Source organism: Tatumella sp. UBA2305 (assembly GCF_002345795.1).
Lineage (GTDB): Bacteria > Pseudomonadota > Gammaproteobacteria > Enterobacterales > Enterobacteriaceae > Tatumella > Tatumella morbirosei.
This window is the reverse complement of the sequence record NZ_DDVT01000023.1, coordinates 230,686-281,228: the sequence shown is the minus strand read 5'-3', so window position 1 is coordinate 281,228 and position 50,543 is coordinate 230,686. Positions and strand designations below refer to the sequence as shown.

General features: G+C 51.5%; 45 protein-coding genes and 1 other RNA gene (1 of these 46 running past the window's edge). 23 read left to right on the top strand and 23 right to left on the bottom strand.

What is annotated here, in order from left to right:
* An RNA gene (gene rnpB / locus B3Z23_RS16950) (RNase P RNA component class A) lies at positions 1-374 on the bottom strand.
* 33 nt (positions 375-407) lie between these two features.
* Entirely contained in the window at positions 408-1,283 is an 876-nt protein-coding gene (gene rsmI / locus B3Z23_RS16945; protein WP_294912350.1) for a 16S rRNA (cytidine(1402)-2'-O)-methyltransferase, read from the bottom strand.
* A gap of 62 nt (positions 1,284-1,345) precedes the next feature.
* Here rsmI and B3Z23_RS16940 point away from each other — a divergent pair, with 62 nt between their 5' ends.
* Genes B3Z23_RS16940 through dolP form a run of 4 tightly spaced genes read left to right on the top strand, consistent with a single transcriptional unit; the run spans position 1,346 to position 5,042 of the window.
* On the top strand, positions 1,346-3,499 hold the full coding sequence (locus B3Z23_RS16940) for a penicillin-binding protein activator (protein ID WP_294912348.1): 2,154 nt from the start codon (positions 1,346-1,348) through the stop codon (positions 3,497-3,499).
* On the top strand, positions 3,457-3,852 hold the full coding sequence (locus B3Z23_RS16935; RefSeq protein ID WP_294912347.1) for a YraN family protein: 396 nt from the start codon (positions 3,457-3,459) through the stop codon (positions 3,850-3,852). The genes B3Z23_RS16940 and B3Z23_RS16935 overlap by 43 nt, the downstream gene beginning before the upstream one ends.
* A 15-nt stretch (positions 3,853-3,867) precedes the next feature.
* The gene (diaA, locus tag B3Z23_RS16930; RefSeq protein ID WP_294912345.1) at positions 3,868-4,455 is read left to right on the top strand and encodes a DnaA initiator-associating protein DiaA; all 588 of its coding nucleotides are present in this window, start codon (positions 3,868-3,870) and stop codon (positions 4,453-4,455) included.
* Positions 4,456-4,469: 14 nt separating this feature from the next.
* The gene (gene dolP / locus B3Z23_RS16925) at positions 4,470-5,042 is read left to right on the top strand and encodes a division/outer membrane stress-associated lipid-binding lipoprotein (RefSeq protein ID WP_294912343.1); all 573 of its coding nucleotides are present in this window, start codon (positions 4,470-4,472) and stop codon (positions 5,040-5,042) included.
* 20 nt (positions 5,043-5,062) lie between these two features.
* Here the strand turns inward: dolP and B3Z23_RS16920 are convergent, their stop codons facing one another.
* Positions 5,063-5,779 (bottom strand): pirin family protein, encoded by a 717-nt coding sequence (locus B3Z23_RS16920; RefSeq protein WP_294912341.1) that lies wholly within the window; start codon positions 5,777-5,779, stop codon positions 5,063-5,065.
* A gap of 106 nt (positions 5,780-5,885) precedes the next feature.
* On the opposite strand from B3Z23_RS16920, the gene B3Z23_RS16915 reads away from it, so the two are divergent.
* Positions 5,886-6,800, top strand: a complete 915-nt coding sequence (locus B3Z23_RS16915; protein WP_294912339.1) for a LysR family transcriptional regulator — start codon at positions 5,886-5,888, stop codon at positions 6,798-6,800.
* 34 nt (positions 6,801-6,834) lie between these two features.
* Here B3Z23_RS16915 and B3Z23_RS16910 read toward each other — a convergent pair whose 3' ends face one another.
* The 9 genes from B3Z23_RS16910 to B3Z23_RS16870 all read right to left on the bottom strand — a co-directional run bounded on the left by B3Z23_RS16910 (position 6,835) and on the right by B3Z23_RS16870 (position 13,367).
* Positions 6,835-7,815 carry a glutathione S-transferase family protein gene (locus B3Z23_RS16910; RefSeq protein WP_294912337.1) on the bottom strand — a complete coding sequence of 327 codons (981 nt, stop codon included), beginning with the start codon at positions 7,813-7,815 and terminating at the stop codon, positions 6,835-6,837.
* A gap of 136 nt (positions 7,816-7,951) precedes the next feature.
* A complete protein-coding gene (locus tag B3Z23_RS16905; protein WP_294912335.1) occupies positions 7,952-8,236 on the bottom strand; it encodes a YqjK-like family protein in 285 nt (94 codons plus the stop codon).
* Positions 8,233-8,631 carry a phage holin family protein gene (locus B3Z23_RS16900; RefSeq protein ID WP_294912333.1) on the bottom strand — a complete coding sequence of 133 codons (399 nt, stop codon included), beginning with the start codon at positions 8,629-8,631 and terminating at the stop codon, positions 8,233-8,235. The genes B3Z23_RS16905 and B3Z23_RS16900 overlap by 4 nt, the downstream gene beginning before the upstream one ends.
* Before the next feature lie 2 nt (positions 8,632-8,633).
* Positions 8,634-8,939, bottom strand: coding sequence for a DUF883 family protein (locus tag B3Z23_RS16895; RefSeq protein WP_294912331.1), 306 nt, complete (start codon positions 8,937-8,939; stop codon positions 8,634-8,636).
* A 130-nt stretch (positions 8,940-9,069) separates the two neighbouring features.
* The gene (locus B3Z23_RS16890) at positions 9,070-9,303 is read right to left on the bottom strand and encodes a DUF1090 family protein (RefSeq protein WP_294912329.1); all 234 of its coding nucleotides are present in this window, start codon (positions 9,301-9,303) and stop codon (positions 9,070-9,072) included.
* Positions 9,304-9,469: 166 nt separating this feature from the next.
* Entirely contained in the window at positions 9,470-9,793 is a 324-nt protein-coding gene (mzrA, locus tag B3Z23_RS16885; RefSeq protein ID WP_294912327.1) for an EnvZ/OmpR regulon moderator MzrA, read from the bottom strand.
* Positions 9,793-10,464, bottom strand: a complete 672-nt coding sequence (locus B3Z23_RS16880) for a DedA family protein (protein ID WP_294912325.1) — start codon at positions 10,462-10,464, stop codon at positions 9,793-9,795. Before B3Z23_RS16880 ends, mzrA begins: the two co-directional genes overlap by 1 nt.
* Positions 10,465-10,908: 444 nt before the next feature.
* Positions 10,909-12,159 (bottom strand): serine/threonine transporter SstT, encoded by a 1,251-nt coding sequence (gene sstT / locus B3Z23_RS16875; RefSeq protein ID WP_294912323.1) that lies wholly within the window; start codon positions 12,157-12,159, stop codon positions 10,909-10,911.
* 245 nt (positions 12,160-12,404) lie between these two features.
* Positions 12,405-13,367 (bottom strand): TerC family protein, encoded by a 963-nt coding sequence (locus B3Z23_RS16870; protein WP_294912322.1) that lies wholly within the window; start codon positions 13,365-13,367, stop codon positions 12,405-12,407.
* Positions 13,368-13,710: 343 nt separating this feature from the next.
* Here B3Z23_RS16870 and B3Z23_RS16865 point away from each other — a divergent pair, with 343 nt between their 5' ends.
* Both B3Z23_RS16865 and rlmG read left to right on the top strand, forming a co-directional pair.
* Positions 13,711-15,399, top strand: a complete 1,689-nt coding sequence (locus B3Z23_RS16865; RefSeq protein WP_294912320.1) for a chloride channel protein — start codon at positions 13,711-13,713, stop codon at positions 15,397-15,399.
* Positions 15,400-15,513: 114 nt separating this feature from the next.
* A complete protein-coding gene (gene rlmG, locus B3Z23_RS16860) occupies positions 15,514-16,638 on the top strand; it encodes a 23S rRNA (guanine(1835)-N(2))-methyltransferase RlmG (RefSeq protein WP_294912318.1) in 1,125 nt (374 codons plus the stop codon).
* Here rlmG and B3Z23_RS16855 read toward each other — a convergent pair.
* On the bottom strand, positions 16,635-18,665 hold the full coding sequence (locus B3Z23_RS16855) for an NADPH-dependent 2,4-dienoyl-CoA reductase (protein ID WP_294912317.1): 2,031 nt from the start codon (positions 18,663-18,665) through the stop codon (positions 16,635-16,637). The two genes, rlmG and B3Z23_RS16855, sit on opposite strands and share 4 nt — an antisense overlap.
* Before the next feature lie 109 nt (positions 18,666-18,774).
* On the bottom strand, positions 18,775-19,500 hold the full coding sequence (locus B3Z23_RS16850; RefSeq protein ID WP_294912316.1) for a polyphenol oxidase family protein: 726 nt from the start codon (positions 19,498-19,500) through the stop codon (positions 18,775-18,777).
* 111 nt (positions 19,501-19,611) lie between these two features.
* On the opposite strand from B3Z23_RS16850, the gene B3Z23_RS16845 reads away from it, so the two are divergent.
* Together B3Z23_RS16845 and B3Z23_RS16840 are read left to right on the top strand one after the other, a co-directional pair.
* The gene (locus B3Z23_RS16845; RefSeq protein ID WP_294912315.1) at positions 19,612-20,409 is read left to right on the top strand and encodes a 5'-nucleotidase, lipoprotein e(P4) family; all 798 of its coding nucleotides are present in this window, start codon (positions 19,612-19,614) and stop codon (positions 20,407-20,409) included.
* A 374-nt stretch (positions 20,410-20,783) separates the two neighbouring features.
* Positions 20,784-22,184 carry a GGDEF domain-containing protein gene (locus B3Z23_RS16840; RefSeq protein ID WP_294912314.1) on the top strand — a complete coding sequence of 467 codons (1,401 nt, stop codon included), beginning with the start codon at positions 20,784-20,786 and terminating at the stop codon, positions 22,182-22,184.
* 22 nt (positions 22,185-22,206) lie between these two features.
* Here the strand turns inward: B3Z23_RS16840 and ddlA are convergent, their stop codons facing one another.
* The 6 genes from ddlA to betI all read right to left on the bottom strand — a co-directional run bounded on the left by ddlA (position 22,207) and on the right by betI (position 30,565).
* Positions 22,207-23,307, bottom strand: a complete 1,101-nt coding sequence (ddlA, locus tag B3Z23_RS16835) for a D-alanine--D-alanine ligase (protein ID WP_294912313.1) — start codon at positions 23,305-23,307, stop codon at positions 22,207-22,209.
* 118 nt (positions 23,308-23,425) lie between these two features.
* The gene (locus B3Z23_RS16830) at positions 23,426-24,100 is read right to left on the bottom strand and encodes a Fe2+-dependent dioxygenase (RefSeq protein ID WP_294912312.1); all 675 of its coding nucleotides are present in this window, start codon (positions 24,098-24,100) and stop codon (positions 23,426-23,428) included.
* A gap of 49 nt (positions 24,101-24,149) precedes the next feature.
* Entirely contained in the window at positions 24,150-26,471 is a 2,322-nt protein-coding gene (locus B3Z23_RS16825; RefSeq protein ID WP_414716506.1) for a catecholate siderophore receptor Fiu, read from the bottom strand.
* A 310-nt stretch (positions 26,472-26,781) separates the two neighbouring features.
* Positions 26,782-28,461 (bottom strand): choline dehydrogenase, encoded by a 1,680-nt coding sequence (gene betA, locus B3Z23_RS16820; RefSeq protein WP_294912369.1) that lies wholly within the window; start codon positions 28,459-28,461, stop codon positions 26,782-26,784.
* Positions 28,462-28,483: 22 nt separating this feature from the next.
* Complete coding sequence (betB, locus tag B3Z23_RS16815; RefSeq protein WP_294912311.1) at positions 28,484-29,956, bottom strand: betaine-aldehyde dehydrogenase; 1,473 nt, start codon at positions 29,954-29,956, stop codon at positions 28,484-28,486.
* Between the two features lie 3 nt (positions 29,957-29,959).
* On the bottom strand, positions 29,960-30,565 hold the full coding sequence (gene betI / locus B3Z23_RS16810; RefSeq protein WP_294912310.1) for a transcriptional regulator BetI: 606 nt from the start codon (positions 30,563-30,565) through the stop codon (positions 29,960-29,962).
* 262 nt (positions 30,566-30,827) lie between these two features.
* On the opposite strand from betI, the gene B3Z23_RS16805 reads away from it, so the two are divergent.
* Positions 30,828-32,858: a choline transporter gene (locus tag B3Z23_RS16805; protein WP_038023318.1), complete on the top strand. Its 2,031-nt coding sequence runs from the start codon at positions 30,828-30,830 to the stop codon at positions 32,856-32,858.
* A 127-nt stretch (positions 32,859-32,985) separates the two neighbouring features.
* Positions 32,986-34,317 (top strand): MFS transporter, encoded by a 1,332-nt coding sequence (locus tag B3Z23_RS16800; protein WP_294912309.1) that lies wholly within the window; start codon positions 32,986-32,988, stop codon positions 34,315-34,317.
* A gap of 48 nt (positions 34,318-34,365) precedes the next feature.
* On the opposite strand, the gene B3Z23_RS16795 is transcribed toward B3Z23_RS16800, so the two are convergent.
* Positions 34,366-35,124, bottom strand: coding sequence for a glycosyltransferase family 2 protein (locus B3Z23_RS16795; protein ID WP_294912307.1), 759 nt, complete (start codon positions 35,122-35,124; stop codon positions 34,366-34,368).
* Positions 35,125-35,367: 243 nt separating this feature from the next.
* Here B3Z23_RS16795 and B3Z23_RS16790 point away from each other — a divergent pair, with 243 nt between their 5' ends.
* Positions 35,368-36,744 (top strand): aldehyde dehydrogenase family protein, encoded by a 1,377-nt coding sequence (locus tag B3Z23_RS16790; protein WP_294912305.1) that lies wholly within the window; start codon positions 35,368-35,370, stop codon positions 36,742-36,744.
* Positions 36,745-36,773: 29 nt separating this feature from the next.
* Here the strand turns inward: B3Z23_RS16790 and B3Z23_RS16785 are convergent, their stop codons facing one another.
* Positions 36,774-38,303, bottom strand: coding sequence for a PLP-dependent aminotransferase family protein (locus B3Z23_RS16785; RefSeq protein ID WP_294912304.1), 1,530 nt, complete (start codon positions 38,301-38,303; stop codon positions 36,774-36,776).
* Positions 38,304-38,414: 111 nt separating this feature from the next.
* Here B3Z23_RS16785 and gabT point away from each other — a divergent pair, with 111 nt between their 5' ends.
* From gabT to argE, 6 genes are all read left to right on the top strand, one after another.
* Entirely contained in the window at positions 38,415-39,671 is a 1,257-nt protein-coding gene (gene gabT, locus B3Z23_RS16780) for a 4-aminobutyrate--2-oxoglutarate transaminase (protein ID WP_294912303.1), read from the top strand.
* Between the two features lie 139 nt (positions 39,672-39,810).
* A complete protein-coding gene (gene gabP, locus B3Z23_RS16775) occupies positions 39,811-41,214 on the top strand; it encodes a GABA permease (RefSeq protein ID WP_294912302.1) in 1,404 nt (467 codons plus the stop codon).
* 139 nt (positions 41,215-41,353) lie between these two features.
* Entirely contained in the window at positions 41,354-42,115 is a 762-nt protein-coding gene (locus tag B3Z23_RS16770; protein ID WP_294912301.1) for a dimethylarginine dimethylaminohydrolase family protein, read from the top strand.
* Positions 42,116-42,518: 403 nt separating this feature from the next.
* On the top strand, positions 42,519-42,950 hold the full coding sequence (locus B3Z23_RS16765) for a RidA family protein (protein WP_038023470.1): 432 nt from the start codon (positions 42,519-42,521) through the stop codon (positions 42,948-42,950).
* Positions 42,951-42,964: 14 nt separating this feature from the next.
* A complete protein-coding gene (locus B3Z23_RS16760; protein ID WP_294912300.1) occupies positions 42,965-43,639 on the top strand; it encodes a DUF1028 domain-containing protein in 675 nt (224 codons plus the stop codon).
* On the top strand, positions 43,632-44,786 hold the full coding sequence (gene argE / locus B3Z23_RS16755) for an acetylornithine deacetylase (RefSeq protein ID WP_294912298.1): 1,155 nt from the start codon (positions 43,632-43,634) through the stop codon (positions 44,784-44,786). Before B3Z23_RS16760 ends, argE begins: the two co-directional genes overlap by 8 nt.
* Before the next feature lie 17 nt (positions 44,787-44,803).
* Here the strand turns inward: argE and B3Z23_RS16750 are convergent, their stop codons facing one another.
* Entirely contained in the window at positions 44,804-45,712 is a 909-nt protein-coding gene (locus tag B3Z23_RS16750; protein WP_294912297.1) for a LysR family transcriptional regulator, read from the bottom strand.
* A 351-nt stretch (positions 45,713-46,063) separates the two neighbouring features.
* Here B3Z23_RS16750 and B3Z23_RS16745 point away from each other — a divergent pair, with 351 nt between their 5' ends.
* The 5 genes from B3Z23_RS16745 to B3Z23_RS16725 all read left to right on the top strand — a co-directional run.
* On the top strand, positions 46,064-47,584 hold the full coding sequence (locus B3Z23_RS16745) for an amino acid ABC transporter permease/ATP-binding protein (protein WP_294912295.1): 1,521 nt from the start codon (positions 46,064-46,066) through the stop codon (positions 47,582-47,584).
* 61 nt (positions 47,585-47,645) lie between these two features.
* Positions 47,646-48,422, top strand: a complete 777-nt coding sequence (locus B3Z23_RS16740; protein WP_294912367.1) for an ABC transporter substrate-binding protein — start codon at positions 47,646-47,648, stop codon at positions 48,420-48,422.
* A gap of 67 nt (positions 48,423-48,489) precedes the next feature.
* Positions 48,490-49,221, top strand: coding sequence for a class II aldolase and adducin N-terminal domain-containing protein (locus B3Z23_RS16735; protein ID WP_038023292.1), 732 nt, complete (start codon positions 48,490-48,492; stop codon positions 49,219-49,221).
* Positions 49,222-49,225: 4 nt separating this feature from the next.
* Complete coding sequence (locus B3Z23_RS16730; protein ID WP_294912294.1) at positions 49,226-50,209, top strand: D-2-hydroxyacid dehydrogenase; 984 nt, start codon at positions 49,226-49,228, stop codon at positions 50,207-50,209.
* 289 nt (positions 50,210-50,498) lie between these two features.
* Positions 50,499-50,543 carry the 5' portion of an ABC transporter substrate-binding protein gene (locus B3Z23_RS16725; RefSeq protein WP_294912293.1) on the top strand. 855 nt of this gene lie beyond the right edge of the window, so 45 of the gene's 900 nt are visible here — the first part of the coding sequence; it begins with the start codon at positions 50,499-50,501; its stop codon lies beyond the right edge, outside the window.

The window sequence follows — 50,543 nt, the reverse complement described above, 5'->3', positions numbered from 1 at the left end:
GTTGAAGCTGACCGGTAAGCCGGGTTCTGTCGTGGACAGTCATTCGTCTAGGCCAGCAATCGCTCACTGGCTCAAGCAGCCTACCCGGGTTCAGTACGGGCCGTACCATGTGAACCCCTATTTGGCCTTGCTCCGGGTGGAGTTTACCGTGCCACGAACTGTTGCCAGCCGCGCGGTGCGCTCTTACCGCACCCTTTCACCCTTACCTGATCCCGTAAACGGGCCATCGGCGGTTTGCTCTCTGTTGCACTGGTCGTAGGCTTGCGCCTCCCAGGCGTTACCTGGCACCCTGCCCTGTGGAGCCCGGACTTTCCTCCCCTCCGCCCGTCTCCCCGAAGGGACGACGACGAAGCGGCGACTGTCTGGTCAGCTTCGGCGGCGGATGATAGGGTATTCGGCGCCATTTGTCACGCGTCTTGCTCATTTTCCTGTTGATCTAATGCGTAACGATACAGTGCATTTTTCTTCACGCCATGAATCTCTGCCGCCAACGCTGCGGCTTTTTTTAGCGGTAATTCCCGTTGTAACAGGCTCAGGGTACGCAAGGCTTCAGGGGGCAGAGCTTCCTCTTCTGCACGGTAGCCTTCCACAATCAGCACCATTTCGCCCTTGCGCCGGTTTTCATCTTCTTTAACCCAACGGAGTAATTCAGCCACCGGTGCGCCATGAATACTCTCCCAGGTTTTGGTAATTTCCCGGGCCAGTACTACATACCGGGCTTCTCCCAGTTCCTGCACCATATCCTGCAGACAATCCAGCAGGCGATGGGTAGACTCATAAAATATCAGGGTACGAGGCTCAGTGACCAGAGAGCGTAAGGTATCGCAGCGCCCCTTGGTTTTTGCGGGCAGAAACCCTTCGTAACAGAATCGATCTGACGGTAATCCCGAGGCGCTTAATGCTGTTATTGCTGCACAGGCTCCGGGTAGTGGCACCACCCGAACTCCTGCCTGACGGCATCTGGTCACCAGATGATAGCCCGGGTCATTAATCAGCGGAGTACCGGCATCAGAAACCAGCGCTATACTTTCACCTGCCTGTAACCGGGTTATCAGTAGATCAGCTTTTTGCTGCTCATTGTGGTCGTGTAGTGCGAACAGGCGCGCATTGATTGCGAAATGTTGTAGTAACATGCCGGTGTGGCGTGTATCTTCTGCGGCAATCAAGTCTGCGTTTGACAGGACATCCAGTGCACGTTGTGTGATATCGCCCAGATTACCTATCGGGGTTGGGACGATGTACAAGGTGCCCGCAGAAATCTCTGTCTGATCGTTTTGTTTCATTGTTTCATCCGAATTGCCGAATTATTATTAGGCGTTCTGAAAAAAACATAACCGGAAACCGTATGCTTCTTTCAAATGTGAATCGTCGTAAAGCAGGGCGTTTTGTTCCTGTCGTTCTCGCCGGACTTATTCTGGCTGCTTGCTCCACTCAGGGGCCACAGACACCTGCGGTGAATGTGCAGGCTCCGGCCACCGGCACCTCTGCTTATTATCTGCAACAAATGCAGCAAAGCAGTGATGATAGCAAGACCGACTGGCAATTACTCGCCATCCGCGCATTAATGGCTGAAGGAAAATACCCTGATGCCGGCAAACAGTTGCAGACACTGCCACAAAAAATCACCGCGACACAACAGCAGGAGCTGAATTTACTGAAAGCACAGTATGCGGTTGCCACCCATAATTCTGCCGCGGCCTTACCCTTGCTGAAGTCTACTGATGTTTCCGGTTTATCTGCCGATCAGAAAACTCGCTATTACGCGACCACGATTGCTGCGACCAGCAACCAGCCGACGCTGGAAACGGTGCGTGCTTATATTGCCTTACAGCCGTTATTACAGGGCGATGCCGCTCAGAAAAATATTGATGCCACCTGGCAGACACTGCGTAAATTCCCTCAGCAACAGACCAATAACTTCGTGTTCAATGCTAACGAAAATATTTTGCAGGGCTGGCTGGATTTACTGGGTGTCTACTACCGCAGCAACGGCGATCAGAATGCACTGAAAGCCGGGGTGAAAGACTGGCAGACCCGCTATCCGGATAATCCGGCGTCGAAACAGCTTCCTGCAGGGTTACTGCAAAGCATGAATATGACGCCGGCTTCAACCAATACCATCGCCTTGCTGCTGCCATTAACAGGGCCAGCGGCAGTATTTTCTCAGGCGATAGAGAAAGGTTTTGAAGATGCACGTAACGGGGTCATTAATCAGGTGACGGCTGCTGCTGCAACTGCAGCGGCACAAACCGGCAGTACCACGCCGGCAGCCGGGACAGCGTCCGCTAATGGTGCGCAGGGGGCTGTGACTCCTCCGGCAACTACCACTGTGACCGGCAGTGCTAACGCACCGATCAGTGCAACTTCACCAGCAGATCCTAATGCGGTGGTGAGCCCGTCGGCCGCATCCGTCCCGGGCAGCACATCCGGGGGGGCAGCTGACAGCGCAACTCCGGTAACGGCTGCGGCGCCAGCACCGGTGCAGGCAGAAGCAACCCCGGCCAGCAGTAACGCGCAAATTAAAGTGTATGACACCAATGCTCAGCCGGTGGCACAGCTGATTCAGCAGGCTCAGAATGACGGCGCAACGCTGGTGGTTGGGCCTTTGCTGAAAGAAGATGTCAGTACCGTGGCCGGTTTATCTACCCCGCTGAATATTCTGGCACTGAATGAGCCAGGCAGCCTGCAGAACCACCCGAATATGTGTTATTTCGCATTATCACCCGAAAATGAAGCCCGTGATGCGGCTCGCCATATTTGGGCGCAAAACAAGCGGATGCCTTTGTTACTGGTCCCGTCGAACAACTACGGAACCCGGGTGGCGAATGCGTTTACTCTGGAGTGGCAAAAACTGGGGGGCTCGGAGGTTGAAGAGCAGACCTTTGGCTCAGTCGCAGACCTTAAGCAACGAATTAACAGTAGTTCTGGTATTCCGATGTCCGGAACTCCTGTAGTGGTTCAGGCACCTTCAACCGCGGCACCTGGTGCAATATCGGTAGCAGGTCTGACCTTTAATGCACCACAACAGCCAGCCCCGGTCACCGACACACCGACATCCGGAAAGGTAGACTCGGTATATATCGTGGCAAGCCAGGCTGAACTGTCACTGATTAAACCGATGATTACTATGAGTACGGGCTCCCGTAGCAATATTGCACTGTATGCGAGTTCACGTAGCTCTCAGGCCGGCTCCGGACCCGATTTCCGCCTGGAAATGGATGGATTGCAGTTCAGTGATATTCCATTACTGTCAGGGGCTAATCCGGCATTAATGCAGCAGGCAGTAAAAAACTTTAACAATGATTACTCGCTGACACGTCTGTATGCCATGGGTATTGATGCATGGACACTGGCTAACCATTTTAGTCAGCTCCGCCAGCAACCCGGCTACCAGGTTAACGGTGATACCGGTATTCTGAGTGCCAGCCAGAATTGCGTGATAAACAGGAAGTTATCATGGAATCAGTATTCTCAGGGACAAATCGTACCGGTGCATTAAGCCGGATTTTCAGCGGAAAGTTACAGGAGCGGCGTGCGCGCCGTTTTCTGCAACGCGCCGGTCTGAAATGGGTGGCGAGTAATGTCAGTTATCGCTCAGGTGAAATTGACCTTATTATGCGCGATGCTCATCAATGGGTATTTGTCGAAGTCCGTTACCGGAAGACGGATAACTATGGCGGCGCGCTGGCCAGTATCACCCGGCAAAAACGACAGCGAGTACTGAAGGCTGCCGCCATATGGCTGGCAGCCAGGCAGCAGAGTTTTGCCACCACAGACTGTCGTTTTGACATCATTGCCGTGACCGGGAGCCGGTGGCAGTGGTTAACAAACGCTTTTAATACCGAAATGTAATCACCAGGTGGTCTTGTGCAGGAAAGAATTAAAGCTTGTTTTACCGAAAGTATCCAGACACAAATAGCAGCGGCTGAAGCCTTACCGGATGCTATCTCACGGGCAGCAATGACTCTGGTTCAGTCATTGCTTAACGGGCATAAAATCCTGAGTTGTGGTAACGGAGCTTCAGCAGCGAATGCGCAGCATTTTACCGCCACCATGATAAATCACTTCGAAAATGAACGTCCCAGCCTGCCCGCAGTCTCATTAAGTGCAGATAATATTATGCTGACGGCTATCGGTAATGACAGGCAGCATGATGAAATTTATGCCAAACAAGTCAGAGCACTGGGCCAGGCAGGCGATGTGTTACTGGCTATTTCTACCCATGGTAACAGCCGTGATATCGTCAGGGCGGTCGAAGCTGCGGTGACCCGCGATATGACCATTGTGGCTCTGACGGGGTTTGACGGTGGAGAACTGGCCGGCCTGCTCGGGCCCCATGACGTTGAAATTCGCATCCCTTCGCATCGTAATGCGAGGATTCAGGAAATGCATATGCTGACGGTGAATTGTCTGTGTGAACTGATTGATAACACGTTATTTCCCCATCAGGAATAATTGAAGGAGCATGAATGAAACAATTTTCGGTGTTAGCGATTCTGATCTCTTCCCTGATGCTACAGGGTTGTGCGGCCGTGGTGATCGGTAGCGCAGCCGTGGCAACGAAATCGGCAACCGATCCGCGTACCGTCGGCACTCAGGTCGATGATGGTACGTTAGAACTGCGGGTGGCCAATGCCCTGGCAACCGACAAGCAGATTAAAGCTGAAACCCACATTAATGCCACGGCGTATCAGGGCAAAGTACTACTGACCGGTGAGGCACCATCGCAGGAACTGGCTGACCGGGCCAAACAGATTACTGCCGGTGTGGAGGGCGCAACGGATGTTTATAACGAAATCCGTATCGGGCCGAATGCCACACTCGGCACATCTTCCAGTGATACCTGGATTACCACCAAAGTCCGTTCACAGTTACTGGCCAGTGATAAAGTTAAATCTTCCAACGTGAAGGTGACCACAGAACAGGGTGAAGTATTCCTGTTGGGGTTGGTGACTGCGCAGGAAGGGCAGGCAGCTGCAGAGATTGCCAGCCGTGTCAGTGGGGTAAAACACGTGACCACTGCCTTTACTTTGTTGAAGTAACCCTCACTTCAGGCAGCCATTCAGGCTGCCTGAAGACTCTCTTTAGAGTCAATAATCAGTAGTTTCCCGTCTGTCGCTGCCGTGATCTGAATTTCTGATTCATCTCTTATCAATGCTCCGTCACCACAGGTGAGTGCCAGCGCACCCTCTTTTCCCGCCATCGATAACTCTCCGTGGACTGATTGCAGATAGCACCTGCTGCCTTTCAGACGAAACGGCAGTGACTGCCCTTCACGGAAATTAATCTGATAAACCCATACCTGCTGGCGAAGCTGCATACTGCCATTTTCCCCCTCGGGGGAAGCAATCAGAATACATTGTTCATCGCAGGGTAGTGTCCGGTGCTGTATGGGCGGTGCGCTTTGTTGTGGGCAGGCATTCAGCCATAGTTGCAGACGGACTAACGGGCGAATTTTGCAGGGATTGGATTCCTGACAGATACTGTTGTCACTCGCCGATAACAACAGCGCTTCTCCCTCAGTGGCACGCGAAATTTGTCCGTCATTACTACGGTATTCGGCCTCTCCTTGCAAAATGATGTTCAGGACATCGACTTTAGGAAAACTGCGGGGCTGAAAACTACTTCCTGCTGCCAAAACTTCCTGATTCAGCACCTGAAGGTATCCGAAACCCATCAGCGCAGGATCAAAATAGTGACCAAAGGAAAAGCTGTAGCGGGCTTTCAACCAGCCATAATCGGCAGTGCCGCATTTTTCTGCTGACCGGAGCGTTAGCATTTTTCCTCCTGTGGATAATATTCTGCTTTTATCTTAAAGGGCTGGACGGCGTAATGTTAGCCAGTTAATCTGCCTGCTATATTCAAATTTACTGAAAGAGAATCCGATGGTAAGAGAACGAGCATTGACACTTGAATCTCTGCGGGTCATGGATGCTATAGACAGGCGGGGCAGTTTTGCAGCAGCAGCAGATGAACTCGGCCGCGTCCCCTCTGCGCTGAGTTACACTATGCAAAAGCTTGAGGAGGAACTGGACGTTGTGTTGTTTGATCGCTCGGGCCATCGAACGAAATTCACGAATGTCGGGCGTTTGTTACTTGAACGTGGCAGGGTTTTACTGGAGGCGGCAGACAAGCTCACTACGGATGCTGAAGCCCTGGCTCGTGGCTGGGAAACTCATCTGACGATAGTGACCGAAGCGCTGGTGCCATGTGAACATCTGTTCCCGCTGGTGGATCGCCTGGCAGAGAAAGCTAATACTCAGGTTTCAATCCTGACTGAAGTACTGGCCGGTTCCTGGGAACGACTGGATCAGGGAAAAGCCGATATCGTGATTGCGCCAGCCTTACATTTCCGGACATCCAGTGAGATAAATACTCGTAAATTATACAATATGAAAGCCGTTTACGTTGCGAGTCCGGATCACCCGATTCACCAGGAACCGGAACCCCTCTCTGAAGTGACCCGGGTAAAATATCGGGGCATCGCAGTGGCCGATACTGCGCGGGAACGCCCGGTAATTACTGTACAGTTACTCGACAAGCAGCAGCGTCTCACAGTGAGTTCTTTGGAAGCTAAGCGTAAGGCGCTACTGGCGGGACTGGGCGTTGCCACTATGCCGTGGCCGTGGGTAGAGAAGGATGTGGAGGAAGGGCGGTTGAAAGTTGTCAGCCCTGAGTATCGCAGTGATATCGATATTATTATGGCCTGGCGGCGTGACAGCATGGGCGAAGCAAAAGCCTGGGCATTGCGCGAGATCCCACGTTTGTTAGCCAAATATCAGACATCTTCAGTGTGGTAACAGAGGGCGGTATGGTTTCCGCCCGGTCATCAGGTCAGCGGTTAACCCGTCGGTGTGGAACCAGCCAGTCATGCTGTGGACCGACAGGGATAATTCCGTACGGATTTATCTGCCGGTGACTGGCGTAATAATGGCAACAGATATGTTGCAGATTGACTGTCTCAGCAATCCCTGGCATCTGATAAATCTCGCGCAGGAAGCCATACAGATTAGGGTAATCAATAATACGCCGGTGGTTGCATTTGAAATGCGTGACATAAACATCATCGAAACGGATTAAGGTCGTCCATAACCTGATATCGGCTTCCGTCAGACGGTTACCGGTCAGATATCTCCGCTCTGCCAGTAAGGCTTCCGCTTTGTCCAGCCCGGTCATCACACTGCTCACCGCCTCATCATAAGCTTGTTGCGTGGTCGCAAACCCTGCACGGTAGACGCCATTATTGATTAGCGGGTAAATCCAGTCATTGAGCTCATCAATTTCCTGCCGCAGATCAGGCGGATAAAAATCACGATCGTTGGCGCCACAGGAAGTAAAAGCAGTATTCAGCATCCTCAGTATTTCGGCAGATTCATTGCTGACGATGGTCTGACGCTGCTTATCCCACAGCACCGGAACCGTGACACGGGTTGTGGCCTGTGGGTCGGCCTTCAGATAAAGCTGATACAGATAATCCAGTCCATAGAGTGGATCACCATCGGCCCCCGGAAAATCATGGTCAAATGTCCAGCCATGTTCCAGCATTAGTGGATGGACGACAGACACTGAAATCACCTCTGTCAGTGCTTTTAACTGGCGCATCACCAGTGTGCGATGTGCCCATGGACAGGCCAGCGATACATACAAATGATACCGGCCTTTTTCGGCAGCAAATCCGCTTTCGCCGGTTGGGCCGGCTTCCCCTTGCGGGGTGACCCAGTGACGCCACTGTGATTGTGTGCGTACAAAATTACCGCCACTGGCTTTGGTATCGTACCAGACATCCTGCCAGCGACCTTCAGTCAGCATTCCCATAATAATCTCCGGAGATTAACAGCCAGACAGTGATTTTGCAGGACAGGACGCACAGATGAAAGGAGAAATATCTGTGTGAGTCTTTCGGGTTCAGAAAAAAACAGCCAACCCGAAGGCTGGCTGAGATAGCCGGAGTTCATTTTCGTGGCAAGGCATTACGTATGACCCGCCAGCTGCTCCATAAGCCGAAAGCGCGCTTACCCCAGCGAAGCATGAATTTCGGATGGCGTAGCGACCATACGGCGGCAAGACCGCTACCGATAGCAATATATCGGCGTAACCCAAGGGCGGTATGCCACAGTTCATCGTAGCGCCGTGTGGACTGATACCAGTCACGCTCGCAGGCTTTTAAGTCAAGCCGCTGCTGCTGAACGACGGCCAGTAGCTCATCGCGGCGGCGTTCAATGTCGCGACGGCTCATGACTGGCGCTCCTCAAGCAGCTCCCGATCAGTGGACAACTCCTTACGGGTATGACGCAACAGGGTCGAGCGCCGGGATTTCACCAGTACCCAGACTCCGAGGATCAATGCCAGGGCAAACAACACTCCGGTAGTGATGCCGATAGCCATCAGGCGATACTCAGCGCCGACTGCAACGATGATTAATATCATCAGACTCATGAGTCCAAATGCTGTGAAAATCATGGTTAAACCCACCATTAACAGCATTTGAATCAGGTTCGCTTTTTCCTCTTCCAGCTCGACAATTGCCAGACGAACCCTTGTTTCGACAATACTGGCAAGGGTTGTCACCATTCGCTGGCCTATAGTAATCAGGCTTTTGCCCGGTCCTTCATTTTGCGAGTGAGTAGCCATAATTAACGGCGCGAAATCAGAATGCCAAACACCACACCCAAAGCAGCAGCGATACCGACACCGTGCCACGGTTTTTCATGTACGTAATCGTCGGCCTTCTGTGCCGCCTCACGGGTCGTTTTGGCAATATTCTGACCGGATTCACCGAGGCTGTCACGGGTGCTTTGCAACGTTGCCCTGGCTTTCTTATGCAGTTTATCGACTTCAGTTTTTGATTTTTCGCTCGCACCACTCAGAACTTCTTCCAGGGTATCCGCCAGAGTTGCCAGTTCAGCACGCAGGTCCTGTGATGATGGAATATTAGCCATTTAAAACTCCTTCTGAAAGTTGTGTTAAACCGCAAACGCGGAGGAAACAGACTCAGTCATGATTCTCATTCAGACCCATGAGTTATAGTCATGGCACAGTGTTGCTGGCTATCCGGTGTCAGTGACTACTTCATGGGTGCTGTTTACGCGATACTTCGTTGTCAGAACAGCTATTTTGTAATTCACTCAGTGCCCTTTTTAACCCATTAATCCTGCGTTGGTTATGGTGTCGCTGCGCAAGAGCAATCTCATGCTCAATGGCAGCCACCTTTTCCCGGTATTGTGGCGGGCAACGGTTTCCTTTTGCCTCAGCCGTGGCTGATAACATCATCAGAATGTAAATCAGCAGTACCATTATTTTCATCAGGATCAGCGTTATCGCATAAGAGAATGAGCAAAAAAACAGTACCGGTTATATTTACCTGACTGTTTTCATTTGGTTATCTGAGTATAGATACAGGTGACGGAAAGTTCAAAGTTATGGCGGGCCTGTAATATTAAATCCGTGGTTTCTGTAAACCCTCCATCCCTCAGGCACTGGTGTACGCGTCAGAGAGTATCTGCTTAAGTATTTTTTGTGCGGTCAGAAGTTGTTCTTCGTTTTGCAGGCGGATCACCAGCTTGCCCTTTTCAGGGGTAATACTTTTGATATTCACACCATGAGACGCCAGTTGGTGATAAACAAAGAAACCGTCGGGTAAATTAGTGCCTTTGCGGGCAACACCTATTTGTATCTGTGGCTCCTTCGCCAGCCATCCTGAGGACAGTACGCCCCAGGCGATAACCAACATCGTGCTGATTATGACAACGCCTGCCAGCCGGAAACGAATATACAACGCCTGCGAATGCTGCATTAACCGGCATCCCTGTCTTGCCTGGAACGCTTACGCCACAAAATATATAACGAGCCAAACAGACCAAACACCAGTAAAACCAATGGCAGCATCATCAGGCAGAACATCAGTTGATCTTCGTACTTGCGGAATAACGGGGTTTTACCGAGGGCATACCCTGCTACAGTCAGTATAACCACCCACAATAAGGCGCTTATCCAGTTAAAAAATTGAAAACGGGCACTTTTCAGGCCGGAAATACCGGCGATGGTTGGCAACAGGGTACGGACAAATGCGATAAACCGGCCGACCAGTAAGGCTGATAACCCGTGACGGTGGAATAAGCTATGGGCACGCTGATGGTACTGGGCCGGAAGATGGGCCAGCCATTTCTGCACCAATGGGGTATTCCCCAGCCATCGTCCCTGGATATAGCTAATCCAACAGCCAAGACTTGCGGCAGTGGTCAGAATAAGTATGGTGAGTGGAAAGCCCATGGTGCCTTTGGCAATCAATACCCCAACCAGGATCAGTAAGCTGTCTCCCGGTAAAAATGCGGCAGGCAGTAAACCGTTTTCCAGAAATAAAATAATAAATAAAATGCCATAAATCGCCCAGACCAGTGAAGGATCGGCAAGTGTTTCAAAGTCCTGATGCCATAAGGCGTGGAGTAAAGCTTGTAGGGTATCCATGTTCTGTTCCTGGCCATCATTAACATCCCCGGGAGAAGTCTTAAAGATAATGCACTCCGGGGAATCTGCCGGAATGGATTCAGACTTCTGCTCAGCGACCTTTGGTTTATTTCACTGAAGGGTAAAAAGAACGAACTAAGTGTAACAAAAAATATGTGACTTCAATACAGCTAACACTTCGCTGAGGCAGAGTTTTACCCGGTCAGGCATATTGCAAAAGGATATTTACAAGGACTGACATAACAGAGGTGAATTAGCCGGATGAAGGGGCTCAGTGGCGCTTTGGATGGGATGAAGTTTAGGATAATTCATGACTGAGTAGTAAGTTTCATAATCAGTATCACAGTGCACGTGACTATCGCTCTTCAGGGGACTCAATCATTACCTGTAATGATGTAAGTGAGCATGATAACGGGGGAAAATAGTGTTTCCCCCTGTGACTCATTACTTCGGCAGATTTTGTTCAGCCAGCGATAATTTTTTTTGCTCTTCGGACTGACAAACGGCGGCGGTAAACAGAATATCGGTGGATGAATTGAGTGCTGTTTCGGCAGAGTCCTGTAACACGCTTATCAGGAAGCCAACAGCTACTACCTGCATGGCAGTATCATTCGGAATTCCAAACATATTGCAGGCGACAGGAATCAGCAACAGCGAACCGCCGGCAACACCTGACGCCCCACAGGCACAGAGCGATGCTACCAGGCTCAGCATAATCGCGGTAGGCAGATCGACCGGGATATTCAGAGTATGAACAGCGGCCAGGGTTAGTACGGTAATCGTAATTGCCGCACCGGCCATACTGATATTGGCACCGAGCGGAATAGAGACTGAATAGGTATCTTCATCCAGCCCCAGTCGTTTCGCGATGCCCATATTTACCGGGATATTCGCCGCCGAACTTCGGGTGAAAAAGGCAGTCACGCCGCTTTCTCTCAGGCATAAAAAGACTAACGGATAAGGATTACGGCGAATTTTCCAGAATACCAGCAGAGGGTTGATGACCAGGGCCATGATCAGCATACAACCCAGCAGTAACGACAACAGCGATGCGTAATCCCAGAGAGTAGAGAAGCCACTACTGGCCAGGATGGATGACACCAGACCGAAAATTCCCAGTGGTGCGCATCGGATTACTTTACGTACCACCCAGCCAATGGCCGAAGAGATATCATTAAGTACCTGGCGGGTATTGTCACTGCTGTGGCGGAAAGCCAGTCCCAGACCAATCGCCCAGACCAGAATACCGATATAGTTGGCGTTAATCAGCGCATCAACAGGGTTAACCACCATACTCAGCAACAGGCTGTTGAGAATTCCACTAATGCCCTGAGGCGGAGCGATTCCCTGATGGGCATTAGACAGCAGCAGTTGCTGTGGAAAATGATAGCTGGCAATGACCGCAACCAGTGATGCAAAAAATACACTCAACAGATAGAGGATCACGACAGGCCGAATATTTGACTGCTTACCCTGTTGATGATTCGCAATAGAGGAGGTCACCAGTACCAGAACCAGGATTGGGGCTACCGCTTTCAGCGCATGAACAAACAATTCACCTAACAGCCCGACAGAACTGGCCGTCTGTTTGGAAACCAGCGCCAGTAAAATACCCGCCAGGAGTCCGACAATAATCTGTCCGACCAGGTTACCCGTACGTAACCAGCGCAAAAAACCATTTTTTTTATTAATCATATAATATTTACTTAATTGTCAGGATGTTATCATTTTTTTAACTTTTGCCGAAGTCGGTAAAATGACGTTTGCCCGCGCAAGTATAAGTAAAAGATCTGCAAGATAAAGGATAAATTCAGGGCAGAGTCTATGACAGCAGAAATAAGTAAGGTGTATTGCAGGCGGTTAAGGGGATAAATAACGCTTTTTTTGCAAGTTTCTGTATTTAACAGGGAGGTATTACCTCCCTGCGGGAGATTATCTTGTTATCCGTTTTGCGATAGCTGGCGGTTTTTCAGATGATTAATCAGTAACGTCACCACTAAAATAGTCGCAATCACTGCCAGCGAGACGAAGGTGGGAATATGCCAGATATCGAGTAGCAGCATCTTGATACCGATAAATACCAGAATAATCGCCAGCCCGTATTTCAGTAATGAGAAACGCTCTGCAATACCCGACAGCATGAAGTACATGGCCCGTAATCCGAGGATAGCAAACAGGTTAGAAGTCAGAACGATAAACGGGTCGGTAGTGACTGCAAAAATTGCAGGGATACTGTCCACCGCAAAGATCACATCACTGAATTCTACCATGATCAGAGCCAACAACAGCGGCGTGGCATAACGTACGCCATTGCGGATAACGAAGAATTTTTCTCCTTCAAGAGTATCGGTCACCCTGATATGCCGGCGTAGCCAGCGAATCATAGGTTTGTCACCGGTATCCTGCGCTGATTCTTTTTCCGGGATCGCCATCTTTATTCCGGTGATCACCAGGAAGGCTCCAAACAGGTAGAGGATCCAACTGAATTCATTGACCAGCCAGCTACCGGCAAATATCATCCCGGTACGCAGGACAATAGCGCCCAGTACACCATAGACCAACACCCGTTGCTGCAACGCAACAGGTACAGAGAAATAGCTGAACAGCATCAGCCAGACAAAGACATTGTCGACCGCCAGTGCTTTTTCCAGCAGATAACCGGTGAGAAACGCCAGTGTCTGAGTGCCGGCGACTTCCGGGCCGACCCGGCTATTCAAATACCACCACAGTGCGGCGGCAAACAGCAGTGAAATGGTAACCCAGACGACCGACCAGAAAGCGGCCTGACGGAATGACATGCCTGCACGGTCACGACGGCCCTGCAGTCGAAGGTCGACCAGCAGCATGATGACAACAATAACTGCGAAACAGCCCCACAGCAGGGGATTACCAATGCTATGCATAATTCTGTCCTGAAAAAAAACGGCTGAGATCAGAAGATGTCAGCCGCATATTTACTGCAAGCAAACCTCACCTTCCGGCAAGGTCTCACTTACAACACAGAATTATTCCGGGTTGCCTGGTGACCGGTTGTTTTTCACAACGTAATGACGATCAGCCAGCTTTTAAGTTACTCCCCTTTGCTGTATGTAGCCTGGCAGAAGGCACGGAATATTACAACACACATTGGATAATATTTAGAAATATTCAGACATAACCATCCGGCCCGGGCGTCCATTCCCGAATTGCAAGCCTGCAACGACAGTTTTATCATGGCAATCTCGCCCCCTCTGTGCAGGACACTCAGTGAAGGAAGGAAAGTTCGTACTCAGTTGGACAGCGTTACTAATAGCGATACCCGTTGGCTTTGCCGGAGCCATGGTCACGCTTGGTTTCCGTCAGGTTATAGAGTGGGTTAACCGTCTGTTATTTGGCCGTAGCGATGATATTACGCTGGCGATGCATGTCTGGCCGTGGTTTTTCTGGCCGGTGATTGTCGGAGGTGGTGGGGTGATAGCCGGTTTTTTCCTGCGCTATGCCGTCGCGCTTGAGAAAAAGCAGGCTGTGGGTACTGATTACCTGGATGTGCTGAATGCACGACTGGATGCGGTACCTACCCGTACTTCACTGTTTCGCGCGCTTTCCTCTGTGGCCAGTATTTCCAGTGGCGCTTCCATTGGTAAGGAAGGGCCGATGGTACAGTTGTCGGCGCTGTGCGGCAGCATTATTGGCCGTTTTTTGCCCGGCCGTTTTCATCTGAACAACTCTGATGTGGTGGCGATGGCTGCCGCTGCCGGACTGGCTTCGGTGTACCATGCCCCCCTGGCCTCGGCGATTTTTGTAGCAGAAGTGGCTTTTGGAATCAGTGCATTGCAGCGTCTGATTCCGCTGGTCATTGCCTCCGGGACTTCAGTGATGACGATGTGGTGGCTGGGCTACCGTTCTGCGCTCTATCCACTGGCTGATGTCAGATTTAATGTCAGTATTCACAGTGTGCTGATCGTGATTGTCATCGGCCTGGTGTGTGGGCTGGCGGGGGCGGCATTTATTACTCTGGCGGGATACAGCAAAAAGCAATTTTCACGCATCCGCAGTTTGCCCTTCCGGCTGGGGATCGGGGGCGCCGCGGTAGGGGTACTGGCCATTTTCTCTACTGAGATACTGGGGAATGGTTACGAAGTTATTATCAATATTTTCAGTGGTCAGTATCTGTTATGGGGGCTGGCCGGTCTGCTATTGCTTAAACTGCTGGCGACCTGTTGCTCTGTCGGCTCTTCCGCTGTGGGAGGGATGTTTACTCCCTCGTTGCTGATTGGGGCGTTAGTCGGTGCTATCTTTAATGTGGTGACGGCTGATGCCGGCTTTGCTGCGCAGCCTGGCTGGTTGTATGCAGCTCTGGGGATGGCAGCTGTACTGGCGGCCATTAGCCAGGCGCCTCTGATGGCCATGCTGATGGTGACAGAAATGACTCTTAACAGCAGTTTGTTGTTTCCGCTGATGATAGCTTCGGTTTTGGCGACGATGGTGGCTTATCGCCTGAAATCGGCAGTCACCTATCCCCTGATCTCTACTCATTTTAATCGTGCTGAAGCGCGTTATGACTTCGATAATACCACGATAGCCGAACTGATTATCCCCGGTGCGGCATTGCTTCCTGATGCTCCGGTGAGCGATGCGCTGGCGATCAGTTCGCTAAAACGTGAGCGCTATGTGTATGTGATTAATGAAAGCGGACGTTTTTTAGGGGTAGTGTCTATCCATGACATTGCCGCCAGTGTACTGTCGCAAAGAATTACACCGGATTCACCGGTCCGGGAGGTCATGGATAATGATTTCCCGTACATCTGCCAGGATAAAAGCCTGCGTGAAGGCTGGGAGGCATTTTCTAAGGTTACCCTGGAACGTCTGCCGGTACTGAGCGATGATAAGCAACGCTATTTTCTGGGTGCGCTGACCAAAACCAGCCTGATCCGTAAGGCCGGAGCCTTTATCTGAACCGGTGGTGACGGGGCCGGAGACAATAGCTTGCTTTACGGTTGGGTTTATCCGGTAAAGCCAGTATACTGCGCCCCTTTTCTGCGTGACCCCCAGACCTGTGCCGGAGATACCATGAGCCAATTCGAACTGAGTGATGTTTCACTTACCCTGCATCGCTTTCCACGTACCGGCGATGATAATGCGTTACAGGCCTGGGATGCGGCTGACGAATATTTGCTCCAGCAGGAGCTGCCAGCGGGGCCGGTGGCTGTTTATAACGATAATTTTGGGGCGCTGACCTGTGCGCTGGTTCAGGCGGGTCGGCAGGTCTGGCATATCGGGGACTCACTGAACAGCCAGCAGGCCGCTCAGATGAATCTGGCGGAAAATCAGCTCGATGCAGGGCTGGTCACTTTCCTCGATAGTCTGAGCCCACTGCCGTTTGCACCTGCGGTGGTGTTAATCAAAGTGCCCAGAACACTGGCGCTGCTTGAGTATCAACTGACCAGCCTGCGCACTGTGGCTACTCCTCAGACGCTCATCATCAGTGGTGCCAAAGCAAAGGATATCCATAACTCGACCCTGGCTATCTTTGAAAAGATTATTGGCGAAACCCGTACCTCGCTGGCGAAGAAAAAAGCCCGCCTGATTTTCAGTCAGCTGACTGTGCCGCAACTGGCTGAACGTGATTTGGCCCTGCGCTGGTCGCTGGATGGCACGCCTTACATCATCCACAACCATGCTAATGTATTCTCCCGTCAGTCACTGGATATCGGTGCCCGTTTCTTTATGCGCCATCTGCCGCGCAATATTGAGGGAGATATTATTGACCTCGGTTGCGGTAACGGCGTTATCGGGCTGACAGTACTCACTCACAACCCCGAAGCGACGGTGCATTTCGTAGATGAATCGTGGATGGCGGTTGATTCGGCCAGAATCAATGTCACAGAAAATCTGGCCGATGACCTGCAGCGTTGCCATTTTACCGTCAATAATTCGCTGAGTGGTTTTTCGGCCGACAGTTTTTCGGCAGTAGTGTGTAATCCTCCGTTCCATCAGCAAAATGCGGTGACCGACCATGTTGCCTGGCAGATGTTCCGTGATGCCTTCCGTTGCCTGCGTTATGGCGGCGAATTCCGGGTGGTGGCAAACCGCCATCTCGATCATCAGGGCAAACTGAAAAAACTGTTCGGTAACTGCCAGGTGGTTGCCTCAAATACTAAGTTTGTGGTGCTGCGTTCGGTTAAATTACGCTAAATCTGCAATGCCAGTGCAGTCGCAGAGGCAATGGCCTGGCGGGCATCTGTCTGTGAATTCTGATTATCTCCGGCCAGTATATGCACAGGTCGTTGCTCTCCGGCTAACTGCAGTTGCTCTGCCAGTGTGGAACAGGGTTGTTGGCCGGTACAAATAATAATGGTATCGACCGGCAGTAGTTGTGGAACTCCCTGATAATTAATGTGCAGACCCTGATCATCAATACACCGGTAATCCACACTGCCCAGCAGACGTACGCCATTTGCCTGCAGGTTAATGCGGGAGATCCAGCCGGTGGTTTTCCCCGGCCCCCGACCGGGTGTGGCAGTACTGCGTTGCAGGAGCCAGACCTCGCGGGGAGATTTCGCCGGCAACGGTCGGATCAGACCGCCACGCTGTTGGCGCAATGGATCGACTCCCCACTGTCGGCAAAACTGCTGTTGCTCTTCTGCCAGCGCAGTCGCACGCTCAGGCTCACAGAGATATAACGCGATATCTACCCCAATTCCACCGGCACCGATCACGGCGACCCGTTGACCTACCGGCACTTTTTCCTGCAATACCTGAATCCAGCTCACGACTGACGGGTGGCCGATGCCGGGTATCGCGGGCATCTTTGGAAGAATTCCGGTCGCGAGGATCAATTCATCGAACCCTGTCAGCAGCGCCGGAGTGACGGTAATACGGGTTCGAATTTCCACCCCGTTGGCCGCCAACTGGTAACGAAAATAACGGAGTGTCTCGTTAAACTCGTGTTTCCCCGGGATCTGACTGGCCAGTAGTAGCTGTCCCCCGATGTCAGCACCGGCATCGAACAGGGTGACCTGATGCCCGCGCTGAGCCGCATTCAAAGCAAAGGCCATTCCGGCGGGACCGGCTCCGACCACCGCCAGTTTTTTCGGGGAAAGGGCCGGTAATACCGGCATTTCGGTTTCATGGCAGGCGCGCGGATTAACCAGACAGGAGGTGATTTTTCCGGCAAACACGTTATCCAGACAGGCCTGGTTACAGGCAATGCAAGTATTGATTTGCTGAAATTGTTGTTGTCGGGTTTTTTCGACGAACCGGGCATCGGCCAGAAAGGGTCTGGCCATTGAGATCATATCTGCATACCCGTCAGCCAGCAGTTGTGCCGCCAACTGTGGGTCATTAATCCGGTTAGTGGCTATTACCGGAACACTGACATGGCGGCGCAGTTCTGCTGCCAGCCAGGTAAAGGTTGCCCGGGGAACGACAGCGGCAATGGTCGGAATTTGCGATTCGTGCCAGCCAATCCCGGTATTGAGCATGGTGACCCCATTGCGTTCCAACAGGCGTGCCAGCAGCAGGGTTTCTTCCGTCCGGCAGCCTTGTTCCACCAGATCAATCATCGAAATACGAAAGATGATAATAAAGTCATCGCCGGCCGCCTTGCGAACGGCTTTGAGAATGTTAAGGGCGAAACGCATCCTGCCACGGGCTGTTTTCCCAAAGCGATCCTGACGTTGATTGGTTGCCGGAGCCAGAAACTGATTGATCAGGTAACCTTCGGAGCCCATGATTTCCACACCGTCATAACCCGCCCCGCGAGCCAATTGCGCACAATGTGCATAACAGTTAATCGTACGGGTAATCGCCTCATCACTCATTTCTGTGGGAGTGTAAGAATTAATCGGGGCTTTCAGCGCGGAAGGCGCTACCAGCGAGGGCTGATAACTGTAACGTCCTGCGTGCAGGATTTGTAATACAATTTTCCCTCCCGCCTGGTGAACCGCCTTGGTCACTGGCTGATGCCAGCGGGCTTCATCTTCACTGGTCAGGCAGGCAGAATGCGGATTAATCCGGCCCTCGGCACAAGGGGCGATGCCCCCGGTGACTATCAAAGCGACGCCAGCCCTGGTGCGCTCTGCATAGAATGCAGCCAGTCGTTCCGCGCCCTGCGGATGTTCTTCCAGACCGGTATGCATGGAGCCCATCAAAAAACGGTTATTAAGCCGGGTAAATCCCAGCTCCAGTGGCTGAAACAGTAGTGAGACAGCTTCCACCATAATCATCACTCACAGGCAAGTGGTCGGATGAGTTAACCATAGTCCGGTTGTCGCAGAATCCTACTACTTCGGCCGTGAGTTGTGAGCAGAGTCAAATAACTTCTGTGGATCAGGCAGGGTTGGCCGCAATCCAGGAAAATCTCAGTTGGTATCCTTCGTCGGTGTGGGTATTGCGCCGGTAACTGGCCCCACTTTCCGCCATGCAGTAAGTGCAATGCTGCAGGCACTCTATCTGAGTGTCGGGGACTCCTTCATGGGTAAGCATCTGTCGTGCCAGCCCGGGTAAATCCAGCCACAGGGCAGGGAAAGATTGTGGGGCGCAGTCGCGCACAGCGTTCGGGTTTGTGGGTGGCTGCGGGTACCAGGGAATGGCACCGTTCACCCGTGGGTTTTGTTCCATTTCTGCCAGTAACGGCATACCGAGTTGATAGCAGCAGGGGCCGATGGCGGGACCAATGGCAATAAATAAACTGTCAGACGGAGCACCCTGTTGCCTCAACTGATGCAAGGTCTGCTGAAGCACCCCGGCTAACGTTCCCTTGAGTCCGGCATGCACGGCCGCCACCTGGCGGGTCTGCGGAGAAGCGATCAGTACCGGCAGGCAATCTGCGGTATATACCGCCACCGGCTGGTGGTCGTGGCTAATCAGCGCATCGGAAACTGCCTGTTTCGGCGGAAAGTTTTGTTCCGCGGACAGTACATTCGTCGTATGTCGCTGAATGCCATAGGCGGTATTTTCCGGAGGACGAACACCGGCAGGCAGAAACTGGTGGCTGACCCACCCCAGAGAGTCAAGCAATGGGGATCGCAGGCCGTCAGTAGCGGTAAGAGGCATAAGTATTTCCTGTGTCAGAAGTGCATCCGGAGTTGCATTTTCGGTGAAGATACTGCGATAGTCATCACGGGGTCAACTCCTGATAACTTTGGCATAACAAGAGGATATCCGATGCAAAAACGCTGGCTTATGACGTTACCGGCCGTATTTATTCTCGGGCTGACAGGATGTGCTGACAACGCACAACAGCGGCTCAATGATCAAACGGTGACGGCAGTGAACTGGACTCAGCAGTCCGGAGAGTATCAGGCTCTGACCTGGCAGGCATTTAATTTAGCGACAATGGCCTTCGATAAAGCGGCCTCTCTGACCGGAAAACCGAAAGCGGTGATAGTCGATCTGGATGAAACCATGCTGGATAACAGCGCTTATTCAGCGTGGCAGGCGAAGAATGGTCAGCCGTTCACCGATGCAACCTGGTCCACCTGGACCCGGGCCCGGCAGGCTCTGGCCGTACCGGGATCCGTAGAATTTGCCCGTTATGTGGACAGCCATGGTGGCAAGGTCTTCTATGTTTCTAATCGCGACCAGAAGGATTATCAGGCGACGGTCGATAATCTGAATGCGCTGGGTTTCCCGGGGGTGAACAGCAACACAGTACGACTGAGTACCACTACCTCGAACAAACAGGCCCGGTTTGATGAAATCAGACAATCCGGAGAGAATGTGGTGTTGTACATCGGCGATAACCTGAATGACTTTGGGGGCGCGACCTGGCACAAAAATAATGTGCAGCGCCGGGCATTCGTTAGCGCCAACCATGCTCTGTTTGGCACCCGGTTTATTATCCTGCCAAATCCAGAATATGGAGACTGGGAAAGTGGTCTGGCCGATGGATACAATAAACTGAGCGATCAGCAGAAGATTGAGGTGCGGGAGCAAAATTTACGCGCGTGGAACGGTAAGTAACCCCTGACCCTTCAGCCTGGCACCGCATCAGGTGCCATTAAAATTGTTAATTATTGCTGGTCATTTGCTGTTATTTTGCCAGAATATAGCCAAACGCAGAAAATTTCTGAGAACCAGAGTTTCCGCTGCATTCCAAATCCCGGGGATCACGGCGATCTCAGCTGACGCCGGAACTCTGTAAATGTCATATTTTTTCGGCAGATTCACCAGCGCTGAATCAATATGTAAGCCAGGTGATTCTTTCCTGAATGAACGATTAGTTTCTGCTGCCTGTCCGGTCAGCGGCGATGCCATATCTGAATATCCTTGCCTCAGCTTTTGGGATGGCAGACAGAGGGCAGGGTGAAAGGACCGGCAGCATGGGGTATTAAGTAATGACGTTTCGGCTTTTTAAACAAAACAGAATCATACAGAACGGTATCATTCTGCTGCTTATCTCCGCTCTGTTGTCTGCCTTAGGCAGTCATCTCCGGTTACCGATGGTGTTGTCGCTGTTTTGGATTGTAAACGCAGTGATTGCAGGACTGTTTATCCGTAAACCCTGGTTGCATACGCCGCTGAACTATCTGTTTTGTTATGCAGGTATGGTTGCGAATGATTTGCTGTTTTCTGGCTGGGCAAAAGAAGCTTTCACCATTAACTTTGCCAATATCTTGTTTATTATGATTACGGCTGTTCTGCTGAATCGTCTCCCTTCTTTCAACTCCGGGAAAACCAGCATCACAAATGTGATGATTATTTTTCCGGTGTGTCTGCTGGCTGCACTGGTATCAGCCACCTGGGGGGTGATGGCTTCGCCGGATGTGGACAGCGGACTGGCATTTTTTAGCGCGGTGGGCGCGTGGAGCAGTGAACAGTTTTCTACCGGATTATTGCTGCTCCCCCTGATACTGACGATTGGCCGGAAAAATAGTCAGTATCAGTGGCGGTTAACGTCAGTATTGTCGGTGATTGCGGTGGCATTGTTGCTCCTGGCATCCATAACGTTGGGAGGCCCGGGTAGCCTGACGTTGCCACTGCCAGGGCTTATCTGGTGTGCTCTGGTACTGCCGGTGTCTGCGGTATGTCTGATTACCTGCGTGATTGGTGTTGTGGAAATCATGCTGATATATCTGAATATTATTACTGTCGGTACCGGGTTTATGCCATCAGAGGTGACGCCATTGATTTCGGTGCGGCTGGGTATTGCCGCGCTGGCACTGACCCCGTACATGGTCGCAGTGAGCATGGATTCAATACGCAGCCTCAACCGTCAACTGGCGATCCGGGCCAATTATGATTTCCTGACCCAGCTGCTGTCTCGTTCCGGTCTGTTTGACAGTCTGGTGAGCGAGCCGTTCCGGGAGGAAAAGCTGATGGGACTGATACTGCTGGATATCGATTTCTTCAAATCCATTAACGACAATTTTGGTCATGATGAAGGTGACCATGTGTTGCGGGAAATGAGTCGACGCCTGGTCGCGCTGTTGGGTGAGCAGTGCCGGGTCTCACGTTTTGGCGGAGAAGAATTTGCCATTGTACTGTTCGATACCGACGCGGCTGAAATCTACCAGCATGCTGAATCCGTCCGTAAAGTGGTTTCGGAAGAAAATTTTATCATTCAGGGAACTGAGGTAGCGGTTTCGGTGAGTATTGGTACGGCTCTGGAACCGGCGGGGAGTGAAGACAATAACTGGGTATCAGTGATGAATCGGCTGATCAGTACGGCGGACCGAAACCTGTATGTGTCAAAACGGGGTGGGCGTAATAAGACATCACCCGCCTGGCAGGAATAGTACCCGCCAGACGGATACAGACTTAGTGATCGAAAGAGTCTGTCATGAGTTGGTCCTGCTGATAGCGTTCCTGCGCCAGTTCAATCAGCCGGGTAATCAGGTCACTGTATCCCAGACCACTGGCTTGCCAGAGTTTTGGGTACATACTGATATTGGTGAATCCTGGCAGCGTGTTGATTTCATTGATGATAATCTGCTGGTCGGCGGTCAGGAAAACATCTACCCGGGCCATGCCGCAACATTCCAGCGCCTGGTAAGCCTGTAAGGCTACCTGACGGATGCGTTCATCGGTTTGCGGATCCAGCTGCGCCGGTACCACGACCTGAGCCCCTTTTTCGTTAATGTATTTGGTCTGGTAAGAATAGAACTCGTCACTGAGGACAATCTCTCCGCAATGGCTGGCCTGGGGGGAATCATTACCTAATACCGCACACTCAATTTCCCGGCCGACAATAGCCTTTTCGATCAATACTTTGCGATCATAACGGAAGGCATCCTGTAATGCCGGTAACAGTTCTTCCGGGCTACGAACTTTGCTGACACCTACCGATGATCCCTGATTGGCTGGTTTAACAAACAGCGGCAGTCCCAGTTGTTCGATAGCCTGTTCAGGGCTGAATTCTGCCAGACGGGCGCGGGTCAGGCTGATAAATGGTGCGACCAACATGCCGGCATCACGTAGCAAGCGCTTGGCGATATCTTTATCCATACTCACGGCGGAACCTAATACCCCGGAACCGACAAATGGCAGGTTGGCCATCCGTAGTAACCCCTGCAGGGAGCCGTCTTCACCCAGTGTCCCATGGACGATAGGGAAAATGATATCGACCTGAGGCACCGGGGAAGAGTGCTGCCGGTCAACTAATTGTTGTTGCTGTTGGCCCGGGATAAGAGCCAACTGTTGAGCCGAAGGGTTCAGGGCAATATGCTGCGGGTCATTGGCATTGAGTAAGAAGTCCGACTGCTGATTAATCTGCCAGTGTCCCTGCTTATCAATCCCCAGAAGCACAACTTCAAATTTTGTTTTATCAATAGCATCAATGATGTTTTTGGCTGACTGTAAGGAGACTTCATGTTCAGCCGATTTCCCGCCAAAAATAATTCCTACGCGTTGTTTTGTCATTCTGGTTTGCCTGATAGCCTGGAACAAAGCAACAACATAACATGCTGAGAATAGTGACAACAGCCTCCGGCAGAATTCCGATGTCGGTTATTTCTGCCTGGCTGCTGAGCAGGGTGGGTTACTGCCCGCTCCATTCTCTGAGCAGATTATGGTAGAGGTTCAGCAGTGACATAGAAACTTCCTCTGACCGGGGCTGCTGATTCAGTTCCTGAATGTTTTCGTCCAGAGAGATCAGCATGGCCCGCTTTTTATCATCGCGGATCATCGACTGTATCCACATAAATGAAGCCACCCGTTCTCCCCGGGTCACCGGAGTCACACAATGCAGGCTACTGGAAGGGTAAAGGATCATATCCCCGGCAGGCAGTTTGACACTATGCTGGCCATAGGTGTCCTGAATAATCAACTCTCCGCCTTCATAGCTGTCGGGTTCGGTCAGAAACAAGGTGGCTGAAATATCTGTTCTCAGCCACTCATTGCCTTCGCGCCTCACTGCACCATCGACATGAAAACCATAGGTTCCACCGTCACTGTAACGGTTAAATAACGGGCTGGAGATGTTCACTGGCAGGGTTGCCGAAAAGAACTGAGGATGACTGTTGAGAATATTCAGCAGATACTGCTGCAGTTCCTGCCACTCTTCGCTTTGGGTATCAACCTGCTGGTTGGTTTTGACCCGGGCTCCCTGGGTGCCGGTCGTCGCACGTCCATCCACCCAACGGCATTGTGACAGTTTATCGAGTACCTGCCGAACTTCCTGTTTGCTCAACAGACCCGAAATTTGTTGCATCATAGCGGTAATTCCTGAAAAAACGCCGCAGATCCCTGCGGCGTGAATAGGCTCAGAAGTGGACGTTTGCAGTCAGCATCCAGCTGCGCTCAGCCCCCGGGAAGTAGCGGTAGCCACTCTTGTTAATCGATGAAACGTAATGCTTGTTGAAAACATTATAGACATTCAGTTGCAGGTCAAGATTGTTGTTAACTTTGTAGCCGGCCATAGCATCTGCGACCCAGTAGCTGTCTACTTTATTCGGCGTACCTGCGGCCCCGTCAGTGCCACGATGCATACTGCCAACGTAACGGGCACCGGCCCCGGCGATCAAATCATTAGTTATCTGGTAAGTGGTCCATGAAGTGAAGGCATGTTTCGGGGTATAGCTCAGAGCACTGGAGCCGTCATTGCTGACAGCTGCCCCTTCCTCTACCTTAGCATTCTGCAGGGTATAGCCTAACATCACATGCCAGTCGCGGGTAATATCGCCGCTGGCGGTCAGTTCATAACCCTGAACCCGTTTACGACCGGTCTGAACATATTCAAGGGTCGAGGCGTCCTGGCTGACTTCATTTTTAATATCGGTCCGGAACAGTGCACCGCTCAGCAGCAGCGTATCATTTAACAGGCTCCATTTAGTCCCCAGTTCTGCGGTTTGCGCTTTCTGTGGCTGGAAGTCCGTACGGTTGGCGCTGTTACCGGTGCCTCCGTTGGCCAGCTGGAAGTTACTCCCGCCCGGCGGTTGTTGCGAAACACCGTAGTTAACATAAACGTTGCCCTGGCGTGTCAGGTGATACAGCGCGCCAGCTTTCCAGTTAAACAGATTACCATGTTTAGTGGTATCGACAGTCGTCACCGGAGTACCTTTAGGAACGCCAGCCGGACAGGTGATGGCGCCGCGCCCGGTTCCGCCACAGGCAGTCGATGAGTCATATTCGGTATGATAGCTGTCCAGCCTGATGCCACCGTTCAGTTCGAAATCTGAGGTAATCTGTAGCGTATCGAAGGCATAGATACCGAAAGTATTGGTGGAACCATTGGCATTAGCGCCGTTCGGACTCAGTCCCCCAATGGAGATATTACTGTCAGGGGAATAGATGTTGACGGCCGGTGCGGTCAGCGCATTCAGGCCATAGGTAGTCTGCGTTTCACGGGTGAATTCAACTCCTGTACTGATATCGTGCCCGACTGAACCGGTATAAAATTTTGATGTCAGGTTAGTCTGGTTGGTCAGTATTTTATTGACTACGTCTTTGGTGTTGATCAGTCGCGACAATGTCCAGTCATCCGGATTATCTGAGGTGCTGGCAGTAACACCCATAAATGCTGACAGTAGATATTTCTGTTTGGTTTCTGACCAGCGGGTGGTGTTCCTGATAGTGGTGCTGTCTGTTAAGTCGTGCTCAAAGCGCAGAGTGGCAGTATCCGTGGTGGCATTGCTGAAGTCAGAGTTGGTGCCGTAATAGTTATGCGGGTTCACTTTTCCGCGACTGTTTAATGCTTCGAACCCTTTGGGGGCGGTGTAACCGGGCAGACCGATGGTCGGAACACCGCCATCCGGTGTACCACGCTGATGAAGGTGGAAGTAATTGAGATATAAACGGGTTGGAGTATCCAGCCCGAACGCCAGTGAAGGAGCAATACCATATTTTTCATGGTTGATGTTATTACGGGTCCGGTCGTTCCCCTTGTCCCCCATCATATTGACACGAAACGCGCTGTTATCGCTAATCATCTGATTATAGTCGAGAGTGGCACGGCGCTCAGAACCGCTGCCATAGCTGACCGAACCATCAACACTGGTATCCAGGGTCGGTTGTTTAGAGATAGTATTGATAGAGCCGGACGGCGCGCTGCGGCCATAATCCGATCCTGAAGGGCCTTTAATCACTTCCACACTCTGCGTATTAAAGGTATCACGAGTGGTGGAACTGATATCACGAATGCCATCGACATAAATACTGTTCGAGGTGTCGATGCCGCGCATATAGATAGCATCCCCGGTCGAGGTACTACCGTTCTCTCCTGCAAAGAAAGCTCCTGCACCAGCGACGTTTTTCAGGGCATCGGTCAGCGTGGTGGCATGCTGTTCCTGAATCACTTTTTCAGGGATCACCGTGACTGTACGTGTGGTATCTGCCAGTGGCCGGGTAAATTTCGGATCTGACAAACTTTTAGGCAGGTAGAGTGAAGGTAATGCTGCACTGACCACCAGAGTAGGTTCCGATTTTTTGGCAGTAATATTGCGGTTGGTTGCCGCTGCCGTGGTATCTGAAGTTGCTGGTGTAGTGGCGGCGATTACCGGCCCTGAAAGCCCTGCACACAAACCTGCAAATACGCCCAGTTTGCCGACGGCAGGAAATGCCGGAGAGATATTGCGCTTACTTTTCAACGGATTATCCTTATAATTTTCATGAGTAATGATAATTATTATCATGTTCATTCGTATTATTATTTTTTTTCAACATTTGGTAAAGAGTTTGTAAGTAATTATTTTCAGGCTACAGAGGGTATAAGTTTTAAGTGGGATATTTCTCTGGCTATTGCAGAGGAGTTGCGTTTCACAGGTTGGTAAGAACGGCTCAGGAATCAGTAAGTTAAAAATTATCGCTGGCCGGGGAATTAACAGTGGTGTTGTCCGGAGTAAAACAGACGATGCCTGTTTTACTCCGGATAATGTTAAGATCGTGAAAAGAGCATGGTTATTTGCGAAGGGGCGCGTTTCTGACCGGGTTATCCCCCGCCACGTAATAACCTGCGGTGCTGCGGGGCAAAGGCTGCTGGTCACGAATTCGGTCAGCCAGTTTTTCCGCGATCATAATGGTGGTCGCATTCAGATTACCGGTGATGATTTCCGGCATAATCGAGGCATCGACTACCCGTAAACCCTGTAATCCATGAACGCGTCCTTCGGCATCCACCACTGCCATCTCATCATTACCCATTTTACAGGTACCGCAGGGATGGTAAGCCGTTTCGGCATGATTGCGCACAAATTCATCCAGCTGTTCATCGCTCTGGCAATCCATACCCGGACTCAGTTCTTTGCCACGATACTCATCGAGTGCCGGCTGATTAATGATCTCGCGGGTCAGACGAATACAGTCGCGGAATTCCTGCCAGTCCTGTTCATGGGACATGTAGTTAAACAGTATTGACGGATGCTGATGCGGATTGCGTGATATCAGTTGTACTCTGCCACGGCTTGGCGAACGCATCGAACCGACATGACATTGGAAACCATGTGCTTCAATCGCATTGGTACCGTTATAATTTATCGCCACCGGTAAAAAGTGATACTGAATATTCGGCCAGTCAAACTCTTTACGGCTACGGATAAAACCGCCAGCTTCAAACTGGTTACTGGCACCAATACCGCGACCTTTCAACAACCACTCTACACCGATTTTGGGCTGATTTTTCATCTGCAGCGCCGGGTAAAGAGATACGGGCTGCTTACATTCGTATTGCAGATACATTTCCAGATGATCCTGCAAATTTTCTCCGACACCTGGCAGGTCATGCACCAGCGGAATTGAAAATTTCTGCAATAAGGATGCCGGGCCGACGCCTGAGCGCTGCAATATCTGTGGTGATGCAATTGCACCGGCACACAGCAGAACTTCTTTACGGGCAGAGGCCAGCACCGGAGTCGCCTGTTTTCCGCGCAGGTATTCGACAGCGACCGCCCGTTTGCCGTTAAATACTATCCGGTCAGTGGTGGCATGAGTGATAATGGTCAGATTACTGCGGGATTTTGCCAGATCCAGGTAGCCGCGTGCGGTGCTGGAACGTCGGCCGTGAGGAGTCACGGTTCTGTCCATGGGACCAAAACCCTCCTGCTGGTAACCGTTCAGATCATCGGTACGCGGATATCCGGCCTGTACTCCGGCTTCTACCATGGCACTGAACAACGGATTATTGCCGTCTTTCGGAGTACTGACACAGACAGGGCCATCTGCACCGTGGTAGTCATTTGCGCCGCTGTCGCGGTTTTCAGCTTTACGATAATAGGGCAGGCAATCCGCATAACTCCAGTTTTCCAGACCCGGTGCCCGGGACCAGTTATCCAGGTCCATTGCATTACCGCGGATATAGCACATGCCGTTGATAAGCGATGATCCGCCCAGTCCTTTACCGCGGCCACATTCCATCCGGCGGTTATTCATGTGGGGTTCCGGGTCGGTTTCGTAAGCCCAGTTATAACGTTTTCCCTGAAGCGGGTAAGCCAGCGCAGCAGGCATCTGGGTTCGGAAATCAGCACGGTAGTCTGGTCCACCGGCTTCCAGCAACAGTACGCTGACCTCTTTGTCTTCAGTCAGTCGGGTGGCCAGCACATTGCCAGCGGAGCCGGCACCGATAATGATATAATCAAATTCCATCATTACTCCTCAGGTTAAAGGTTTAAAATACGGACTGAAATGTTTCCAGTTCGACCTGAACAGATTTCACCCGGGTGTAACTTTGCAACGTCATCTGGCCATTTTCGCGGCCAATTCCTGAATGTTTGTAGCCACCCACCGGCATCTCTGCAGGTGATTCTCCCCAGGTATTTATCCAGCATATTCCTGCTTCCAGCTGGTGGATTATCCGGTGAGCGAGGTTTATTGAAGGGGTGACGACTCCGGCGGCCAGACCAAAATCGGTAGCATTGGCTCGACGGATGACTTCCTGTTCGCTGTCATAACTTAAAATCGACATCACAGGGCCAAAGATCTCTTCCCGGACAATCTCCATATTGTCATGGCAGTCAGTAAACACCGTCGGTGCAACCCAGGCGCCATTCTCAAAGTCAGCACCGCTTAATTCATGTCCTCCGGCCAACAGTCTGGCACCCTGGTCGATACCGGAGCGGATATAACGCATGACATTCTCGCGATGAGCGAAACTGACCAGCGGACCAAAGTTTGTATCAGCATCTTCCGGCGATCCTGCACGGATGCGTGCGACCCTGGCGATGATTTTTTCTTCAAAGGCGCTCTTCAGTTCCGTGGGAACAAAGACCCGTGTTCCGTTGGTACAGACCTGTCCGGAGCTATAAAAATTTGCCATCATGGCAATATCGGCAGCCAGGTCCAGGCAGGCATCCTCACAAATGATCAGTGGCGATTTCCCTCCCAGTTCCATGGTGACCTCTTTGAGGGTAGAGCCTCCGGCCGTCGCCATGACTTTACGCCCGCTGACCACACCACCGGTGAAAGAGACTTTGTCGATACCGGGATGTTCGGTCAGAGCCTGGCCCGTAACCGCACCGCGGCCTGGCAGGACATTAAATACGCCGTCAGGAACTCCGGCTTCGCTATAGATTTCTGCCAGTACCAGAGCAGTCAACGGGGTGACTTCACTGGGTTTAAAAATCATGGCATTGCCGGCTGCCAGTGCCGGGGCTGATTTCCACAGGGCTATCTGTATCGGATAGTTCCATGCACCGATGCCGGCGACGACCCCAAGCGGTTCACGACGGGTATAGGCAAATGAACTTTCCCGAAGCGGGATTTGCTGACCTTCCAGACTGGTTGCCAGTCCTGCGTAGTACTCCAGCACATCGGCGCCGGTGACAATATCCACTGATGTCGTCTCGCTCAGGGGTTTACCGGTATCCAGGGTTTCCAGTAGCGCCAGCTCATCATTTCTTGCACGCAATAAATCGACGGCTTTGCGCAAAATACGTGAACGCTCCATGGCTGTCAGTGCTGCCCAGATTTTTTGTCCTTTACGGGCGGATTCAACGGCCAGATCAACATCATGCTGACCGGCTTCATGGACATCGGCGAGGATTTCACCATTCGCGGGGTTGACCGTCTGGAATGTAAACCCACTCTGTGCGGGCACTCTTGCTCCGTCAATGTACAGAAACTGTTCTGCAAATCGTGACATCGTTTATTCTCCGTCATCTAATTGGTTTTTTGTCAGTTGCTGACAAATGAACCGGGTGGTCAGCGTTTTCGCCAGTCTGGGGTCAAAGGGCTGACCGCTCAGTGCAGCCCGCAGCCACAACCCGTCAATAAGTGCTGATAACCCATAGCCGGCAATTCTTGCCTGGTCCCGGGGCAGTTCTCGGCGAAATTCAGCAATCAGTGTCGAGAGGAGCCGCCGGCTACTGGCCACCTGCAGCCGGTTAAGCATAGGGTGATGCATACTACTGGCCCAGAAGTCCAGCCAGGCTTTCATGGCTGCACTGTGCAGTTGAGTTTCATCAAAATTCCCGTCAACAATCGCCTCCAGACGCGCCCGGGTCTCAGTCGCGGGCAGCCGTTTCAAACGGCTGAGAATGGCGGTGCGTAACTGCGTGGTAATGTCACGCATTGTTGCTTCCAGCAATCCATTTTTGTCACCAAAATAGTGACTGATGATCCCTGTGGATACCCCCGCACGCTTTGCAATCTGCGCAATCGTGGCGTAATGCAAACCAACTTCATTGATTGTTTCCAGCGTGGCATCAATAAGCTGACGCCGACGAATGGGCTGCATACCTACTTTAGGCATACTGGTGACTCCCCGACACTTTGGTATAAACTATTAAAACTTTTTTTGATTGATTGTTCAATATAAAAAAGAGAATTGCTATGCTTGGTATTCTCCGGGCTGGATTTTAGTTCGGGGAATTGATGTGGTTTTCCATTAAGTGTCTGTAATTAATAATAAAATCACCATCACCTTCTGTGGGGATGCTTATTCTTAGCGGGAGGGTACCGGACAGGGAAATGTCGCGGTGTTGTTTTTTTTAAGAGCTAATCAGAGGTAATTCATGATTCACCCACCTGCCAGTGAAAAAGACAAAGTCAACCCTGTGGTGTTCTACACCGCCGCGGGGCTGATTTTGTTGTTTTCCCTGATGACTTTCTTTTACAGCGAAACCTCAGCCAGAATCATTCAAAGCGTTATGGACTGGGTATCGGCCACCTTTGGCTGGTATTACATGCTGGCGGCGACGTTGTACATTGTTTTTGTTTTATTCATGGCAGTCTCCCGTTTTGGAGCGATTAAACTGGGGCCGGAACAGTCTAAACCGGAGTTCAGCTTACTCAGTTGGGCGGCAATGTTGTTTGCCGCCGGCATCGGTATCGATTTGATGTTCTTCTCTGTGGCTGAACCGGTCACTCAATTTATGCAGCCCCCGGAAGGGGCAGGGCAAACAACGGAAGCCGCCCGACAGGCCATGGTCTGGACACTCTTCCACTATGGAATGACGGGCTGGTCGATGTATGCGCTGATGGGGATTGCCCTGGGGTATTTCAGTTACCGTTATAACCTGCCTCTGACGATACGCTCTGCGCTCTATCCGATTTTCGGGAAACGCATTAACGGTCCGATTGGTCACACTGTCGATATTGCTGCGGTCATTGGTACTATCTTTGGTATTGCCACCACGCTGGGAATTGGTGTGGTTCAGCTCAACTATGGTCTGAGTGTGTTGTTCCATATCCCTGACAGTCTCAGCGCCAAAGCGGCACTGATTGTCTTGTCGGTGGTGATTGCTACCATCTCGGTCACCTCCGGGGTGGATAAAGGAATCCGTATGCTGTCTGAACTCAATGTCTTGCTGGCATTGGGGCTGATTATTTTTGTGCTGTTTTTCGGTAATACGGAGTTTCTGCTGAATGCCCTGGTCCTGAATGTAGGTGATTACATTAATCGCTTTATGGGGATGACGTTAAACACCTTTGCTTTCGACCGCCCGACCGAGTGGATGAATAACTGGACGCTGTTTTTCTGGGCCTGGTGGGTGGCCTGGTCGCCGTTTGTTGGTTTGTTTCTGGCTCGTATTTCCCGTGGCAGAACGATTCGCGAGTTTGTATTGGGTACGCTGATTATTCCGTTTGCCTTCACATTGTTATGGCTGTCAGTCTTTGGGAATGCAGCGCTGTATCAGATTATCCATGGCAATGCTGCCTTTGCCGCGGATGTTATGGCTCACCCTGAACGAGGTTTCTATAACCTGCTGGCTCAGTATCCGGCCTTCACCTTTAGCGCTTCTGTTGCCACGATCACTGGTCTGCTTTTTTATGTGACGTCTGCGGATTCCGGTGCCCTGGTCCTGGGGAATTTCACCTCACGACTTAAGGATATCAACAGCGATGCCCCGAACTGGATTCGTATCTTCTGGTCGATAGCGATCGGTGTACTGACACTCGGCATGCTGATGACTAACGGTGTGTCGGCACTGCAAAGCACCACAGTGATTATGGGACTGCCGTTTAGTTTTGTGATGTTTTTTGTGATGGCCGGGCTGTATAAGTCACTCAAAGTTGAGGATTATCGTCGGGTCAGTGCCAGCCGGGATACGGCACCTTACCTGGCGACGGCCAATGACCGTCTGAGCTGGAAAAAACGTCTTTCACGGCTGATGAACTATCCGGGGACGACCTATACCCGTGCCATGCTGGATAACACCTGTTTTCCTGCGATGCAGGAAGTGGCAAAGGAGCTCGAATATCGTGGCGCTCAGGTGCAACTGGAAAATCTGCCGGCCGAGGCAGACCAGGACCTTGGGCATTTGGCGCTGACGGTCAATCTGGGAGAGGAGCAAAACTTTGTTTATCAGATTTGGCCGCAGAAATACTCGATTCCTGGTTTCACATACCGGGCGAGAAGTGGCAAGTCGACCTACTACCGACTGGAAACTTTTTTAGTCGAAGGTAGCCAGGGGAACGATTTGATGGACTACAGTAAAGAACAGGTGATCATAGATATCCTTGATCAATATGAGCGCCACCTGAACTTTATTCATTTACATCGGGAAGCGCCCGGGAATCATATCAATTTTCCACACCTGTAAGGATGATGGAAGTGCAGGGCAAGGATGCCCTGTATTGGACTGATCAACAGAGCGGCTGTTCAGGTCGCTGGTCCTCTGTTCCCGGGCGTTATTCATTCATTCTGTGAATAACTCTCGCGGAGATTTAATGCAAAAAATCTTAAATACCTTTCTGCCTTTGTATACCACGACTCTCCTGATGTTACTGGGTTCAGGCTTACTGACGACTTATGTCTCATTGCGGCTGGCCCACGAAAGCGTCAGTGGTACGGTGATTGGATTAATTACCGCAGCTCATTACATAGGGCTGGTGGTGGGGGGGAAAGTCGGACATAACCTGATAGCCAGGGTGGGGCATATTCGTGCTTACGTTGCCTGTGCGGGGATTATCACTGCATCGGTGATTGGTCATGGGATGAGCGCTTATATTCCGGTATGGATAGTGCTGCGTTTTATCATCGGGCTGTGCATGATGAGTCAGTATATGGTTCTGGAGAGCTGGCTGAATGATCAGGCAGAATCTAATCAGCGAGGGGTGATTTTCGGGCTGTACATGGTCGCAACTTATCTTGGATTGTCTGCGGGGCAGATAATCCTCACCCTGCAAAGTGGGTTTGGCATGCTGCCGTTACTGATTGTTGCTCTGTGTTTTGCGCTGTGTCTGGTTCCTATCGCGCTGACCACCCGGACTAAAGTTCATCCTATGTCACCGGCACCGCTTGAACTGAGTTATTTCTTAAAGACCATTCCGCGAATTCTGGTGATTACACTGCTGACGGGAATGGTGACCGGGGCTTTTTATGGGATGGCCCCGGTGTATGCCAGTAAGATGGGTTTGACAACTTCCGAGACCGGTATTTTTATGGCGGCCACCATCTTTGCCGGGCTGGTCACGCAGTTTCCCCTGAGCTGGCTGTCAGACCGTTATGACCGACAAAGGCTGCTGTTTTTTACGGCGATAATTTTCCTGCTGGCGTCGTTACCGCTGGCAATACTTAAGCATCTGGGTTTTGCTCCGGTCACCGGTATCGCGTTTGTCGCCAGTATGATGCAGTTTGCTTTGTACCCTCTGGCGGTAGCGCTAGCCAACGACCGGATACTTGCAGAACGACGGGTTTCGCTGACGGCCTGTTTGCTGATGTCGTATGGAATCGGTGCCAGTATCGGCCCCTTGCTGACAGGTGCCTTGATGCAACCTCTGGGGGGAAATATGCTGTATGTCTTTTTCGTGGTCTGCTGCGTGGTGATTATCGGGCTGACCCGTCTGCGTTCTTCCCTGCCGGAAGTGACCCCGGAAGATCAGGTTCCGCATGTGCCATTAACTGATGGTCTGGTGAGTTCACCGCTGGCGGTAGCACTGAACCCGGCCATTGATGAAGAAGATATTCAGAATACCATGGTCAATCTGCCGGAAGAGGCAGAGAGCGGGAGTGAAGCCACTGATTCAGCGCAGGAAGGGGAACAGCAAAAGCCTCACTAATCAGGCGATTTCGTTCAGCCATGCTGTCAGTGGCTGAACGAAAAGCAATTATTTATTATTGTGCTGATACCAGGCCTTAAAATATTTCATAAAGCTGTACAGGGTGGCATAGACCCCGGTAGCAAAACCCACTTTACCAAGACGCCAACTGCCATTAAGCAGATACCACTTAAAAAAGGCACCAATGGCACTGAACATTCCACGTATCAGTGAAGGGCGGATACGCTGATGTTTGATCAGCCGTGTGGTATAGCTGTTCATCTTGCTGAACATTTCGTGCAGTGAATAAAAGGTGTCATGGCGAACATGGCCCGGGATGACCGAGCTCTGTTTTTCTCCGACAACTTCATCATCCACCGGACGGTCATTGAAACCTGCGACGGTGCGGTTAAACAGCCTCACCGGGTAATCAGGGGACGAGACCGGATAAATGGTTTTTACCTGCTTTCCTAATACATACCAGTAGCGTGAGATACGCCAGGCCTGATCTGTCGCGGGTTGGTCTGAGGCAGATTTTAGCTGTTTAATAAAATCCAGTGTCTGTGTATCAAGAATTTCGTCGCTATCCAGGCAAAATACCCAGTCATTTTCGGCCAGCGCAATGGCTTTATTCATCTGTCTGCCATGCATTTCATACGGGCTATAATGGGCTTCAATGCCATGATTGCGACAAATTTCCAGAGTCTGATCACTGCTGCCGGAATCCAGCACAATGACCTGGTCTGCGATGGTAAGCGCTGGAGGAAGCACGTCGTTCAGGGTGCGTGCGGAGTTGAAGGTTAACACGCAGACGGTTATTTTTATCATTGACTTAAATTCGTTAGCTGTATTATTTACGGGCTCAATTGTAGCTGAATCATAACACTTTTCTGGTCTTATGGTGTGATAATGACCGCAGGCCATCGCGGGTGTTGTTGACTGAATGGGCTCAGTGACTGAGATGTTATTCTTAAATCGTCATGAACTTCGTTATAAATATTCATTTTAAAACAGTTTCTGAGGGGCGTATGGTAATTCGCATGACCTTTTAACCCGCAGTAAGGATTATTTATGACTGATTACGCCCTGTCTATCAACCCTGCCACCGGTGAAGAACTGGCTCGTTACCCGTTTCAGAACAGTGATGCTATCGAAAGCAGCCTGCAACGTAGTGCCAGCGCCTTTGCAACCTGGCGCGTAACCCCGATGGAAACCCGTGTTAAGGTGCTGCGGACGCTGGGGGCACGCCTGCGGGAGCGTAATGAAGCGTTGGCGAAAATGATGACTCTGGAGATGGGAAAACCTATTGTTCAGGCGCGTGCTGAAGTGAATAAGTGTGCCCAGGTCTGTGAATGGTATGCGGACAATGGTCCGGCAGTACTGGCGGCTCAGCCAACTCAGGTTGAAAATCAGCAGGCCTGGCAGGAATTTCGTCCACTCGGTGCCATTCTGGCTGTTATGCCGTGGAACTTCCCTTACTGGCAAATATTACGTGGGGCCGCCGGGATGTTGCTGGCCGGAAATACCTATATTCTGAAACATGCGCCGAACGTGATGGGATGTGCGACCTTATTACAGGAAGTGATGAATTCCGTGGGGTTCCCTGAAGGTACCTTTGAACTGCTAAACGTGGATAACGCCGGGGTTTCTCAGTTAATTAATGATCCCCGGGTGGCTGCCGTTGCGGTCACCGGTAGTGTCAGGGCGGGTGCGGCTATTGCCACTCAGGCGGGAGCTGCACTGAAGAAAACGGTTCTTGAGCTGGGCGGTTCTGATCCCTTTATCGTATTGGCAGATGCAGATCTGGATGAAGCCGTAAAAGCGGCGGTCGCGGGACGTTATCAGAATACCGGACAAGTCTGTATGGCGGCGAAACGCTTTATTATTGAAGCGTCGGTCGCGGCGGAATTTGAGTCGCGTTTCAGTTCCGCGGTACAGGCACTGAAGAGTGGAGACCCGCTTGATGAGGCCACCTATCTGGGGCCAATGGCCCGTTACGATCTGCGTGATGAGTTACATCAGCAGGTACAGGATACCCTGAATCAGGGCGCCAGACTGGTGTGTGGCGGAGAAAAAATTGCCGGAGTGGGTAACTACTATGCACCGACGATACTGGCCGATGTCAGCGAGGAAATGACCGCATTTCGCGAAGAGATTTTTGGACCGGTGGCTGCACTGACGGTGGCCCGTGATGCAGAGCATGCATTGGCGCTGGCGAATAACAGTGAATTTGGTCTGAGTGCAACGGTGTGGACTGCTGACGAAGCACTGGCAGACCATTTTGCTGACCGTCTGGAGACCGGCGCCGTGTTTATCAATGGGTATGGCGCTTCAGACCCTCGTGTGACCATCGGCGGGGTGAAGAAAAGTGGTTACGGGCGCGAGCTGAATCATTTTGGCCTGCACGAGTTCTGTAATATTCAGACTGTCTGGCGTAACCGCCGCTAACCCCTGCTAACCCCAGAGTGGCCTTGCCATCAGGCTGGGCCACTCTGCTCTTCGTTAGAGAGGGTGGGTCGCTGCCGGCACAGTCCTGCGTTGATCAGACACTGGCGCAACAGATGGAAAGCAGTAAAAATCTGCTGCTCGTTGACACAGGCGTAGCCCAGAAGTAATCCACGTTTTTTCTGGCGTTGCATATAATATTGCGACAGCGGCCGGACACTTACCCCTTTGCGCAGTGCTTCCCGTGCGATAGCCACATCATCACTTTTATCCGGCAGCGTCATAACCAGATGTAACCCGGCATCGTGGTTATAACGGGGCATAAAGGCTTCCCCCAGATAACGCTGGATCAGGCTGAGTAAAAATTTTCTGCGCTGATTGTACAGCAGCCGCATCCGGCGAATATGGGCGGCATAATGACCCTGGCTGATAAATTCGGAAATGGCCCGCTGGATAATCAGGTGTCCTCCCCGGTAGAGTTCAGCCGCTGCGGTACGCAGCTCAGTCTTCAGATTTTTTGGAACCACCAGATAGCCAATACGCAAAGCCGGATAGAGCGTTTTACTGAAGGTCCCCATATAAATCACGGGGGCATCCTCCTCCAGCCCCTGCAACGACGGCCAGGGGCTGCCGGAGAAACGAAATTCACTGTCATAATCATCTTCGACAATCCAGAAGCGATGCCGGCGTGCCATATCCAGTAACTGTTTGCGGCGGGTCAGGCTCAGGTGAACCCCTAACGGATACTGATGCGAAGGTGTCACAAACACCATTTTCGGTGCTGGCCGGCGGGCGGTGATTTCCGGCAACATACCTTCTTCATCGACCGGCACTGCATGGACATCCAGACTGTTAATCCGTAATAGATTTCGGGTTCCCCAGTAGCCAGGTTCTTCGATCCATACCGTATCGTTCTGATCACATAATACCCGTGACACCAAATCTACCGCCTGGTGAATCCCTTCGGTAATGATTATCTGGTCGGCTTCAGCCCGGATTGAACGGGCCACCCGCAGATAGTCCGCCAGCGCCTGACGCAGATAAGCACAGCCACCGTCGTTACTGTAGATCAACTGATTAATTTCCGGCTGCTGGCTGAGTCTGGCCTGAATTTTACTCAACGTTTTATGTGGAAACGCTGTGACATCCGGGGCGCCGGGTACAAAGGCCCCCCACTGAAAAGGCGAAGCGGTCGCATGGCCCAGCAACGCGGCTCCGCGTGCTGACAAAATGGGCGGTAATTGTTGCTCCGGAATCTCCGTGGTCTGCTGGCTTTCGCTGTTCAGACAAAACTCCGGTAATGTTTTCGCCACCCGGGTGCCGCTGCCGGTTCGTGAGGTGACATACCCTTCAGCCAGCAAACTGTCGTAGGCATTAAGCACGGTGTTACGTGAAATTCCCAGCTCTTTAGCCAGGTCACGGGTGGCGGGCAGCCTGGTCTCTGGCGGGAAAACGCCATCAATAATCGCCTGTTGTAACACCCGTAGCAAACGCTGGTGCAGCCTGCCGTGTTGCTCGAATTGCAGACGTTCGAGGAGGTGATCAGCATAGAGAGTTCGCAATTGGCACCTTCTTTTTGCACTTAAATGGTTCTGGAAAGTACACCAAATGGCGGGATAAATAAAAGCAGTTTTATAACAAAAAACACGCCAAACTTACGAGGCAGATATAACATGAGTGACTCAAAAAACGCATTAAACCAAAGAAAGCAAAACGCTCTGCCGCGTGGTAATGCGGTGATGTGTGACTGGTTTGTCAGTAGTGCCGAAAATGCCACCCTGCGGGATACAGAAGGTCGTGAGGTGATTGATTTTGCCGGAGGGATTGCGGTACTGAATACCGGTCACCGTCACCCGAAAGTGGTGGCTGCCGTCGCGGAACAGTTGCAGAAATTTACCCATACCGCCTTTCAGATTGTGCCTTATGAGAGTTACATCTCGCTGGCAGAACGTATTAACCAGCGTGTTCCGGTGGAAGGCCCGGCAAAAACTGCATTTTTCTCCACCGGTGCTGAAGCGGTAGAAAACGCCGTGAAAATCGCCCGCGCTTATACCGGTCGTCACGGGGTCATCACTTTCGGCGGATCATTCCACGGGCGCACCATGATGACCATGGCGATGACCGGCAAAGTGGCCCCCTATAAACAAGATTTTGGTCCTATGGTCCCTTCGGTTTACCACGCCCGTTTCCCGGTGGAAAATGAGGTTACTGTCGGCCAGGCACTTAGCAGCCTTGAAGATATTTTCCACTACGACATTGCGCCACATAACGTTGCTGCCATCGTGCTGGAGCCTGTGCAGGGTGAAGGTGGATTCAGGGTAGCGCCGGAGGAGTTTATGACCGCACTGCGTAAACTGGCTGACCAGCACGGTATCCTGTTAATTGCTGACGAAGTTCAGACAGGATTTGCCCGTACCGGAACACTGTTTGCGATGGAAAACTTCAGCGTTAAGCCGGATATCATCACTATGGCGAAAAGCCTGGCCGGTGGCTTCCCGCTGTCTGCTGTTTCCGGGCGCGCAGAAGTGATGGATGCTCCTAACCCGGGAGGGCTGGGGGGGACATACGCAGGTAACCCACTGTCGATCGCGGCGGCCCATGCTGTGCTGGATGTGATTGATGAAGAACAACTTTGCCAGCGTTCACTACAACTGGGCAGTGAGCTGGTGAGTTGTCTGCAGGAACTACAACCACATTGTAAAGCCATCAAAGAAGTTCGTGGACTGGGCTCAATGGTCGCGGCGGAATTCCACGATACGTCGATAGCTCGTCAGGTACAGGCGGCGGCGATGGATCAGGGACTGCTGTTGCTGACCTGCGGTCAGAAAGGCAATGTTATCCGCTTCCTCTATCCACTGACCATTCCTGCCGACCAATTCCGTCAGGCACTGGGTATCCTGACCCGGGCATTACAGCAATATGCTGTCTGATTCATAAATTTTCGCAGTACAGGGTGTTCTCCCGGAGACCGTTCCTCTCCGGGAAATTCATTACCTCTATTCCCGACTAACTTCGGCGTATTCAGCAATCAGGGGTATTCCGACTAATAATATTATGATGAGGGAAATCATGAGCATTACTTCTCCAAACACAGACTCACTCTCTCCGGGACTGAAATCCCGGCATATCCGTATGCTGTCCATTGCCGGTGTCATTGGCGCGGGACTGTTTGTGGGATCCGGCCATGCGATTGCCGAAGCCGGTCCGGCAGTATTGATTGCCTATCTGATTGCCGGTGGTCTGGTTGTCTTAATTATGCGGATGCTGGCGGAAATGGCTGTCAGCTCACCGGACTCCGGCTCGTTTTCAACCTATGCACAGCGGGCGTTAGGCCGCTGGGCCGGATTTACCATTGGCTGGCTGTACTGGTGGTTTTGGGTACTGGTGATTCCACTGGAGGCCAATGCTGCAGCGACCATTCTCAACAGCTGGTTTCCCCAGGTGGCTATCTGGCAGTTCACACTGGCTATCACTCTGGTTCTGACAATCAGTAACCTGTTCAGTGTCAAACATTATGGTGAATTTGAGTTCTGGCTGGCACTGGTCAAAGTAGCTGCCATCGTTGTTTTCCTGGTGCTGGGATGCGTGGCCATATTTGGTCTGATGCCCGGGAGTCAGGTCAGTGGTATGAGCCATCTGTATGACAGCGGCGGGTTTATGCCACATGGTTTCGGGGCTGTACTGGCGGCAATACTCACTACAATGTTCTCTTTTATGGGCACCGAGATTGTCACCATTGCGGCAGCAGAATCTAAAAATCCTGGCAGTGAAATTTCGAAAGCCACCAATTCGGTGATCTGGCGTATCTCTTTATTTTATCTGCTGTCCATACTGTTTATTGTTTCGCTGGTTCCCTGGAACAACCCTTCGCTTGCCAGCAAAGGTTCTTACCAGACGGTGCTGGAGATGATGAACATCCCGCATGCACGGCTGATTGTGGATATCGTGGTACTGACGGCGGTGTGTAGCTGTCTTAACTCTGCACTGTATACCTCTTCACGGATGCTCTATTCGCTGGCTACCCGTCGCGATGCTCCGGCGGCAGCAGCGAGAACCAGCGCAGCGGGTACCCCCTGGGTTGCGGTTCTGCTCTCTACCGCCGCCGCCTTCCTGGCCGTATTTGCCAACTATGTCGCCCCTGCAGAGGTGTTTAATTTCCTGCTGGCAAGTTCCGGTGCTATTGCCCTGCTGGTGTATCTGGTAATCGCCTGCTCTCAGTTGGTGATGCGTAAACGGATGGAATCCCGCGGAGAACTTCCTTCCTATAAAATGTGGTTGTTTCCCGGCCTGACCTGGTGTGTCATTGTTGTGATTATCGGGATCTTGTGTTCAATGCTGTTTATGCCCGCTCATCGCATCGAGATTATAGCGACCGGGATACTGGCAGTGCTGGTGGTCATCGCAGGAATGGTACTGAACTCTCGTCAGCGTAACAGCCAGCGATTACCCGACGGGCAGCGCAGTAGTCTATAAACCAGACGCGCAGAACAAACGCTAAACTGTCATACCGCAGACCTACAAGCTGCGGTATTTTTATCTGGCTCACCCCATTGTTAAGATGATTCGCAGATTTTTTTATTGTTAACCTCAGTTTTCTATAAAAGGATGAAGAATGCATTTTACTCAGGTCATCACCCGTCTCCCTGCTCTAAACTGTTCTCGTGGGGAAACCACGGCTACAGAAGGGCTGCCAGACAGCAGCAGAACCCGTCAACAATTTTTTCGTTACATCGAGGTTCTGCTGGAACAGGGACTGCGTGTGACATTATTACCTGCCGAACCGGATTATCCTGATGCGCATTTTGTTGAAGACCCTGCGGTTATTATCCCTGAACTGGCTATTATGACTCATCCGGGGGCCATCAGCCGTCAGGGGGAAGAAGAGCTGCTGGCCACAGAGCTGGCAAAATACCGGCCGCTGTACCGGATGAGCCATGACGGGCATCTGGACGGGGGAGATGTGCTGTTGGTGGGTAGACAGTTCTTTATAGGCCTGACGCAACGCACAAACCAGATAGCCATTGATGAGTTCACCTCAGTGGTTGCCCCGCTGGGTTATCAGGTCACGGCGGTAAAAACCGGTAGCGGCCTGCACCTGAAAAGTGTGGTGAACTATATCGGCAATAATACCTTGTTACTCACCGCTGATTACGCAGAACTTCCGGTCTTTGCCGGATTTCAGCGCATTGTTATTCCTGATGAGGAAGCCTATGCCGGTAATACGCTACTAATTAATGGTACTTTGGTAACTCCGGCCGGATATCCTGTCACACTAAAAAAGCTCACGGCGCTGGGGATGCCGGTTGTGACCCTGGATACCAGTGAATTTAAAAAAATGGATGGCAGCCTGTCCTGTTTGTCATTACGTTTCTGAACAGACGGCGGCATCAACGCCGCTTTTTATTTTCGGGAAATCCCCTGATTACCCCCCCTGACTATTTTGGCCGTTTATCCTGTCGCGAGGTTAGCTGAGGGTATCCCGTTTTGCCAGTGTGCCCCGCTATCTGTAAAAAAATCTGATAAGTATTTAACTGGGCAATCGCTATAAAAAAAATAATTTCTCTGTTGTTCCGCTCTGGCGATGATGGTAGTCAGGAAATTACCGGGAACGACATCAGCGAATCGTCAGACAGACGGTAAACAACCACTGAGGTCACCTGGTATCAAGCCGGATCAATTTTCTGCCGCTCCCCGTGGCATGCCCGCAGGGCCCACAGGATGAGCGATTATTCCGGTAACCACCGGAAACTGACCGATGACTAAAAAGAGAGAACATGATGAGTAAGCCAACCCATACCCGTATTCGTATGTTTAACACCAAAGAAACTTACCCGAACCAGTCGCTGAATAATGATCTTTGCCAGGCCGTGCGGGCCGGAAACACGGTCTATGTTCGCGGGCAGGTCGGTACTGATTTTGAAGGTAATCTGGTGGGGTTAGGTGATGCCCGTGCTCAGGCAGAGCAGGCCATGAAAAACGTGAAACAGTTGCTGGAAGAAGCAGGCAGTGATTTATCTCACATTGTTAAAACGACGACTTACCTGATTGATCCCCGTTATCGTGAACCTGTCTACCAGGAAGTCGGTAAATGGCTGAAAGGCGTGTTTCCGATTTCGACCGGGCTGGTCGTTTCTGCACTGGGACAGCCACAGTGGCTGATGGAAATTGATGTGATTGCGGTGATCCCTGACGACCAACTGCCTGAATAAACTGAGGAGCGACTATGACATTCTCTATTGCTGCACGTTGCGCCGAAACCGGCCAGTTAGGCATTGCCATAAGTTCATCAAGCATTGCCGTCGGCGCACGCTGTCCGTGGCTTCAGGCCGGAGTCGGGGCGGTTTCCAGCCAGAATATAACTCTGCCGGCACTCGGGCCACAGATTCTTGAACAGCTCGAAAAAGGAAAACAGCCACAACAGGCGATAGATGACGTTCTTTCCAGTCAGGGTTACAGCCAGTACCGGCAGGTGACGGCGATTGATGCTGAAGGCAACACTGCGTTCTTTAGTGGGAGTAAAGCCCTCGGAACATATCATGCGCTGGCCGGTAAAGATTGTGTGGTCGCCGGTAATATGCTGGCCGGGAAAGGGGTGATCGAGGCTATGGTGGAGGCCTTTGAACAGAGCAGTGGCCAGTTGCCAGAGCGACTGATCATAGCGATGCAGGCCGGTATAGCGGCAGGCGGAGAAGCAGGCCCGGTGCATTCTGCGGCGGTAAAAGTTGTCGGTGACCTGGTCTGGCCAATTGTTGATTTGCGTGTTGACTGGGCAGAAGAGGACCCGATTGGTCAACTGGCGGATTTATGGCATAGCTACCAGCCGCAGATGGAGGATTATATCACCCGGGCTATCGATCCTACCCGCGCCCCGAGCTATGGAGTTCCCGGAGATGAATGATGCCTCCCGTGACTGGCTGGCACGCTTGTTATCCTTTGATACGACCAGCCGTGAATCTAATCTGCGTTTAATCGAGGCCATTGCCGGTTATCTGAGTGAGCTGGGCATTGAACATCAGCTGATTTATAACGATGAACGCAGTAAAGCCAATCTGCATGCCAGGCTGGGGCCGGCTGAAGATGGCGGGGTCATGCTTTCCGGGCATACTGATGTGGTGCCGGTTGACGGTCAAAACTGGACGACAGATCCCTTCACTCTCACTGAGCGTGACGGGCGCTATTACGGTCGTGGCAGTGCCGATATGAAAGGTTTTATTGCCTGTGTGCTGGCCTCTTTGCCGGATTTTCTGGCGCGACCACTGCGGTTGCCGTTGCATCTGGCCTTTTCCTATGATGAGGAAGTAGGCTGTCTCGGGGTCAGAAGCCTGATTGAGATGCTCAACAGCAGCCCGCAAAAACCGGGGCTATGCATTGTCGGTGAGCCTACCGAAATGCAACCGGTGTTTGGTCATAAAGGGAAGATTGCCATGCGTTGCCATGTCCGGGGCCATGCCTGCCATTCTGCCTATGCGCCTGACGGGGTCAATGCCATTGAATATGCATCGAAAATTATTCACCGGATGGGCGAGGTGGCTAAACAACTGACCCTGCACCAGGACACACGTTTTTCTCCGGCGTTCAGTACGCTTCAGACCGGGGTGATTCGCGGCGGCAATGCGTTAAATATCGTCCCCCGGGAGTGTCAGTTTGATTTTGAACTGCGCCATTTACCTGACCAGCCAGGCGAACAGACCATCCGTAGCATTCAGGACTATGCAGAGCAGCAATTGCTGCCGCAGATGCGGGCGGTATCGGAAGAATGTGATATCACTTTTACTCCGCTCAGCCAGTATCCCGGGCTGTGTACCAATCCTCAGTCGGATATTGCCCGCTGGGTGACCGAATGGTGCGGACACAGTGGGTTAACGACCGTTCCTTACGGGACGGAAGGCGGATTGTTCGATGAGGCAGGGATAGCGACAATGGTCTGTGGGCCAGGGTGTATGGACCAGGGGCACAAAGCTGACGAGTTCGTGGCAATTGAACAACTGGCACAATGCAGCGCGATGCTGGATAAATTGTGCCAGTGGATGCGTATTGCCAGTTAAACCGCACTAACGCTGGTTCAGGCTTCCTGAGCCAGCATCTCTTTGCAGAAATCAACAAACAGCCGTGCCGGCTTGGTCAGTTGAGTTCGGGTCAGCCAGGCGGCGGATAACCCGGAACCTTCCACATCTTCACGAATCTGTATTGTCACCAGGGGTTTACCATCGTAGCTAAAGGCGTTGTGTGGTTTGGTCACCAGCAAGGCAAAACCAAATCCCTGACCGACCATTCCCCGTACCATCTCAATCGACGGTGAGCTGAACACAATATTGGGTGTAAGATCGGCCTGGGTAAACAGATCGACAAAATAGTTACGACTCGGTTGCACATCCAGCAGAATCATTGGCTCTGAAACCAGGTCTTTTAGCGAGACTGATTGTTGCTGCGAAAAACGGTGATCCGCCGGCAACAAGACATAGGGTCTGGACGGCGGCATGAGTGGTTCGGTAGTGATACTCTTATCCAGCTCATGTTTATACAGCAGTGCCAGATCGAAACTGCCTGCTGTTAGCCCCTGAACCAGTTCATGTTGTTCACCGTCACGCAGAATAAATTCGACCCCGGGATAGCGTTGTTTAAATCCGGCAATCAGTTTTGGCAGAATCAGTGGAGCGACCGTTTCAAAGCACCCAATATCAATCTGTCCGGCCACCACATCATTATCCGCCAACGCATTTTGCTCAAACTCATGGGCCATCCGCAGCAGCTTCTGAGCTTTACGGTAAAAACGTGCCCCGGAAGGCGTCAGGGAAACTCCCTGAGCATGATGACGAATAAACAGCTGTACACCAAAACTGTCTTCCAGCCCTTTTATTGCCGTCGATATCGATGGCTGGGCAATATAAAGCTTCCGCGACGCTTCTGCCACACTGCCGCATTCAACTGTGGTAATGAAATACTTAAGTTGCCGCAGAGTATAGTTTGCCATACGTCCTCTTTTATCATCGCAATTTCCTATGATAAAGCAATTAGCATGCCACCAAATCAGTACAACTATTGTGGTTATTATTCTCCTGAAGGTAACCGAAAAATAACACTGTGGTTTGAAGGGGCGTTGTGATTAATAAATGCTCAGTTAGTTTTTTTAGTGTCATGCTCAATATATTTAATAATTTTCATATATCCCAAAAGCCATGAGGATGAATATCAAGGAGACCGTCTCCATTCATCAGTGTCAGCCACGGTAAATCCTGTCCGGCATTCTGCCCTTGTAGTCACGTATGTAGTCAAAATGACTATGGACTGATACTGGCGTCAAAGAAGATTAAAAGGTGTGTATATGACGTTTGACTGGAACTATTTATTCAGCCTGTTCAAAGACAAAGATTTTTGGTGGGCCACATGGACCGTTATCAGACTGAGTGTTATGTCCTGGGTAATCAGTATGGTGTTGGGCTTTGCGCTGGCACTGGCAAAACAGTCCTCTAAGCCGGTTTTGCGTTTTCTGGCTAACCTGTATATCTGGTTTTTCCGCAGCTTACCCTTGCTGGTATTACTGATTTTTGTCTACAACATGCCACAGGCGGTGCCATCGACCTCTGTGGTGCTGAGTAATCCGTTCTATGCCGGGCTAATTGCCATGGTGTTGAGTGAAACCGCCTACATGGCGGAAATCCACCGTAGCGGCCTGCTGTCAATTAACAAAGGTCAGTATGAAGCGGGAAGGGCGTTAGGCCTGGCTTATGGCGGTATTCAGTGGAAAATCATTATTCCACAGGCGGTCAGGGTCGCTCTGCCGGGCCTGGCGAATGAATATATTTCAATCGTTAAACTGACTTCTCTGGTTTCGGTGGTTTCTCTGACCGAAATTCTGCTGGTCGGACAGCGTCTCTATTCAGAAAACTTCCTCGTCATGGAAACTATGACTGCGGTGGCGTTCTACTACATCCTGGTGGTCACTGTGTTCGATTTCCTGCTTAAGCAGCTGGAAAAATACCTGGATGTCACCCGTAAAAAGGGCCAGGCCGTTCCTCAGGAGTGGCTGGATCTGGCAGAGAAACCAGTGTCTGTCATGGCACCGCCGGTGAATACCCCGGGGGTTCCGGCCCTGAATGCCCATCGGTTACATAAAGCCTATAACAATGTGGAAGTGCTGGGGGCTGTCGACCTGCAGGTCAAACCGGGTGAAGTGGTGTCGGTGATTGGTCCTTCCGGTTCCGGCAAGACCACCCTGATTCGTCTGCTGAATGGTCTGGAACAGATTGACCATGGAGAAATTGAAATGAATGGCCAGCCGTTTATTCAGTTGAAACAGCAGGGAGCAAACCCACCGGTGTTCAGTGAAAACAATGCGCTGCGGCTGAATATTGGTATGGTGTTCCAAAGTTTCAATCTGTTCCCGCACCGTACTGTGATGGAAAACCTGTTGCTTGCACCGAAATATCACAAAACTGGCGATGCTTCGTCGCTGATGCACCAGGCTTGTGCACTGCTGCACAAAGTTGGGATGCTGGAACATGCCTGTAAATATCCGCATCAGTTATCCGGGGGGCAGCAGCAGCGCGTGGCGATTGCCAGGGCTTTAATGATGCGTCCACAAATTATGTTGTTTGATGAACCCACTTCCGCACTGGATCCAGAAAAAGTGAACGAAGTGCTGGGAGTGATCGAAAGTCTGGCACAGGAAGGCATTACCATGGTGATTGTGACCCATGAAATGAACTTTGCTTTTGGTGTATCAGACAGGATTGTGTTTATGGAGAAAGGCCGGGTGGTGGTCGATGAGGCACCGGCTTTACTACGAAGTGGCAGCAATGCAAGGGTCACCGATTTTCTTAAAGACGTCACACTGGCGGGTTAATTCAGGGGTTGATATGCGTAATAAAATGACAGCAGTTAAACTGGCAGTACTTTCTCTGGGCATGGCAGCGGCAGGAGCACATGCTGACTTCCTGCAGGCAGGAAAAATTGTCGCCGGTTCAGATGTGACATTTGCTCCTTATGAGTATATGAAGAATGATAAGCCGGCAGGTTTTGATATTGAAATGCTGAGCGGAGTGGCCAAAGCCATGGGCCGCCAGCTGGTCACCCTGGACACCCGGTTCCCGAACCTGATCCCTGGCCTGAAAGGTAAAAAATTTGATGTAACTAACTCAGCCATGTACATCACCCCGGAGCGTCTGAAGGTGGTGGATATGATCCCTTACCTGAAAACCGGGCAGAGCATTGTGGTGCTGGCGGGCAGCCAGTTTAAGCCAAAGTCTGCAGAAGACTTATGTGGTCATAAAGTTTCTGTGATGGCCGGGACTTCTTTCCTGCAGAATTTGCATAAATTCTCGACCGATTATTGTGTTAAAAATAATCTGAAACCGATGACTATCAGTGAATTCGGGACTGATCCTCAGGCGACCCAGGCGCTTCTGTCACACGCGGCAGACGCACAGATTACCGATGTTGCCGTTGCACTGTCAGCGGTGGATAAGCTGAAAGGCCGTCTGGTGATAAGCTCCGACAAACTGCTGTATCCGCAATTGCTGGGTCTGGGAGTGCGTAAAGATGATCCGCAGGTCAAACAGGCAGTCACCGAAGGATTACAGAAGTTCAGCCAGACGGCGGAATACCGTCAGTTGCTGGCAAAATATAAATTTTCTGCTCCTACCGCGGAAGATATCAAAACGCTGATGCCGGCAGCCGAATAAGCGGCCTTGCCATCATCCCTGCCGGCGGCCCGGAGCTGTCGGCAACCCCTGACACGCGGAGAATGAGATGTCGTTAAGTCACGAACAACAGTTACGTATTGATTTGGCAGCTGTATTTCGCATCTGCGCTCAGCTAAATATGCATGAAGCGGTGGCCAACCATTTTAGTGCGGCAGTCTCAGAAGACGGCAAAAAATTTCTGATAAACCCAAAGTGGGTACATTTCTCACGAATTAAACCGGGGGATTTGCTGCTGCTGGACGCAGACAATCCGGAAGATGGTAAGCGCAGCGATGTTGACCCGACGGCCTGGGCCATTCACGGACAGATCCATCAGCGACTTCCTCATGTCAAAGTCGTTCTGCACCTGCATCCGATCTACACCACCGCTATTTCCTGTCTGGAAGACCCGGTGATCCCACCGATCGACCAGAACACCGCCCGATATTTCCGCCGGGTCGCCGTCGATACCATGTATGGGGGTATGGCTGATACGGAAGCGGAGGGTGAACGTCTGACCAGCCTGTTGCAGGGACACAGTCGTTTACTGATGGGTAACCACGGAGTGATGGTCACGGCGGCGAATGTTGGCGAAGCCTTTGATGATATCTACACCCTGGAGCGTGCCTGTCAGATCCTGATTACCGCACTGTCCACCGGCAAACCGCTACGGGTACTGGCGGATGATGTGGCAGAAAAAACGGCTCAGGACTGGGAAAAGATTACTGACTTCTCCCGTGAACATTTTGAAGAAATGAAGCGGATGCTGATCAAAAACGATCCGTCGTTTCTGGAGTAGTTGAATGAGTGCAGCCTCAGAGGGCCGTGCGGTAAAGAAGGCCGTATTTTTAGATTATGCCTCGCTGGATTTTGGCGATCTTGATCCGGCGTGTCTGTACAACGTACTGCCTGAACTGGAACTGTACCCGCATACCGCCTCCACGGAAATCGTTAAGCGGTTGCAGGATGCAGAGGTAGCGATTATCAGCGACCTGCAATTACCGGCAGAGATTTTTAGTCAGTTACCGCGGTTAAAACTGGTATTGCTATCGGCAACCGGAACCAATGCGGTGGATTTAGAGGCCGCCCGCCGGTATGGTGTCACCGTGTGCAATTGCCAGGGCTACGGTACCCATTCGGTGGCTCAGCACACCCTGGCATTGATCCTGTCACTGACCAATCATGTTGCCCGTTATGATGAACTGGTCAGGCAAGGCGCCTGGGCGGCATCTGACCGGTTTTGTCTGACGGATTTCCCGCTGACAGAACTTAACGGTAAGTTGCTGGGAATTGTCGGTCAGGGTGAATTGGGCAGTAAAGTGGCGCAAATGGCCGCAGCGTTTGGTATGCAGGTCCGTTTTGCGCAGTTACCCGGCCGTGACAGCAGCCCGGATAAACTGCCACTCGATTCCCTGCTGGCCGTCGCCGACGTGGTGGCATTACATTGTCCACTGACACCGGAAACCACCGGGCTAATTAACCCTCATCGTCTGAGTTTAATGAAGCGTTCGGCCTTATTGATTAACAGCGCCCGGGGAGCGTTAATTAATGAACAGGCACTGGCGGAGGCACTACGTCGTGGGATTATCAGAGGGGCGGCGGTTGATGTGCTGAGTCAGGAACCGCCGTCACCGGATAATCCGTTACTGGCCAGTGATATTCCGAATCTGTTGATTACCCCACATATCGCCTGGGGCAGTACCGAAGCCCGGCAGGGGGCACTTTTTCAGTTAGCTGAAAATGTCAGTGGCTGGCTGTCAGGTGCTGCGGTACGGGTAGTCAGTTAGTGCGGTGTTTTTATCTGCAAAAAAGGGGTTCTGTCATGACAGAGCCCCTTTTTTTGGGGGTTCCCCCCCGGCAGTACTGCTTATTCTTAAATGGAATTAGAATAGCTGTTTTTGGAATTTGCGATTAATTTGTGATTAAAAGACAATGATCTTGATCACAACCTTGTGAGTTTTTATCATCCGCACAAGGTTTATAACTCGTATTTATAACGCGGGGCCAACAGCCCGGCGTTTTTTCTTTATTCCCGCTCGGGAAATACTTTGCAGCCCAACCAGGAGAATGATTCCGGTGAACAGATTTTTAAAAGGAATAGCTGTCGTCGTGTCAGCACTC

Excerpts from the sequence above, each read along its gene's own strand:
- rsmI (WP_294912350.1), bottom strand. The coding sequence starts at position 1,283 with ATGAAACAAAACGATCAGACAGAGATTTCTGCGGGCACCTTGTACATC.
- B3Z23_RS16940 (WP_294912348.1), top strand. The coding sequence starts at position 1,346 with ATGCTTCTTTCAAATGTGAATCGTCGTAAAGCAGGGCGTTTTGTTCCT.
- B3Z23_RS16935 (WP_294912347.1), top strand. The coding sequence starts at position 3,457 with ATGGAATCAGTATTCTCAGGGACAAATCGTACCGGTGCATTAAGCCGG.
- dolP (WP_294912343.1), top strand. The coding sequence starts at position 4,470 with ATGAAACAATTTTCGGTGTTAGCGATTCTGATCTCTTCCCTGATGCTA.
- B3Z23_RS16920 (WP_294912341.1), bottom strand. The coding sequence starts at position 5,779 with ATGCTAACGCTCCGGTCAGCAGAAAAATGCGGCACTGCCGATTATGGC.
- B3Z23_RS16915 (WP_294912339.1), top strand. The coding sequence starts at position 5,886 with ATGGTAAGAGAACGAGCATTGACACTTGAATCTCTGCGGGTCATGGAT.
- B3Z23_RS16910 (WP_294912337.1), bottom strand. The coding sequence starts at position 7,815 with ATGGGAATGCTGACTGAAGGTCGCTGGCAGGATGTCTGGTACGATACC.
- B3Z23_RS16905 (WP_294912335.1), bottom strand. The coding sequence starts at position 8,236 with ATGAGCCGTCGCGACATTGAACGCCGCCGCGATGAGCTACTGGCCGTC.
- B3Z23_RS16900 (WP_294912333.1), bottom strand. The coding sequence starts at position 8,631 with ATGGCTACTCACTCGCAAAATGAAGGACCGGGCAAAAGCCTGATTACT.
- B3Z23_RS16895 (WP_294912331.1), bottom strand. The coding sequence starts at position 8,939 with ATGGCTAATATTCCATCATCACAGGACCTGCGTGCTGAACTGGCAACT.
- B3Z23_RS16890 (WP_294912329.1), bottom strand. The coding sequence starts at position 9,303 with ATGAAAATAATGGTACTGCTGATTTACATTCTGATGATGTTATCAGCC.
- mzrA (WP_294912327.1), bottom strand. The coding sequence starts at position 9,793 with ATGCAGCATTCGCAGGCGTTGTATATTCGTTTCCGGCTGGCAGGCGTT.
- B3Z23_RS16880 (WP_294912325.1), bottom strand. The coding sequence starts at position 10,464 with ATGGATACCCTACAAGCTTTACTCCACGCCTTATGGCATCAGGACTTT.
- sstT (WP_294912323.1), bottom strand. The coding sequence starts at position 12,159 with ATGATTAATAAAAAAAATGGTTTTTTGCGCTGGTTACGTACGGGTAAC.
- B3Z23_RS16870 (WP_294912322.1), bottom strand. The coding sequence starts at position 13,367 with ATGCATAGCATTGGTAATCCCCTGCTGTGGGGCTGTTTCGCAGTTATT.
- rlmG (WP_294912318.1), top strand. The coding sequence starts at position 15,514 with ATGAGCCAATTCGAACTGAGTGATGTTTCACTTACCCTGCATCGCTTT.
- B3Z23_RS16855 (WP_294912317.1), bottom strand. The coding sequence starts at position 18,665 with ATGGTGGAAGCTGTCTCACTACTGTTTCAGCCACTGGAGCTGGGATTT.
- B3Z23_RS16850 (WP_294912316.1), bottom strand. The coding sequence starts at position 19,500 with ATGCCTCTTACCGCTACTGACGGCCTGCGATCCCCATTGCTTGACTCT.
- B3Z23_RS16845 (WP_294912315.1), top strand. The coding sequence starts at position 19,612 with ATGCAAAAACGCTGGCTTATGACGTTACCGGCCGTATTTATTCTCGGG.
- B3Z23_RS16840 (WP_294912314.1), top strand. The coding sequence starts at position 20,784 with ATGACGTTTCGGCTTTTTAAACAAAACAGAATCATACAGAACGGTATC.
- ddlA (WP_294912313.1), bottom strand. The coding sequence starts at position 23,307 with ATGACAAAACAACGCGTAGGAATTATTTTTGGCGGGAAATCGGCTGAA.
- B3Z23_RS16830 (WP_294912312.1), bottom strand. The coding sequence starts at position 24,100 with ATGATGCAACAAATTTCGGGTCTGTTGAGCAAACAGGAAGTTCGGCAG.
- betA (WP_294912369.1), bottom strand. The coding sequence starts at position 28,461 with ATGGAATTTGATTATATCATTATCGGTGCCGGCTCCGCTGGCAATGTG.
- betB (WP_294912311.1), bottom strand. The coding sequence starts at position 29,956 with ATGTCACGATTTGCAGAACAGTTTCTGTACATTGACGGAGCAAGAGTG.
- betI (WP_294912310.1), bottom strand. The coding sequence starts at position 30,565 with ATGCCTAAAGTAGGTATGCAGCCCATTCGTCGGCGTCAGCTTATTGAT.
- B3Z23_RS16805 (WP_038023318.1), top strand. The coding sequence starts at position 30,828 with ATGATTCACCCACCTGCCAGTGAAAAAGACAAAGTCAACCCTGTGGTG.
- B3Z23_RS16800 (WP_294912309.1), top strand. The coding sequence starts at position 32,986 with ATGCAAAAAATCTTAAATACCTTTCTGCCTTTGTATACCACGACTCTC.
- B3Z23_RS16795 (WP_294912307.1), bottom strand. The coding sequence starts at position 35,124 with ATGATAAAAATAACCGTCTGCGTGTTAACCTTCAACTCCGCACGCACC.
- B3Z23_RS16790 (WP_294912305.1), top strand. The coding sequence starts at position 35,368 with ATGACTGATTACGCCCTGTCTATCAACCCTGCCACCGGTGAAGAACTG.
- gabT (WP_294912303.1), top strand. The coding sequence starts at position 38,415 with ATGAGTGACTCAAAAAACGCATTAAACCAAAGAAAGCAAAACGCTCTG.
- gabP (WP_294912302.1), top strand. The coding sequence starts at position 39,811 with ATGAGCATTACTTCTCCAAACACAGACTCACTCTCTCCGGGACTGAAA.
- B3Z23_RS16770 (WP_294912301.1), top strand. The coding sequence starts at position 41,354 with ATGCATTTTACTCAGGTCATCACCCGTCTCCCTGCTCTAAACTGTTCT.
- B3Z23_RS16765 (WP_038023470.1), top strand. The coding sequence starts at position 42,519 with ATGAGTAAGCCAACCCATACCCGTATTCGTATGTTTAACACCAAAGAA.
- B3Z23_RS16760 (WP_294912300.1), top strand. The coding sequence starts at position 42,965 with ATGACATTCTCTATTGCTGCACGTTGCGCCGAAACCGGCCAGTTAGGC.
- argE (WP_294912298.1), top strand. The coding sequence starts at position 43,632 with ATGAATGATGCCTCCCGTGACTGGCTGGCACGCTTGTTATCCTTTGAT.
- B3Z23_RS16750 (WP_294912297.1), bottom strand. The coding sequence starts at position 45,712 with ATGGCAAACTATACTCTGCGGCAACTTAAGTATTTCATTACCACAGTT.
- B3Z23_RS16745 (WP_294912295.1), top strand. The coding sequence starts at position 46,064 with ATGACGTTTGACTGGAACTATTTATTCAGCCTGTTCAAAGACAAAGAT.
- B3Z23_RS16740 (WP_294912367.1), top strand. The coding sequence starts at position 47,646 with ATGGCAGCGGCAGGAGCACATGCTGACTTCCTGCAGGCAGGAAAAATT.
- B3Z23_RS16735 (WP_038023292.1), top strand. The coding sequence starts at position 48,490 with ATGTCGTTAAGTCACGAACAACAGTTACGTATTGATTTGGCAGCTGTA.
- B3Z23_RS16730 (WP_294912294.1), top strand. The coding sequence starts at position 49,226 with ATGAGTGCAGCCTCAGAGGGCCGTGCGGTAAAGAAGGCCGTATTTTTA.